This is a genomic window from Paenibacillus sp. NPDC101420, from assembly GCF_050277435.1.
In the GTDB taxonomy this organism is placed as follows: Bacteria; Bacillota; Bacilli; order Paenibacillales; family Paenibacillaceae; genus Paenibacillus_AQ.
The window spans coordinates 1-56959 of record NZ_JBNNSE010000011.1; the positions used below are offsets into that span (position 1 = coordinate 1).

The 56959-nt window shown below is 40.3% G+C and carries 69 protein-coding genes and 3 pseudogenes (1 of these 72 cut by a window edge); 59 read left to right on the forward strand and 13 right to left on the reverse strand.

From position 1 onward, the window contains the following. Window positions 1–52 precede the first annotated feature (52 nt). The 4 genes from ACQKMP_RS28415 to ACQKMP_RS28430 all read left to right on the forward strand — a co-directional run bounded on the left by ACQKMP_RS28415 (window position 53) and on the right by ACQKMP_RS28430 (window position 2960). A complete protein-coding gene (locus tag ACQKMP_RS28415) occupies window positions 53–451 on the forward strand; it encodes a hypothetical protein (RefSeq protein ID WP_427472223.1) in 399 nt (132 codons plus the stop codon). A gap of 2 nt (window positions 452–453) precedes the next feature. Further along, the gene (locus tag ACQKMP_RS28420; protein ID WP_427472225.1) at window positions 454–1221 is read left to right on the forward strand and encodes a M15 family metallopeptidase; all 768 of its coding nucleotides are present in this window, start codon (window positions 454–456) and stop codon (window positions 1219–1221) included. Between the two features lie 3 nt (window positions 1222–1224). After that, a complete protein-coding gene (locus ACQKMP_RS28425; RefSeq protein WP_427472227.1) occupies window positions 1225–1503 on the forward strand; it encodes a holin in 279 nt (92 codons plus the stop codon). Between the two features lie 194 nt (window positions 1504–1697). Then, the gene (locus tag ACQKMP_RS28430) at window positions 1698–2960 is read left to right on the forward strand and encodes a hypothetical protein (RefSeq protein ID WP_427472229.1); all 1263 of its coding nucleotides are present in this window, start codon (window positions 1698–1700) and stop codon (window positions 2958–2960) included. A 183-nt stretch (window positions 2961–3143) separates the two neighbouring features. Here ACQKMP_RS28430 and ACQKMP_RS28435 read toward each other — a convergent pair whose 3' ends face one another. Together ACQKMP_RS28435 and ACQKMP_RS28440 are read right to left on the reverse strand one after the other, a co-directional pair. Then, on the reverse strand, window positions 3144–3485 hold the full coding sequence (locus ACQKMP_RS28435) for an Imm8 family immunity protein (protein ID WP_427472231.1): 342 nt from the start codon (window positions 3483–3485) through the stop codon (window positions 3144–3146). Window positions 3486–3543: 58 nt separating this feature from the next. Then, window positions 3544–3996, reverse strand: a complete 453-nt coding sequence (locus ACQKMP_RS28440) for a hypothetical protein (protein ID WP_339189844.1) — start codon at window positions 3994–3996, stop codon at window positions 3544–3546. 598 nt (window positions 3997–4594) lie between these two features. On the opposite strand from ACQKMP_RS28440, the gene ACQKMP_RS28445 reads away from it, so the two are divergent. Next, complete coding sequence (locus ACQKMP_RS28445; RefSeq protein ID WP_427472233.1) at window positions 4595–4831, forward strand: hypothetical protein; 237 nt, start codon at window positions 4595–4597, stop codon at window positions 4829–4831. Window positions 4832–5149: 318 nt separating this feature from the next. On the opposite strand, the gene ACQKMP_RS28450 is transcribed toward ACQKMP_RS28445, so the two are convergent. Continuing rightward, complete coding sequence (locus ACQKMP_RS28450; protein WP_339189847.1) at window positions 5150–5854, reverse strand: hypothetical protein; 705 nt, start codon at window positions 5852–5854, stop codon at window positions 5150–5152. 222 nt (window positions 5855–6076) lie between these two features. Between ACQKMP_RS28450 and ACQKMP_RS28455 the strand changes: the two genes are divergently transcribed. The 5 genes from ACQKMP_RS28455 (at window position 6077) to ACQKMP_RS28475 (ending at window position 11165) form a co-directional block, all read left to right on the forward strand. After that, complete coding sequence (locus ACQKMP_RS28455) at window positions 6077–6298, forward strand: LexA family protein (protein WP_339189849.1); 222 nt, start codon at window positions 6077–6079, stop codon at window positions 6296–6298. Window positions 6299–6375: 77 nt separating this feature from the next. Beyond that, entirely contained in the window at window positions 6376–6693 is a 318-nt protein-coding gene (locus tag ACQKMP_RS28460; RefSeq protein WP_427472343.1) for a YolD-like family protein, read from the forward strand. A gap of 341 nt (window positions 6694–7034) precedes the next feature. Further along, the gene (locus ACQKMP_RS28465; protein WP_339189853.1) at window positions 7035–8738 is read left to right on the forward strand and encodes an ATP-binding protein; all 1704 of its coding nucleotides are present in this window, start codon (window positions 7035–7037) and stop codon (window positions 8736–8738) included. Window positions 8739–9020: 282 nt separating this feature from the next. Continuing rightward, a complete protein-coding gene (locus ACQKMP_RS28470; RefSeq protein ID WP_339189854.1) occupies window positions 9021–9521 on the forward strand; it encodes a hypothetical protein in 501 nt (166 codons plus the stop codon). A gap of 756 nt (window positions 9522–10277) precedes the next feature. Further along, window positions 10278–11165, forward strand: a complete 888-nt coding sequence (locus tag ACQKMP_RS28475; RefSeq protein ID WP_427472236.1) for an HNH endonuclease — start codon at window positions 10278–10280, stop codon at window positions 11163–11165. A gap of 175 nt (window positions 11166–11340) precedes the next feature. Here the strand turns inward: ACQKMP_RS28475 and ACQKMP_RS28480 are convergent, their stop codons facing one another. Beyond that, on the reverse strand, window positions 11341–11577 hold the full coding sequence (locus tag ACQKMP_RS28480) for a hypothetical protein (RefSeq protein WP_427472237.1): 237 nt from the start codon (window positions 11575–11577) through the stop codon (window positions 11341–11343). A gap of 545 nt (window positions 11578–12122) precedes the next feature. On the opposite strand from ACQKMP_RS28480, the gene ACQKMP_RS28485 reads away from it, so the two are divergent. The 3 genes and pseudogenes from ACQKMP_RS28485 to ACQKMP_RS28495 form a co-directional block, all read left to right on the forward strand. Continuing rightward, the gene (locus ACQKMP_RS28485; RefSeq protein WP_427472239.1) at window positions 12123–12338 is read left to right on the forward strand and encodes a helix-turn-helix domain-containing protein; all 216 of its coding nucleotides are present in this window, start codon (window positions 12123–12125) and stop codon (window positions 12336–12338) included. Between the two features lie 680 nt (window positions 12339–13018). Continuing rightward, window positions 13019–13276 (forward strand): hypothetical protein, encoded by a 258-nt coding sequence (locus ACQKMP_RS28490; protein WP_339302214.1) that lies wholly within the window; start codon window positions 13019–13021, stop codon window positions 13274–13276. Between the two features lie 91 nt (window positions 13277–13367). Next, a pseudogene (locus ACQKMP_RS28495) lies at window positions 13368–13562 on the forward strand (hypothetical protein); the annotation flags it as partial. A 105-nt stretch (window positions 13563–13667) separates the two neighbouring features. Here ACQKMP_RS28495 and ACQKMP_RS28500 read toward each other — a convergent pair. Further along, the gene (locus ACQKMP_RS28500) at window positions 13668–14138 is read right to left on the reverse strand and encodes a hypothetical protein (RefSeq protein WP_042188882.1); all 471 of its coding nucleotides are present in this window, start codon (window positions 14136–14138) and stop codon (window positions 13668–13670) included. Window positions 14139–14221: 83 nt separating this feature from the next. On the opposite strand from ACQKMP_RS28500, the pseudogene ACQKMP_RS28505 reads away from it, so the two are divergent. The 3 genes and pseudogenes from ACQKMP_RS28505 to ACQKMP_RS28515 all read left to right on the forward strand — a co-directional run. After that, window positions 14222–14308, forward strand: a pseudogene (locus tag ACQKMP_RS28505) (2-oxoglutarate dehydrogenase E1); the annotation flags it as partial. A 195-nt stretch (window positions 14309–14503) separates the two neighbouring features. Continuing rightward, complete coding sequence (locus tag ACQKMP_RS28510) at window positions 14504–14635, forward strand: hypothetical protein (protein WP_269321756.1); 132 nt, start codon at window positions 14504–14506, stop codon at window positions 14633–14635. A 263-nt stretch (window positions 14636–14898) separates the two neighbouring features. After that, window positions 14899–15225 (forward strand): hypothetical protein, encoded by a 327-nt coding sequence (locus ACQKMP_RS28515; protein ID WP_042188880.1) that lies wholly within the window; start codon window positions 14899–14901, stop codon window positions 15223–15225. 6 nt (window positions 15226–15231) lie between these two features. Here the strand turns inward: ACQKMP_RS28515 and ACQKMP_RS28520 are convergent, their stop codons facing one another. Then, window positions 15232–15399: a DUF4083 family protein gene (locus ACQKMP_RS28520; RefSeq protein ID WP_231573285.1), complete on the reverse strand. Its 168-nt coding sequence runs from the start codon at window positions 15397–15399 to the stop codon at window positions 15232–15234. Between the two features lie 623 nt (window positions 15400–16022). On the opposite strand from ACQKMP_RS28520, the gene ACQKMP_RS28525 reads away from it, so the two are divergent. From ACQKMP_RS28525 to ACQKMP_RS28610, 18 genes and pseudogenes are all read left to right on the forward strand, one after another. Next, on the forward strand, window positions 16023–16148 hold the full coding sequence (locus tag ACQKMP_RS28525) for a hypothetical protein (RefSeq protein WP_269321755.1): 126 nt from the start codon (window positions 16023–16025) through the stop codon (window positions 16146–16148). A 161-nt stretch (window positions 16149–16309) separates the two neighbouring features. Then, window positions 16310–16516, forward strand: coding sequence for a hypothetical protein (locus tag ACQKMP_RS28530; RefSeq protein WP_042188876.1), 207 nt, complete (start codon window positions 16310–16312; stop codon window positions 16514–16516). Between the two features lie 528 nt (window positions 16517–17044). Next, entirely contained in the window at window positions 17045–17248 is a 204-nt protein-coding gene (locus tag ACQKMP_RS28535; protein ID WP_042188874.1) for a hypothetical protein, read from the forward strand. A gap of 443 nt (window positions 17249–17691) precedes the next feature. Further along, window positions 17692–17829: a hypothetical protein gene (locus ACQKMP_RS28540; protein ID WP_231573491.1), complete on the forward strand. Its 138-nt coding sequence runs from the start codon at window positions 17692–17694 to the stop codon at window positions 17827–17829. A 183-nt stretch (window positions 17830–18012) separates the two neighbouring features. Beyond that, window positions 18013–18696, forward strand: coding sequence for a hypothetical protein (locus tag ACQKMP_RS28545; RefSeq protein ID WP_427472243.1), 684 nt, complete (start codon window positions 18013–18015; stop codon window positions 18694–18696). A 194-nt stretch (window positions 18697–18890) separates the two neighbouring features. Then, the gene (locus ACQKMP_RS28550; RefSeq protein WP_042188870.1) at window positions 18891–19220 is read left to right on the forward strand and encodes a hypothetical protein; all 330 of its coding nucleotides are present in this window, start codon (window positions 18891–18893) and stop codon (window positions 19218–19220) included. Between the two features lie 222 nt (window positions 19221–19442). After that, window positions 19443–20087 carry a hypothetical protein gene (locus ACQKMP_RS28555; protein ID WP_427472245.1) on the forward strand — a complete coding sequence of 215 codons (645 nt, stop codon included), beginning with the start codon at window positions 19443–19445 and terminating at the stop codon, window positions 20085–20087. A 72-nt stretch (window positions 20088–20159) separates the two neighbouring features. Next, window positions 20160–20297, forward strand: coding sequence for a hypothetical protein (locus tag ACQKMP_RS28560; RefSeq protein WP_427472247.1), 138 nt, complete (start codon window positions 20160–20162; stop codon window positions 20295–20297). A gap of 152 nt (window positions 20298–20449) precedes the next feature. Beyond that, a complete protein-coding gene (locus tag ACQKMP_RS28565; RefSeq protein WP_197071211.1) occupies window positions 20450–20719 on the forward strand; it encodes a hypothetical protein in 270 nt (89 codons plus the stop codon). A gap of 447 nt (window positions 20720–21166) precedes the next feature. Next, window positions 21167–21301, forward strand: coding sequence for a sigma factor-like helix-turn-helix DNA-binding protein (locus ACQKMP_RS28570; RefSeq protein ID WP_197071210.1), 135 nt, complete (start codon window positions 21167–21169; stop codon window positions 21299–21301). Between the two features lie 310 nt (window positions 21302–21611). Next, window positions 21612–21929 carry a transposase gene (locus ACQKMP_RS28575; protein WP_427472249.1) on the forward strand — a complete coding sequence of 106 codons (318 nt, stop codon included), beginning with the start codon at window positions 21612–21614 and terminating at the stop codon, window positions 21927–21929. Window positions 21930–21982: 53 nt separating this feature from the next. Beyond that, entirely contained in the window at window positions 21983–22387 is a 405-nt protein-coding gene (locus ACQKMP_RS28580) for an IS3 family transposase (RefSeq protein ID WP_427472251.1), read from the forward strand. Window positions 22388–22399: 12 nt separating this feature from the next. After that, entirely contained in the window at window positions 22400–22681 is a 282-nt protein-coding gene (locus ACQKMP_RS28585) for a transposase (RefSeq protein ID WP_427472253.1), read from the forward strand. 15 nt (window positions 22682–22696) lie between these two features. Then, a pseudogene (locus ACQKMP_RS28590) lies at window positions 22697–22804 on the forward strand (IS3 family transposase); the annotation flags it as partial. Between the two features lie 309 nt (window positions 22805–23113). After that, entirely contained in the window at window positions 23114–23317 is a 204-nt protein-coding gene (locus ACQKMP_RS28595; protein ID WP_042188862.1) for a DUF5316 family protein, read from the forward strand. A gap of 266 nt (window positions 23318–23583) precedes the next feature. Further along, window positions 23584–24207: a DUF4352 domain-containing protein gene (locus ACQKMP_RS28600; RefSeq protein WP_339265098.1), complete on the forward strand. Its 624-nt coding sequence runs from the start codon at window positions 23584–23586 to the stop codon at window positions 24205–24207. Between the two features lie 133 nt (window positions 24208–24340). Next, on the forward strand, window positions 24341–24841 hold the full coding sequence (locus ACQKMP_RS28605) for a cupin domain-containing protein (protein ID WP_052404320.1): 501 nt from the start codon (window positions 24341–24343) through the stop codon (window positions 24839–24841). Next, window positions 24814–25620 carry an MBL fold metallo-hydrolase gene (locus ACQKMP_RS28610; RefSeq protein ID WP_339241624.1) on the forward strand — a complete coding sequence of 269 codons (807 nt, stop codon included), beginning with the start codon at window positions 24814–24816 and terminating at the stop codon, window positions 25618–25620. The genes ACQKMP_RS28605 and ACQKMP_RS28610 overlap by 28 nt, the downstream gene beginning before the upstream one ends. 125 nt (window positions 25621–25745) lie before the next feature. Here ACQKMP_RS28610 and ACQKMP_RS28615 read toward each other — a convergent pair whose 3' ends face one another. The 4 genes from ACQKMP_RS28615 to lexA all read right to left on the reverse strand — a co-directional run bounded on the left by ACQKMP_RS28615 (window position 25746) and on the right by lexA (window position 28328). Then, window positions 25746–26324 (reverse strand): hypothetical protein, encoded by a 579-nt coding sequence (locus ACQKMP_RS28615; RefSeq protein ID WP_339241622.1) that lies wholly within the window; start codon window positions 26322–26324, stop codon window positions 25746–25748. 235 nt (window positions 26325–26559) lie between these two features. Further along, window positions 26560–26940: a hypothetical protein gene (locus tag ACQKMP_RS28620; protein WP_042188853.1), complete on the reverse strand. Its 381-nt coding sequence runs from the start codon at window positions 26938–26940 to the stop codon at window positions 26560–26562. A 149-nt stretch (window positions 26941–27089) separates the two neighbouring features. Continuing rightward, a complete protein-coding gene (locus ACQKMP_RS28625; protein ID WP_042188851.1) occupies window positions 27090–27428 on the reverse strand; it encodes a L,D-transpeptidase in 339 nt (112 codons plus the stop codon). A gap of 273 nt (window positions 27429–27701) precedes the next feature. Further along, entirely contained in the window at window positions 27702–28328 is a 627-nt protein-coding gene (gene lexA, locus ACQKMP_RS28630) for a transcriptional repressor LexA (protein ID WP_042188849.1), read from the reverse strand. A gap of 296 nt (window positions 28329–28624) precedes the next feature. Here lexA and ACQKMP_RS28635 point away from each other — a divergent pair, with 296 nt between their 5' ends. The 18 genes from ACQKMP_RS28635 to ACQKMP_RS28720 all read left to right on the forward strand — a co-directional run bounded on the left by ACQKMP_RS28635 (window position 28625) and on the right by ACQKMP_RS28720 (window position 46825). Further along, window positions 28625–29038: a LysM peptidoglycan-binding domain-containing protein gene (locus ACQKMP_RS28635; RefSeq protein ID WP_339265088.1), complete on the forward strand. Its 414-nt coding sequence runs from the start codon at window positions 28625–28627 to the stop codon at window positions 29036–29038. Window positions 29039–29147: 109 nt separating this feature from the next. Beyond that, window positions 29148–29357: a DUF896 domain-containing protein gene (locus ACQKMP_RS28640; protein ID WP_042188845.1), complete on the forward strand. Its 210-nt coding sequence runs from the start codon at window positions 29148–29150 to the stop codon at window positions 29355–29357. Window positions 29358–29406: 49 nt separating this feature from the next. Further along, window positions 29407–29934 carry a hypothetical protein gene (locus ACQKMP_RS28645; protein ID WP_042188843.1) on the forward strand — a complete coding sequence of 176 codons (528 nt, stop codon included), beginning with the start codon at window positions 29407–29409 and terminating at the stop codon, window positions 29932–29934. A gap of 33 nt (window positions 29935–29967) precedes the next feature. Beyond that, entirely contained in the window at window positions 29968–30753 is a 786-nt protein-coding gene (locus ACQKMP_RS28650; RefSeq protein ID WP_042188841.1) for an HAD family hydrolase, read from the forward strand. A 248-nt stretch (window positions 30754–31001) separates the two neighbouring features. Further along, a complete protein-coding gene (locus ACQKMP_RS28655; RefSeq protein WP_427472258.1) occupies window positions 31002–31427 on the forward strand; it encodes a FixH family protein in 426 nt (141 codons plus the stop codon). Window positions 31428–31601: 174 nt separating this feature from the next. Continuing rightward, window positions 31602–34979, forward strand: coding sequence for a methionine synthase (gene metH / locus ACQKMP_RS28660; RefSeq protein ID WP_427472345.1), 3378 nt, complete (start codon window positions 31602–31604; stop codon window positions 34977–34979). A gap of 144 nt (window positions 34980–35123) precedes the next feature. After that, a complete protein-coding gene (rnz, locus tag ACQKMP_RS28665) occupies window positions 35124–36071 on the forward strand; it encodes a ribonuclease Z (protein ID WP_340970177.1) in 948 nt (315 codons plus the stop codon). 283 nt (window positions 36072–36354) lie between these two features. Next, window positions 36355–37143: an HAD-IIA family hydrolase gene (locus ACQKMP_RS28670; RefSeq protein ID WP_427472260.1), complete on the forward strand. Its 789-nt coding sequence runs from the start codon at window positions 36355–36357 to the stop codon at window positions 37141–37143. Between the two features lie 46 nt (window positions 37144–37189). Next, a complete protein-coding gene (locus tag ACQKMP_RS28675; protein WP_341124961.1) occupies window positions 37190–38005 on the forward strand; it encodes an Fpg/Nei family DNA glycosylase in 816 nt (271 codons plus the stop codon). After that, window positions 37929–38852, forward strand: coding sequence for a deoxyribonuclease IV (locus ACQKMP_RS28680; RefSeq protein ID WP_427472347.1), 924 nt, complete (start codon window positions 37929–37931; stop codon window positions 38850–38852). The genes ACQKMP_RS28675 and ACQKMP_RS28680 overlap by 77 nt, the downstream gene beginning before the upstream one ends. A gap of 2 nt (window positions 38853–38854) precedes the next feature. Beyond that, the gene (locus ACQKMP_RS28685; RefSeq protein ID WP_427472262.1) at window positions 38855–39199 is read left to right on the forward strand and encodes a cyclic-phosphate processing receiver domain-containing protein; all 345 of its coding nucleotides are present in this window, start codon (window positions 38855–38857) and stop codon (window positions 39197–39199) included. Further along, entirely contained in the window at window positions 39196–39519 is a 324-nt protein-coding gene (locus tag ACQKMP_RS28690) for a thioredoxin family protein (RefSeq protein WP_427472264.1), read from the forward strand. Before ACQKMP_RS28685 ends, ACQKMP_RS28690 begins: the two co-directional genes overlap by 4 nt. Then, complete coding sequence (locus ACQKMP_RS28695) at window positions 39519–40301, forward strand: ABC transporter ATP-binding protein (RefSeq protein ID WP_427472349.1); 783 nt, start codon at window positions 39519–39521, stop codon at window positions 40299–40301. The genes ACQKMP_RS28690 and ACQKMP_RS28695 overlap by 1 nt, the downstream gene beginning before the upstream one ends. Continuing rightward, a complete protein-coding gene (locus tag ACQKMP_RS28700; protein ID WP_427472265.1) occupies window positions 40298–41365 on the forward strand; it encodes an SAM-dependent methyltransferase in 1068 nt (355 codons plus the stop codon). The genes ACQKMP_RS28695 and ACQKMP_RS28700 overlap by 4 nt, the downstream gene beginning before the upstream one ends. Before the next feature lie 119 nt (window positions 41366–41484). Beyond that, a complete protein-coding gene (locus tag ACQKMP_RS28705) occupies window positions 41485–42984 on the forward strand; it encodes a serine/threonine protein kinase (RefSeq protein WP_427472267.1) in 1500 nt (499 codons plus the stop codon). A 336-nt stretch (window positions 42985–43320) separates the two neighbouring features. Continuing rightward, window positions 43321–44874, forward strand: a complete 1554-nt coding sequence (locus ACQKMP_RS28710) for an ABC-F family ATP-binding cassette domain-containing protein (RefSeq protein ID WP_427472269.1) — start codon at window positions 43321–43323, stop codon at window positions 44872–44874. A 72-nt stretch (window positions 44875–44946) separates the two neighbouring features. Then, a complete protein-coding gene (locus ACQKMP_RS28715) occupies window positions 44947–45987 on the forward strand; it encodes a ThiF family adenylyltransferase (protein ID WP_339241597.1) in 1041 nt (346 codons plus the stop codon). Then, window positions 45932–46825 (forward strand): response regulator transcription factor, encoded by an 894-nt coding sequence (locus ACQKMP_RS28720; RefSeq protein ID WP_339241594.1) that lies wholly within the window; start codon window positions 45932–45934, stop codon window positions 46823–46825. The genes ACQKMP_RS28715 and ACQKMP_RS28720 overlap by 56 nt, the downstream gene beginning before the upstream one ends. A 41-nt stretch (window positions 46826–46866) precedes the next feature. Here the strand turns inward: ACQKMP_RS28720 and ACQKMP_RS28725 are convergent, their stop codons facing one another. Next, window positions 46867–47367 (reverse strand): C40 family peptidase, encoded by a 501-nt coding sequence (locus tag ACQKMP_RS28725; protein ID WP_339241593.1) that lies wholly within the window; start codon window positions 47365–47367, stop codon window positions 46867–46869. A gap of 326 nt (window positions 47368–47693) precedes the next feature. Next, complete coding sequence (locus ACQKMP_RS28730) at window positions 47694–48335, reverse strand: thiamine diphosphokinase (protein WP_339241592.1); 642 nt, start codon at window positions 48333–48335, stop codon at window positions 47694–47696. A 162-nt stretch (window positions 48336–48497) separates the two neighbouring features. Between ACQKMP_RS28730 and ACQKMP_RS28735 the strand changes: the two genes are divergently transcribed. Beyond that, window positions 48498–48962, forward strand: coding sequence for a low molecular weight protein-tyrosine-phosphatase (locus ACQKMP_RS28735; RefSeq protein WP_427472351.1), 465 nt, complete (start codon window positions 48498–48500; stop codon window positions 48960–48962). A 136-nt stretch (window positions 48963–49098) separates the two neighbouring features. Here ACQKMP_RS28735 and ACQKMP_RS28740 read toward each other — a convergent pair whose 3' ends face one another. After that, window positions 49099–49830: an alpha/beta hydrolase gene (locus ACQKMP_RS28740; protein WP_042188815.1), complete on the reverse strand. Its 732-nt coding sequence runs from the start codon at window positions 49828–49830 to the stop codon at window positions 49099–49101. A 265-nt stretch (window positions 49831–50095) separates the two neighbouring features. Between ACQKMP_RS28740 and pdhA the strand changes: the two genes are divergently transcribed. The 6 genes from pdhA to ACQKMP_RS28770 form a co-directional block, all read left to right on the forward strand. Then, window positions 50096–51163, forward strand: a complete 1068-nt coding sequence (pdhA, locus tag ACQKMP_RS28745; RefSeq protein ID WP_042188812.1) for a pyruvate dehydrogenase (acetyl-transferring) E1 component subunit alpha — start codon at window positions 50096–50098, stop codon at window positions 51161–51163. 15 nt (window positions 51164–51178) lie between these two features. Further along, window positions 51179–52156, forward strand: a complete 978-nt coding sequence (locus ACQKMP_RS28750) for an alpha-ketoacid dehydrogenase subunit beta (RefSeq protein ID WP_042188810.1) — start codon at window positions 51179–51181, stop codon at window positions 52154–52156. Between the two features lie 111 nt (window positions 52157–52267). After that, window positions 52268–53920: a 2-oxo acid dehydrogenase subunit E2 gene (locus ACQKMP_RS28755; RefSeq protein ID WP_427472273.1), complete on the forward strand. Its 1653-nt coding sequence runs from the start codon at window positions 52268–52270 to the stop codon at window positions 53918–53920. 2 nt (window positions 53921–53922) lie between these two features. After that, complete coding sequence (lpdA, locus tag ACQKMP_RS28760; protein WP_042188806.1) at window positions 53923–55335, forward strand: dihydrolipoyl dehydrogenase; 1413 nt, start codon at window positions 53923–53925, stop codon at window positions 55333–55335. A 177-nt stretch (window positions 55336–55512) separates the two neighbouring features. Then, window positions 55513–56487 (forward strand): S66 family peptidase, encoded by a 975-nt coding sequence (locus tag ACQKMP_RS28765; RefSeq protein ID WP_427472353.1) that lies wholly within the window; start codon window positions 55513–55515, stop codon window positions 56485–56487. Between the two features lie 107 nt (window positions 56488–56594). After that, window positions 56595–56959 carry the beginning of a thymidylate synthase gene (locus tag ACQKMP_RS28770; protein WP_339241585.1) on the forward strand. It continues 616 nt past the right edge of the window, so the window shows 365 of its 981 coding nt (coding positions 1–365); its start codon is at window positions 56595–56597; its stop codon lies beyond the right edge, outside the window.

Sequence of the window (56959 nt, forward strand, 5' to 3'; positions counted from 1 at the left end):
CAATTACGGGGGCTATTTATATTGAACAATAGATAGAGAGGGGAGTTGTTTTATGTCCATTGGGGGAGCAAACCAAGAAGGAGGGGGTGGGGATGTAGTGCCAATGTACCGATTGGAAGATGTAGAAAAGGGCTTACTCGGTCTTTCCAGTGAATTTGCACGAATATCCGCAGACCTAGCCAATACTAACGCAAAAATGAACTTACTTGAAGCAGCTGGTCTGAGACACGAAGAGAGCATTTTACAAATGGAGAAATCCACAATAAAAATGGAAGTTAAGTTTGGTGAGATTATGGGGAAATTTGATTCTCTTGAAAATAAGATATTCATGCTATTGCAACAAGCCAATAAGGATAGTGGGTCAGAACGTAAAATGTGGCTTGATTTTGTTAAGTACATCATTGGTATTACCATTGGCGTGATTGTGGCTAACCAATTTTTAGGGAGGTAAATATGCTTACACTGGATCAAGTAAGGAGTAAATCAACTACAAGATTGATAGGATTGCACCCGGTGGTTATGGCTGCTGCTACAGTGTTAATCGAGCGTTGTTATAAAAGGGGAGTACCAATCCTTATAACTCAAGGGCTGCGGACTATCGCGGAACAAGACGCTTTATATGCACAGGGACGCACTAAGCCAGGAAACATCGTGACTAACGCCAAGGGCGGGACCAGTTATCATAACTTTGGACTAGCTATCGATTTCGCATTATTACTCCCAGATGGGAAACAGGTATCTTGGGATTTAAAACGTGATGGTGATGGTGACAAGGTAGCAGATTGGTCGGAGGTAGTACAAGAGGCTAAAGCTCTTGGATTCGAGTGGGGCGGTGATTTTGTCTCTATTAAGGATGCACCACATTTTCAAATGACTTTTGGGCTGACAACCTCACAATTACGAGCGGGCGCTAAGCCGTCAGAAATCGCTATGGCAAAAGCAACGGCTGTTATAGATCGACTAAAAGAGGAGGTAAAGGAAGACATGAGTAGAATTGAGGAGTTAGAAGCAATCGTAGTTAAGCAGGATGAGCGCCTAGCAACTATTGAGAAGCGTTTAAATATCTCCGGCAAGGAAACCTATGCCATCAATTATACAGAGGCTATTACGGCTGCTAAAGCGGTTGGAGCGATAACTACATCGGCAGAAAAGTCAAAGATAGAACTTAATGTGATTCAAATGTTGTACAACATGGGATTATTTGCAAAGGGGGATAAATAATTAATGGACAATCAAAACTTAACAGATGTTCTAGCGTTCGCCTCGGTGATCGCTGTTTTTGTATTAGCAGGGGTACAGTTCGTAAAGAAAACTTTTAATGTTCCTAACAACGTGCTTCCTGCAATCGGTTTAGTCATTGGCTTGTTGATCGGGGTTGTAGCTTATCCATTTACGGACTTATCTTTAGTGTTACGTTTATGGTCTGGTGGCCTTGCGGGATTGTCAGCTACTGGATTATTTGAACTGGCGTTTAGTAAGAGGGATGGGACTACAAAAGAATAAAAAAATGAGTCCACTAGCTTCGGCTAATGAGCTTATTGTCGTTTACAGATTGTCCAGATAGTGTTAATGTAAAGTTACACGAATCGGAAGCACCGAAGCGTGCAGTCCGAAAGCATCGGCAAAAGCCCGTCAACCTTTATGGGTTGGCGGGCTTTTTTTTAATGCATATTGAAGCCAAACAAGGGGGGAAACATGTGAAATTGCAGATTGAAGATTGGGTGCAACGTCAATCAGTTTCAAAAGAAGCCGAGAGTTTGTTGAATGAAGCGGTAATATGTTATAAAGCGAGTGCTTACAAAGCAGGTATGTTATTTTCTTATCTGTTATTTCAAACCGTATTGAAAGAGCGTATTCTCTCTGCTAAGAAACCCGAAGATATACCGTTACCGAAGTGGAACGGGGCGATTCAGAATCTATTAGATGATGAATCCTGGGATACTGAAGTTACAGAATGTGTGAAAAGAAGTTCTCCATTCGTTTTCTTCTCAGTGACTGAAGATTTGAGGCAACAAGTTGCGTACTGGAAAAATCGTCGTAACGATTGTGCCCATGCTAAAAATAATTCTATACAAGCATCACACGTTGAATCCTTTTGGTCATTTCTTCAATCTAATCTCCCTAAGTTTGTAGTCAATGGTGGAAAAGCAGCATTGTTTGAAAAAATTAAAGTTCATTTTAATCGGCAACTAACCCCAAAGGGTGTTGACCCGAGTTATATTATTCAAGAAATACCTCTTGCAATATTGGAGAAAGATTATAAAGAATTTTGCAGTGAATTAGATGTGATTCTTCAAGAGGCGGATCCATTCTACTATTATAATATGGGGAATGTAGAAATTAAGATTTTTTGGCTTAAGCTGTTCAGTTTAGAAAGTGTTTTTGTTATGAAGTTAATTGAGTATCTTAAAGAGAACGATGAATTATTTATTCTATTACTATCACTTGACACAAGTAAAGTAAATTATTTAGTTGGAAACGATCAATACATTCGACAACTATGGTATAGATCAAAAGATTATATATCTCCTCAACTTTTTGTAGCTCTCTTGCGAAATGAACTTATTCCCAAGGATCAACAGAAGGAGGCGATCTGTCACTTGATTATTTCATCTCAATCAATGTCTCCGGATGATTTTACTGCTGACGATATGGCTTTACTTATTAGTAAGGGCTTTTTGGAACATTTTAAACGGATTGCATTTATCGAACACAACATTTCAAATTTTAAATGGGCAAATGACTATAAAAGGTGGATGGTTGTTTGGTACATAGAGCAATTTGGTCTTGATGAAGGGGTTGTTTCCAGTTTAGCTAGCTCATTCTCGTTTGGTAATAGTCCATGGCATTTAAGGGATGCATTGAAAGAAATGTTTAACAATAACCAAAGTTTAAAGAGTGATTATGTTAGGATCTCCGATTCATTAGGTCGTACATCTCCAGAATCACTCGGATTCTGAGGATTGTAAGATGTGCATACCGTATCCTTTATGATGGCCGTTATCCGTGTTGTCCGCGAACACTTTGAGTACAGAGTATACATAAAATAACCCGCCGGGCTTATGCCTGACGGGTTGTTTTTGTTTAGTCAAATCATTCAACACAAAAGAAGTTCTTCTTTAATAATTATGACGAAAAAAGTACTATTTCCATTTCATCTCATCAAATTCCCAAGGGAAAAATCTGTTGATTGAAATAGCAGTTTCCTCCCAAGTAGTTTTTGAGCAACGATCCAAAATATTTTGGATTTCATGTTTAATTAAAGTTATATCAAAAGAATCAACAAGAAGTAGACCACGAATAGCGATTGCTGCTTCACCGACAAAAAATTCTTTAAGTCCATTAGCAGTTGCTACAGTAGCATAAAACTGATCAGATCCAGATTTTTGTTTAACTCCAACATCTAGCACGACAGAAGTGCAAAAATCCTTTTTTCCTTCTGGTATTTCATGAAAATGGGCTTCTTTAAGAATCGGGTGAATCATGACATTCTCCATTCAAGTCTAGAATTCAATAAAAGGTATAAAGTGAGGCTGTTTTTTATTATTCAGACACATTAACATGATAGTTTGAAGTTCTGTAATTGTCATTATAACCTGTTCTAGAGAATTTTTCGAAATTTGCCTGATAAAGATTAAAAGAAACTTTTTGACCAGTTCTTACTCTTCTCAAACCGTCTGAACTATAGAACCAGAAACCGCCTGATTCCAATTTCATAGTATACCCAGCCCCTGCAAAAATCTTTGCTGCTTCAGTAACGATATATGCAGGAAGAGCACCCACAGTATACCCAGTATTACCAGAGGCTGCTAGAGCTTCTTTAGCTAAGTCAGATGATGATATCCAATTAAATTCAAAAGGGCTGATAACACTTTCCTCAACTACTGCGCTGGAATTTCCTGCGTTGGCTGAAGCCAAGGAATTGAACGAAAACGAACTGAAAAGTAAGAGAAAACTAAATAACAAAGCTGTGAAATTGTGTAATCTTTTCTTCAATCTAAATCACTCCTGTAAAAGTTTTTTCGATATAGCTATATATGAAAACTAAATCGAATACGACAATGATATACATAATGAAATGAAAAGTAAGGGGAAAAAAGTCGTAAAATGTAATTTGTGAATAATTAGTATAAAATACCTAAATAATTACAATATAGAAGTGATATTATCAAAAGTGAAGACATTTTATGATAGGTTAGGTTCGAATAAGATCAGCCTGAGACTTACCGACTATACTACGTATAGTAGAAAAGTTCTAAATAAACAGCTTAAACTAAAAATTCCGTAAATGCAGGACTCCGCAGCATGCCGGAATTATTTCAATTCCTAATAATCAGGATTCGAAAGTTACTTTTCCTGTGAAATAGAGTTCATATACATAATGTTCCAAATAATATATATTTAGAGTGCACAGATTATAAGTGGCAGTGATTCTGAACATGAGAAACGTCCCATTATCTTAGGGTTGTGGGGCTTTTTTCTGATTAGATAAAAATGCGTAGTTGTATTATTATTTGGCGTTCAAATCCTCGTCTTGAATGTTTTTTAATGCTCTTATTGATTAACGGTCTAGAATTAAGGAGGGAATGGTTTTATGGGGAAAAATGTGAAATTACTTTATTGCATGTTGGGAAGTGCCATACTTGCTTTATTAAATAATCCTATCCTTAGTTACGCTAAACTTGGAATGCTCGAGGGGGGTTATGGAAATAGCAGATTTGGTGTGTTTTTAGTTTTAATTACTAATATATTTTCTTTAGCAGGATTTATACTATTAATTTTATTCTCCATTATATTAATAATCAAAAATATAAATTTCAAAGAAAAGTAAAGGGATCACATAAAAACTCGCGGGCAGGTATTTAATACATAGGAGTGATCATGTTGAGCAATATATACAAAGTCCTAAAGATAGACTCTGAATTTCTAACGGCTGCTTTGTCACAGTCTCAATTAGATATACTTGAACGTCGTGGTGATCTGGCCGGCTGTATAATTGATTGTGAGGGTCCAGTTCAGAAATGGAGCCCAGTTAGCGTTAAGGTTAATGATGCTTATTACATGAGAAGTGAATTTGAGTTTAGGATGGTTTTGGCATAAGGATGTATAACAAATACCCCGTCAACCTTAATTGGTCGGCGGGGATTTTTTACTTTGTTGTGTATTCACTTACTTCAAAGGTTAGGATCTTATCATGTATTACATATTCAGTGCGTTTGTTGAAAGGACCTTTGTTGTTCTCGTGCTTATTAATTCCGTAACGTTCAGTTCCAGTAGAGGCGTCGTACCAGTTAATAAAGGCATTTACTTCAGACATCGGAAGATCAAATTCTTTTTCTTGTCCAGTTGTTAGGGTGATTTTTAATAACGCTTGTTCGCCAGAAGGTGTGTCAGGAGTGGCTATTGGAGTTGGTACTGGTGAAGCAGTTACCGATGGTTCTGGTGTTGTTGTCGCAGTCGGTTGAACAGTTGGTGTGGGTGTCGCGACTACCACGGGCGTGCCCGTAACACGAAGATATATAACGTTACTTTTGAAGCTATAGCTATTACTAGCTATCGAGAAACTCTTAGCATCTTTTAGAATAAATGGTATATTTTTATCGCCTTTGTTTAATGTTTCGTTATAAATGATAACACCAGTGGAATTATATATGGTTAAATGTGCATCTTCATTGCCGATAGAATAGCTCATGTTGGTTATATCAATAGATTCAGTAAGAGATTTACCTATTGGACCAGTGTAGGTTATACCAGATTGGTTTAGAAAAATATCATAAGTAGTTTCGCTTGCGAAAGCAGATTTGGTCGTGACTAAAAGCATTAGTCCGATTATTACTAAAAAAAATTTTTTCATAAATTACCCCTCTTTTTTAATATATTTATAATTACTTGGTGTCCATTAAGATTATGGGTAAATATGGATTGTGTCTAAACATAATTTCTTAGATTTGGAATAATTAGATTGTGTTCAATTAATGTACATAATTATGGGAATTTAGGGATTTACTCATGATTGATTAAAGAACGTTTGTTTGGTTATAATACAAACAAACGTTCTTATTTTGGAGGGATCAACATGAAGACATTAACCCCAAGACAATATGCGGCACTCCAGGCGATTAATAAACTGTCGGAAGAATCGGGACATCCACCTACTGTACGGGAGGTTATGAAGGAAATAGGGCTCACCTCCAGTTCAACAGCACAAGGGTTGCTTGATAAATTGAAAGCAAAAGGATATATCAATCGACAGGGCCGTACGCCGCGTTCATTGCAGGTGATCAGTGATGCTAAATGATACGTCTCGTAAACTTCTACTAATCTTGACTCATTACCAGAGACACTATGGGGTGTTGATGGCGGAAACATAGCATACTGAAAGATGCATTAAATCAAAAGATACGCAAAAAACCTGATTTAGATCCCCAAGTGTTGTCAGAAATCTCAGAGGTATTGGCTCAGTCTATGGAGGATCACAGCCCAATAACAATTACTTCGTTCGATGAATTAGAAAATAAAGTAGTGCACGGAATAGTTATGAGGGTTGATCGGCAGTTGGGACAGATTATATTTAGTCATGGTGGTGAAGTTTGGGAATGGATTAAACTTGAGGATATTGTAGGAGCAGTTTATAGTGAATTCTCAAGTGCTTTCGAATTTAAGAACCCTCCTTATAAAGGGATTTTTATTTAAATTACATAACATAAAGCAATGATTAGAAGAATGACCGTTCCAAGTACTTTGAATATTTTTTTGTTAATTTTTGCTCTATGCAATAGTTTTTCAGGTGTTAATTCGTTTACATATGGTGAGAGTGTTTGCAATGATCGTAATTGTTTATCGAAAGCATAAATAAGTGGGGAAATATTTCAGGTGAACTGTAATGTTTTTTTCGATCAAACCCCATATATAATGAAGAGGCAAATGAAGACATCAGGGTAACAGAGATATCTTGAGAACAGAAAAGTTTGCTTCTCACAAAGAAGGTTGGGTTAGACCAAGGGCTAATTCAACTAAAACAGGAGGAAATTATAATGGTTGAATCAAATGTAGATTTAATGGAGTCTGATATTTTCCAAGTCGATAAGGCATTAGAAAGCTGGCGTGATTCAGGTTTTGACTTATCTACTGCTGCTGGTGAAATCGTCGATAACTCAATTGAAGCAGCTGCAAAAATTATCAAAATTAAGACTTTTCAAAATGATGAAAAAAATATTAACAAGATCATATTCGCTGACGATGGTAGGGGGATTACTCCAGATATTTTGGCAAAGACACTCATGATTGGCTTTTCAACAAGGTACAATCAAAGAAGTGGATTTGGCCGCTTCGGTGTAGGTATGAAGGTAGCTGCTCTTAGCCAAGGAAGACGTATCGATATATTTTCAAAAGCTCATGGTCAAGATAGTTATTATCATGCATTTTTGGATTTGGACTTGATTGCTGTGGGGAGTCAAACACATATTATTGCTGAGAAAATCATTGCGTTTCCTCAAGAATATAAAGATTTAATGAGATGGAATGATAATAATGAGTTTGAGACAGGAACATTAATCATTTGGTCAAAGATTGATCGTCTTGTAAATGAAAGCACATATGGTAATTCTGCAAAAGAAGCAACTCAAGAGTTATTGAAGTTTTTAGCTAGAGCTTACCGTGTACAACTAGAGCAGGGTCTAACTATAGAGTTAGACGGAAAGATTATTGATCTTTATGACCCTCTATTTCTTAAGGAAAGTGAACGAGCATTAAAGGTCTTAGGACCACATAATTTTCCCTCCGAGGTAATTGATTGTTTTGAGATAGAATTAGACGGTCACAAGATTGTTACTACTGTGACTCTTTTACCTGAAGCTGTAAGAAAAGTGAAAGGTGACGGTGGATATCAAAGGTCTGCTGCGAAATATAAGGATCTTCATTTAAAGGACCGTGATGGATACGTAAGTATTCTTAGAAACGGCCGAGAAATATATTATGATGTCATTCCAAGATTGTTCCCTTCTAGGATTGAAAATATCGATAGATTTATTGGAATTGAGATTAGCTTTCCTGCACATTTGGATGAATATTTCCAGGTAAGGAATGTTAAAAGGGGTGCTGAGCCAGTAAAAAAACTGAAACAGCAAATTAAAGACTTACTTGTGAAACCGATTAAAGAAGCACGAAAAAAAATTAGCCTTACATTTACGCAGACTCAAGATGAGAATCGTAAAACAGAGCTCGATCACTTAAATGCACTCAATGCAGTATCAGAAGCAGAAAAGGTTTCGCTTCCAGGAAGAGCTGGTATGAATGTACCGTTAAATGAGCAACAAGAAATCATCGATGATCTCCTTGAGGATGTCGGAGTTAATAATAATCAAGAACTTGCTAATGCTATAAAACAGCAAATACAAGAACGTCCGATCATGCTAGTTGACTCATCTTGGCCTGGCAAAGAATTGTTTGATATAACTCATCTTAATGGAAGAGCAATTGTTAAGATAAACCATAGACATCCATTTATTAAGGAAATTTATGATCCGCTAAAAGAGGTTGCAAATAATAAAAGTGAGCTTGATGCTGAAGAAATTGTGGAAATAGCCCGAAAAGTTGAAACTGCTATTGATGTTTTGTTTATGGCCTATGCTAAAGCTGAAAATCTTCATTCAAATCCAGACGATGCCTATAGTGATCTACGAACACAGTGGGGTTACTTTACAGCTGCTTACGTTCGGGAAGCATTAAAAACTATTTAAAAAGAAGCTGCATCTTTAATGAGATGCAGCTTCTTTTTTTGTTTATATTTGTGGTAATATTTTCTTGGTTCACACCCCATATATTATGAAGGGCTATTAAAGTAAACAATATCCGGAAATACGCCATCATAAGCAATTGAACATCATGGGAAATCATGGTATGTTTTTCTTAACAGCAGCCGATCGGATGACGGAAGCTGTAATAGGATAAATGTATATGAATAGTGCTCTCTAAAAAATCGCGATCAGTGTTATAGCAACACTGAGAAAAGGATGGTTATTATGAGCCAAAAAAATCAAATGAGTCAATCTGTTATTGATGCATATTTATTGTTGAATCGTATGCGAGATAACGCCATTAAGTATGATAAAGGTAGTTACAAGCTTGAACGAATTGAACAAGCGCTGGATTATCTTCTACAAAAACCAGAAAAAGAAGGGGATCCCAAAGTAATTGTACGGGATTTAATGGGTAGTGCCGGTAAGAAGATTCGCGGTAGAATTAATCTTCTAAAGGAAAAAGCTGAGCTAGCCGGCTTAGACACACCTATTAAGCTTAAGGTTTCAGTTGATAATTCATTTGACCATAAGAAATTTGAGCTAATGGACGAATTGTATAATTCACAACTCAATAAAAGTGAAAAATCTATAATCAAAGATTTATACTTTGATTACAATACAGAAGAAATGGCAGCTCGTGATAATGTTCCAATAGGTACAATGAGAACTCGAGTGAGCAGAGCAAGGTTCAAATACGTCGCTGTATTAAAGTTGGCAATATGATTAAATACACAACTCGGTTATATAAGATGCTGCCTTGGCTAATTAGAGCACTAATACCTGAAGGATGCAAAGGAACTTATGTTCTGTACAGATATGAGCTTGGTGAAATCGTTCCAATATATATTGGTAGATCAGATACAGACTTACAGCGTAGATTATTAAATCATCCGTATTTGTATACAGCAGAATATTTTGAATACTACTCTTTCCAAACAGTAGAAAAAGCATTTCTATCAGAGTCGGCACTGTATCATTGCTTTCAAGACTCACTTTTAAATCAAATTCATCCAGCTACACCTGCACATTCGGATTTAATATGTCCCATCTGTAGACATAACTTCAATATGATTCGTAACGACCGAGTTAATATAATGTCTTAAGCCTAAAAGAACTCCTGCCAAATAAGCAGGAGTTCTTTTAACTGAGTCGAAACTTATATCCAATTATAGGGGGTTATTTATGGATATAAACTATATAAAATACCTGGATTACTCACATGAAGATGTTCATGACATTTTACTATCATTATTTCTTCTACAGTCATGGAAAGAAGTTTTTGTAGAGCCCTATAGAACTTTATAATGATTATGTCGCGTTCCTACACTTGTATAGAACGTTGTGGGACTCATGTGGCTCGCAATCGTAATGCATTGCTAGCGAGGATTTTCAGTTATATTGTCGAATTCAGTTAATGAGATTGTGATATTAATTATTATAAAATAATACAAATTTTGAAATATGAGAGGGCGTGATGGTATGAATCATTTTATTGTTTTTCAAAATGCAAGTTACGATGAAGAACGATCAGGCGGGTTTCTTTGGGCGCCAACTAAAAATAATGATGGTAGGACGTTTCACCATTGGACAGCAATGACTAATGTGAAAAAAGGCGATTTAATATTCAATAGTGTAGGTGGTCAGCTTTTGGATGTTATTACTGCACTTGAAGATTGTAAAGAGCAAGAGAAGCCAGTTGGCCTTGATAAAAACGAGCTTTGGAGAAACCATGGTTGGTATGTAAAAGGAAAATATGTTGGAGTCAATAATCCGATAAAATATAGTGACTATACAGAAGATATAAGCAATCTTCAGGCTCCAAGATACGCTCCTTTTAATATTAAGGGTGGTGGGAATCAAGGATACCTTTATCAGATCTCTCTGGAGTTTGCGAATTTCTTGTTAGATTTATTAGGTCTTACAAGACCTGGTGAGGAAGATATTATAATTGAGATTGAAAATGAGTTGCCTTCCAGTTTAGATCCAACCGAGAAAGAACAAATTGTGAAAACAAGAATAGGTCAGGGCCTATTTAAAACGAAGTTGTTGAAATTTGGATGTAAGTGTAGAATTTGCGGTATAAGCAACCCCGATTTTCTGATAGCCAGTCATACTAAGCCATGGAGGGTATCAAATAATCAAGAAAGACTAGATATCTATAATGGATTTTTGCTCTGTCCTGCTCACGATGCTCTTTTTGATAAAGGCTACATTAGTTTTGAAGATAACGGAGCGATTATAATTTCTGATGCTCTAGATGAGATAGGGAAAATCTTACTTAATGTACATATAAGTATGAAAATAGAGGTAATGGAACAACATGCGAAGTATTTAGCATTCCATAGGCAAGGTGTATTTAAGCATTAATCCCTTTAGTAAAAAAATTCAAAGCGAATAGCGACACAGGAGTGACCGGCAGCAGAAGTGAACCAAGCCACGCTATTTTGACGAGGATTGGGATAGGAACGAAATGTCGGATATCACAGCGGCAACACCATAACAAACAAAGCCCTGCTTGCCATTATGGTAGCAAGGCTTTTGTTTATAAATCGACTTCTTCCCATCCTGGTTGCAGTGACTCCAAATCTACTTCTTCGAGGGCTTCTGGTTCGATAATTACTAGTAGTGGTTCATGTATGTCAATTAACGCACCTATACGTTCGCTGATTCCAGTAAAAGTACCAATAGCTACTACTCTTCCGCACCTTCCACCAAATCCGCTATCGTGATTGTCATAGATACGCACAGACTGCCCCGGCTTTATTTCTTCCCATCTCATAATTTAGGGGGTGCTCCTAGTTCTTCAAAAGTTCTCTGGGACATTCCAAAGTAAGCAGCACTGTCATTTGAGTAATGGTACTGTCGTTGTATCGGTAGCATCAGTGACGTCTCCGGGATCTAATCATTGCAATGAAGGACAAAACAAGTGATACTCCGATAAGAATCCAAGTGATTATATTCAACATTAATATCCCTCCCACGTAAGCCCGCCGGCTAATTTATTTTCTGGAGCGAGTGTGTTATGATTGGGTGGAGGAAGGGGCTCAATCCCTTCCTCCGGGAACCTATTTACGTTTGCGTGGGACGCGGCGTTTTTTGGTTCCTTTTTTCTTTTCCTTTAGCAGTAGAAAAGCTGTGTAACATTGTACTGCTGCTGTTAGGAGTTGTACCCAATCCTTCATCCTTTATCTCCTTTCGGGAAGTATTACTTTCACTTCCTGTATTTAATATATCATATACTGTACATTAAGTCAAATATAAAGTTTGACTTCCTGTATTTTTTTTATTATTATAGATACATGAAGAAGTAGGAAGGTGAATATAATGCCGTTTTCGTACAAACCCTTATGGGTGCTATTAGCGAAAAATGAAATGAAGAAGCAGGATTTAAGGGATGCACTTGGCCTTGGTCCGTCCACTATAGCGAAGATGGGTAAGGGTGAGAATATCTCTTTGGAAGTGCTAGACAAGCTTTGTAGCCATTTCGGAGTACAACCAAACGATATCATTGAACATGTAGAAGAGTCGTCACAGGGATAACCTGAACTGCTCTTTTGCTGCTCAAAAACTTTTGTTTTATCTGTAATCAACTCTACGAGTATGCGTCATAATAAAACCCTGCTGACCATGATGGTTGCAGGGTTTTTGTTCATACATTAAATTTCTTCCTTCACGGAGGCAATGGATCCAATGACACTTCCACCAATGATTCCGGAGCGAAGCCAATTAGCGATGGTTATCCGATGTCTACAGTTAAATTTAACGGCGATGATTCTCCCAATACGATTTTCAAGCCACTTTTAAGAAAGCAATGTTCTGGATTCTATTCCCTAGATTAAAATCTTCAATTGCATTTGTAGTACCTCTTCTGATTGAGAATAGGGTTATACTCCCTGCCCACATAAACGCCCACAGAATGCCCACATATAATAGAAGGAAGACAACGAAATCCGTAATCGTTTTCTCAGAGAACCCTTTATTTTAACGGAGTTAGGTACTATTCAGACCATTATAAAAAGGGCAAACTGTAAACCGCACACAAGTTCACGAGTGGGAAAGAGCGCAATACATGACTCTTTACTAGAACTGTTAAACCCTTGACACCATTGGTGTTGAGGGTTTTTTTCTGTGGGGGTAAGGTTTGAAGGTTTTGTGGAAGGTTAATGAGCGCCCCCGTAATGCCCCCTGAAAATGTAGTTTCATTCGAGGATACTAAGCAGTTGGAGTTAGAAAAGGCAAAAGAAGAACGACTGCAGCAGATTGAACCTATAGCAGATCTAATCATAACGGCTGCTGGCAGGGATCTCCGAGCAAAGGAAATTAGATTTTTGGAATCATTAGAAACCGAGGATCTAAAAACCTTCACTGCAATGTTTACTGATACTCTTAATGGCTATGCTGCTCAGGGTTCTTATCATCCAAATGACCGATTTGAAGATTATAAAATTCTTATAACAACGAATGTAAGTTATTTATGAGCGAGGGTTGAAGATGTAATTCATTTCGAAAAAGCAGCAAGCAATAATCGACTTTATTGATAAATTCTAATTTGAATTTCAATATCAGCCCAGTATACGCGAAATTGCAGTAGCCATGGGGCACCAGTCAATATCGACAACTCACGGTTTTATTAAGCGCTTGGAGAACAAAAAGCTCCTGTCCTGGAGGAGGAATCAACAAAGAACCATAGTGCTCACCATAAAAGGAATGAATCAGGTAATTAAGGCAGGAGCATCTGAGATAAATGCCAAGGCTGAGCTGTGACACAAAAATAAGGGGCATAAGCCCCAATGCCGGATAATAAGACATGGTTCTGGCAGTTCGAAATTTCTAATTGATCAGACAATAATTCTTTCTGACATATTTCCTTCATCCTGCAAATGCTATTCCATTAAACGCAGCATTTACCATCCATATTCCGTTTCTCCCAACTTCTAAGTCTGAGTAAATAAAAAGTGAATAGCGAATTTGACCATTTGAAACAGTAGGAATATCGGGGAAATCTCCTGCGGTTATGGAGATTGTGGATGCTGTACTCTCTATAGGACCTGGACGGACTTGCGATTCATAGATTAGTGTGCCAGAACCAAGGATTCCGTTTCCGTTTCTTTCTATTACGACTGTTACTGAGGTTTCATCTGGTGTATCGAAAGCTTTATAGAAAGTTACTGAACCAGACAACCATATACGTACCTTGTTTGCATCTGGCGTTCCTACAATTGAAGATGTTTGAATTCCCAAATCTCCAATCAAAATTGGGTTGACGTATACGTACTCAATTGCACTCCCTAACCCAGACATATGTTCCGAAATCCGCATATCAAGAGCTCGTGTTGTCATGAGACTCACTCCTTTTTTATTTATAGAGTATGTTGTCCAACAAGTCTTGTGAGCCTTTTTTTAGAGTAGATAGGAGGGGAAGTATGAAAGCCATAACCATCATTCAGCCATGGGCAACGCTCATAGCTCTCAGGGAGAAGAAGTTTGAAACGCGCAGCTTTTCCGAACGACAAGCCCGAAAAGGAAATTGAGCAGAGAAGAAGTTGAGTTAATGGATGCGCTAGCTGCTCTAGAAGAGTCACAACAACTGAACAAAACTTATGAACGCTCAATAAGTAACAGTCTAGAACAACATAGATAGGATCGGATAGCACTTAAAGAGGTACGGCAGACCATAGCCCGACAATGGGAGGTACTAGAGTTCTATGCGAATCAAGTACATTGGGAACTGCCAAGCTTCGGTAGAGGTCATTCAAAGGTTAAGAGCGACAGAGGAAGTAAAGCACGTGAATTGTTGGTGGAAGGGAGCAACAAGGCATGACACAGGTAAAGGATAAGACAAACATTTGCCCCCGAGAGAGGGCAGAGGCAGCATATATCACGCTTAGTAGTGTCAAAGAGTAGATCGGGGGATTCGCTAAATGAAAAAGTCTAAAAAAGTAAAGCTACAAGAGCATTGCATGGCTTCAATACAGTTATTCAGACGCGTGAATAGCAGGATACAACGAATGTAATCCATTCTTGTGTGATACAATACCTGATCTAGTTAAGTATTTATCTTTGGAAGGAATAGAAAGGTTAAAGGAAAAAGGAGTAGCCGATGACAAATGAATTAATTGATAGGAATGAATCTCCTGTCAAAGTAAGTGACCAAGTAGAGGTAAGGCTCCCTACATATATCGGACACATCGTTATATGCAGCGGACCTGTAGAGTACCGTAAAGAGGATGTAGGCTGCTACGGACCGGTTACGGCATTAACGATCCGCAGAGAGGATTTAAAAAATGATAATTTTACGGCTGTTTGGCCATCATCCGACAGCATAAACCCAGCAACGCGGGGGCCGCACCAGATCATTAAGGGAGTAGGAGTATCCCTCCTCTCCCAAAGGCACAGTAGACGCATACTGCGACATAAAAAAAGATAAAAGTGATTATGCACCCTTATCTTTTTCAAGCAATTCTATTATTCTGTCTAATTTTTTCTCTATGCTAGCATTTTTATCTGAAACCTTGTTTTTAGTAAGATAATCTCTTTTTAACAGTAAAACCAAGGGAATCGCCCAAACAAATGCCAATGGTATTAAAAAAATATATTGCAAGATAGCACCTCATTAATAGTTATTGTTTTATTATAACAAACTAAAACTAAAAAAAAGAACTTATTTGAAGTTATTTACTGCGCAGTACGAAGATACATGACATTAATGGATAGAGGAGGTTACAGCACTCCTCACCCAAAGTTTATGACGCAGTAGACGCATACTATGAAGCAAAAGTATTTACAGCTTAGATTTCTCTTTATACTTTGACCAATTTATCCAAGATAAACTTATAAAACCTAACGCCATAAGCAGAATTTGTATTGGATCTCGATAAATATCGAATACAATTCCGATGCCAACAGAGAGAGGTATTAATATAAGACAAATAATAGAAAGCCATTTATTAATATTTTGATTTTCCTTCTTTATGTTATTCATGTTTATCCCCTTTCAAATAAATGATAATTATTAATAAATGTATTATATCATGTCAACTTAGGTTGATGTCCACATGCTGCACAGTACGAAAATACTGGGACAGAGATGGATTAATAGCCCTCCTCTCCCACAAGGAGGATATAAATGATGAATTGGCTGTACTGAACTTATAATTGGCTGAGACACATGGATAAGCATGACATGTATACGTTTTGATTAACACGCTGCATGGAAAGGTAGAAATGGCAACACAAAACGATTCTGAGGCATGGGCATTTTATCGGGATATGAAGGGAATTCGAATACAAGTGTTCATGAATATGAATCTGATTGCAAGTTTAGAGCCTACAGTATCAGCGCTGGATTAATTTAGGGGGCTGAGACCCCAATCAAAGGAGACGATACACGATGAATACTTATGAAGTATGAGGCCAGTGGAGTGAATGGGATATCCTTGGGCAGACGAACAGTACAAGGTGAAACTGCTGGGAAGGCTAAGTAATCATTTTGGGAATACTTTCAGGATGGATTGTGGGAAGAGAAGTTCGGCGGTTTCAAGGTCAGTGAATTGTTCACCAATCCAGCGACCTTCCGGGAGATTTGCGAGCGCCGTGCAATTGACTTCGCATATCAAGGAATGAAGATCGAGGTTGACGGGCAATGTGGCGTGATAGTGGGCGGCATGAATGTCACGATGTTTGAGAGAACAATCTGCATTGAATTGAATGACATATAGAAGGGCAAGGTCATAGCTTGAGTAGTTACAAAAAATGCTTCGATGAAGATACTTGGGACAGGTCCAAAGAGCAGATCGAAGAGATGGAACTTGACTATTAGGCCGAAGTCCATCGAGTCAGACCGAATAATTTTAGTAAAATGGGGCCCGGGTAATCATAGATCTTAACCATTAAAGATATACCAAAGTAATCCATAAGCTATTCCGAAGTAAGCAATCACACCCAGTAAAGAGATGGACAAAAGAATAATGATAACTTTCTTACCGTTCATAAAATTCACCTCTTATTTAATATAGCACGGGTTGAGAGAGGAACAAGAGACTTTGATAATCCGAAAGCGAGGAAATCATAATAAGCGATTGGTACTCAGGAATCAAAAGCAAGGAGATTGAATCTACAGGCGGTGGGCAAGGAAAGATTAAGAGATCACAACTCACGGAGGAAGAGAGAGTAAACCTAGATCTGAAATATTCCAAACCTACTGGTAAGGCTGCCGAGAGGCCATTTGTGATTAAGGGGATAGTAGAATGAAATACAAAGACACTCAAAACGCATTAAGAGCCGGTCATCGACAATTTATTTTTACTGCAAGCCCGGGCTTACCTGTAGATGTACTGGCTTGGGGACCGACCTGGGTGAGATCTAAGGATGCATACAACACATATCCTATCAGTACAAACATGAAGATGTTCTCTGATGGTGGAATGTATTTATACAGAAAAAAGCCCTGATGCGTCAGGCCAATAGCAGCTTTTATCCTCGACCAAATTATACCACAAAGGGGAATGAGGATGAACATCGCCGATAGCTAGGCTCCTGCAGTAAAGGTAACGGACTTAGGTCCAGCAACTGCCCTAAACTATCGACTCTCCTTTAAAGGCGTGGAGCGAGCATATAGGAAGGCTGATGCTGATGATAAAAAGGTGATTTCTGGAATGAATCTGACTGTGAGTTTGTCATTGAGTGGCTGAATTCAGGACGGAGACCAGGGAATAAGCGTAGAATTGAACGGCGAGCTGCCTATGAACGGGAAATACTATTGGATCCAATACGAATGCAGGCTTTAGCTAGTAATTCAAAGGCGGGAAGCCCAGCCAATCTTTCAGATGAATAACGGTTCCAATTAGAATATGCACTTAATCAATTAAGCGAACGGGAACGAGAATGCTATACTCTGGCACATGGGCAGTACATCCCACATTCTGAAATAGGCAAAATGGTCGGCATTACCTACGGAAGCGTTAGCGAATATATTCAACGAGCGCAGCGGAAGATTAGCGATACTGTAGAGGATTCTCTGTTTTTTGTCTAGTAAATGCCCACTATATATAGGAGGAACCTATTACAAAAGGCTCGTTAATAGCAAATATTTTTCGTTAATGTGACCCAAATCCCATTATCGAGGTATATGGATTGCTCATACGGTTTGTCTTTACTTTCCGTTATGGGAATAGCGACATGCCAGTCTATACTTTTTGAAGGTAAATCTTTCCTAATGTCGAAATATGGTATTAAGGGGGAGATTATTATATCTTGGATTCTTGTGATTTTTATATTTGTTTTTTTATTATTTTGTTCGTATATCAGAGCTGCATGGGTTAATTTTAAAATTCTTCAAAGAAAGGATGTTAGTGATTGTAAATGGTTCACAAGAACATATTATATTGCATCTGGTCCATGGACAACTCCATCTATCCTAAGTAAAAAAGACAAAGAATTAAGTCAAGAAGAAAGTCTGTATAATTATTATCGCGACGATCTAATGGGAGGGTTATGGTTAAAAACTGATAATAAGCAGATGGATAGAATATTGAAAGAATTAAGTGTAAAAGACTTAAACTTAGATGAAAGAATAATTCTTAAGGGTTATACCGACATTGATAAAATTGGAAAGAAGAGCAACTTCAATATATTTTCAATATTTATTCCGATGATAGTAGCTGTATTTATCGGTTTTGGAGCAGCTCATCTCAGCGAAAGCTCTTCGGTAGAAAAGAATGTTGCATTTTATGGAGCTATGGGATTAGTTAGTGTCTATATTATTGTAATTGCTCACCTTTCAAGACGTGAAGCGAAGACTTCAATAGTACGAAAATCATTAGATGTTTACGATGAAATTATTAAAAATAATGATCATGTTACGCCTCCGTTAAAGCAGAGGCGTTTCATAAGGAAATGAAAATACATCGTTAAAGCCTGAGTAAACCCTTTTTTTCATACAAAATGAGTCGCTGAAGAGTGGATCGTTTTGTATAGTGATGAAATACTTCATAATATAAACCCAAAAAGACGGCGAAGTAAGGTACATGGTAAATAGTAGCAGGAAAATCCTTCCTTAACGTCGAAATATGATGTCGATGGGAGGTAAGCTTTTTGATTACTGATAAAGATACTATAGAAATGTTACGTAATGTAACTCATTTACAAGAAGTAATGAGAATGGTCTATTCTTTCTCTAATGATGCCTATGAATGTCTTGAAAATTTTGAAGATGAATATAGATACGTAGTTTCACAAAATTATTTGAATATGGCCCAGAATTGTTTTCTTGAAATTGTTCGTATAAAGTATGAAAAAGAGTTGGTACATTATGGAATTGAAAGTTTCTTCCAAGCATATGATCACTATTCATTTCAGTTGAGACAAGTAATTACTGAAAAAGACGTAACACTTCCTGGTTGTCTGGAGCACATGACAGCTTAGGAGATAGCTGGAAGTCTTCCAATAAATTTATATCAAACTGGATTAATACTACAATGAAGCATTAGGTCTGTATCAAGCACCTTAGGGTGCTTTTTTATACTGAATATACAAGGGTTGCATAAGTTTTCTTAGTCATGCTTCATTACTCCTTTATAATATATTAATGTTACAGATGATATAGTAAGTACCGCAACCGATGTGGATATATAAGGGGATACATTAATGTGGAAACCTAAGATTCAACAAATAATTAAATATTTATTTATAATAATATGCATTGTAGCCTTTGGAATTTTCATTTATCCTGGAATATATAAGTATGATAAACTCGATCAAAAATTTCCAGTAATGATCAATCGAATAACAGGGGAAACCAAGATACTTTTTAGCGATAATTGGTCCACTGTTGGCAATATAGATGCACAATTAAGTAAATTTGAAAGCTACAAGAATGAAATATTAGAAACGATGAATTCACAGAATGAACAAATCAAAGAGAGTGTTTTAGAAAGTGTTCAGACAGAATTAGATCAAGTGAAAAATCAGGTTATTTCTGAAACTGTAAGCGAACCAAATCCAACATACGAAGATGGAACATCAGTGTTTGATGCAGTAAGGAATAGAGATACAGGGACAGAATCCGCATCTGAATTCGTAGCCCATAGAAAAGAAGAATTAAGTAGCTCAACTGGAATCACAAAGTTTGGACTCGGTGATACTAAAGAAACAGTTAAAAAATCTATGGGAACACCAAGTTCTATAATTAATAATGGGGACACATGGTTTTTTGAATCATCTATTGTTAATTTTGACAACGGAGTCGTTACAGGATGGAACGATCCTCTTAATGTCTTAAATCTAGAATAGATCTTTTGACCATACTCAATCGGGTATGGTCTTTTTTGTTGTACACCAATACCATAGGAAGGGGTGAAAGTTATGGTAGCAATACCGAGAAAAATCACGATCAATGCCTTTAATTTGGAGCTGGTTAAGGAGACTGTGGACATTCTGAACCTGATTATTGAAGATAAACGTATCCTTGGGAAGTCTGGGATGAGTATGGGAGTGGCTTAATGCCATCGAATGGAAAATGGAGGTAAAGCCCATAATCTAAACCCCAAAGCTGCAGAGGTGACGGTGTGGTAAGGTACATGGGTAAGAAGGAACTATACTCCTTAGTATTGAATAATTACAGTACATAAATCTGAGGAATGATCCTATTAGATTTGGATTTTGACTTAGATTCTGTAAAAAATGAGTATGTAAAAATAACTGCTAAAGAGTTTACCGAATCGTTTGAGAAATTCCTTACAATTACTAAGAGTGAAGATATTTTAATAACTGTTTTACGAGGTCATCTATATGTAGATCATGAGTTAGAAAACTTGTTGTCGAAATATATAATTAATCTAGATAAATTGATTAAATATTACAAACAAAAATTAGATATGGCATTGGGATTAGGTATTGTAAAGAAAGAGTTGTTCGATGACTAAAGTTCTTAAATGAATTAAGAAATAAGTTTGTACATGATTTAAATTTTGAATTTTCCGAGGTAGAATATATTAAATCCGAAAATAAATTGGGTACTGAATTACAGGCTGAAATTTCTGAAATGGTAAAGGATGAGAAGAAGGTATCTGAAAAAGTAAGAGCATAATTGCGAAACTCTGGAGTAAATTGAAAATAAATACAATGGATATTTACTTAAAATCTGAATATGCGTCCAGAATGAATCTGGAGGTGTTGAAGGACGTGGAATATTATCTAGAAAAGCATGCCGAAGAGATAGGTTCAGAAACTGAATAGTATAGCAGAAGATAGAGGGGTGTCTAATACAGATGCCTTTTTCTATGCCTTAAATACGGGGGGGAGTGATAAGGTAATGCCAAGAACGGGGAGCATCAGAACAACGAACGGGAGAGGCTGAACGGTTAAAGCTGGTGGATGCGTTGCTGGCGTTGAGTGATCGAGAACGTACATGTTTCTTACTTCACATGGCGCAGGACTTGAAGCTGTTAGAGATTTCAAGTATTTTAAATCAATCAAAAAACACCGTAAGTATGTACGTAGATTGAGCGAAATGCAAGATTAAACAAGACTTTTTATAGGACTTGTAGCATATACTGTCGCACTCCGTGGCGCATAACCTATCTACTATAACTATGTCTATCAAAGGGCCCTCCAATCCAGAGGGCTCTTTCTACATGTTACTTAATCAACGATGCGGTAATATTTCTTCGATGGCTAGAATACACAGCATTAAAGTTTTTTTTAGATAGAGTTCAATAAAAAAGTCAACGAATGCAACAACAATTGTGAAGCTAGAATAAAAAGTGGACAGTAGTTAACAGACTGGCGATAATGAGTCCACGGACGTGTGTTCACATGGGAGAACGTCGACCACGGTATAACGAAGAATTTAAAAAACAGACAGTGCAGTTCATTCAAGAGCAAACAAAGACAGTGGGCGACTTGGCGGAAGAGCTCAACATCCCAAAAAGTACCCTGCATCAATGGATGAGCCAGTATCGAGAACAAAAGAATGAACCGGCAGCTAGCGTGGATCGAGTACGGGAACTCGATGCACAGTTGAAAGAAATGAGCCGTCAACTTCAAGAAAAAGATAACAAGATTGCCGATGTGGAAGAGGAATTAGCGATCGTAAAAAAAGCAGTGCACATCTTCAGCAAACCAAGGAACTGAGATTCCAGTTTATTGAAAAACATCGCTCCGAGTTTCTCTTGGAGAAGATGTGCATGACCCTACATGTGTCACGGAGCGGGTACTACAAGTGCCGGACAGAAAAAACCAGTACGCATATGCTTCGTAAGGCTGCGATAATGAAGCGAATTCAGTATCATTTTGCAGACCATCAAAAGCGGTATGGGAGTCCGAAGATCACCCGCCTGTTACATCAAGAAGGCTATACCATTACCGAACGCACGGTGAGTGTGTACATGCGACATATGAAGCTTCGCTCCATTGTCTTCAAAACGTATCGCGTACAGACTACCGACTCCAATCATGACCATCCGATTGCCCCGAATACGCTGAACCAGCAATTTAAAATACTCAAACCCAATTCAGTATGGATTACCGACATTACATACATTCCTTGCCGGGGAGGGCGCTTGTACCTGGCTAGTGTGATGGACCTTTGAACGCTCGAAATCGTGGGGTGGCGCTTGGAGAACCATATGGAAACAAGCCTAGTTTTGGGCGCGTTACAAGATGCTTACGCAGCTAAACAACCAGAAAAGGGTCTATTACATCATTCCGATCGAGGCTCTCAATATACTTCTCATGAATACGCGAAGCAGTTGAAAGCGTATGGCATGGAGTCCAGCATGAGCCGCAGAGGTAACTGTTATGATAACGCCGATATAGAGTCGTGGCACAGCATTTTGAAAAAGGAGCTCATTTATTGTAATCCACGGTTCAAGACTAAGGAGTAAGCCTACCAGACACTTTTTCAATATATTGAGTTTTACTATAACCGCAAGCGAATGCATGGCGCGCTGGGGTATCTTTCTCCAGTTCGTTTTGCTGAGCAATTGACTAGAATGTCTGTTGCGTGACTGTCCACTTTCTTGACAGAGGTCCATGGAGTCCGAAACCATGCACAAAAGACGATTATTATGTAAATAACGTCAACTGAGTCCAAAACTCGAAGAAGAGGACTTTCTCCGTTAGTTGAGAAACTAAGTAGACACCAGAAGGGCCGCAATACCAATCGCCACAAAAATAGCACCTGAGCTCATACCCATGATTCCTCGATTATGTGTATTCTCGTCATACAACATTTTAATTTTTCCAATAGTAGTGGAGAATAATGTTAGAATATCTTATATATAGATATCCAATACTTTCCTGGGAGGAGCACTAATATGCGCATATTCATATATATAGGACTGGCTTTTTTTGTGATCTCTGGTATATGTGTTGGCGGATTTACGACAGGTACTCAGCAAAGAGGGAATTTTTATTCGGAATCCAAAGAAGACCGTAAAATTAAAAACAAAGTAGCGAAATGGTCAGCTTTAGGAGGAGTTCTTTCCTTGGCTATAGCTGGAGTAGTATATTTAATGTGATATTTACCTCACTCAAGTTCAAGAGTGGTAAAGAGTGCAATACAAGACTTTTTACAAGAACCTTTAGACCCTTGATGTCTTTGCCGTTGAGGTTTTTTGTATTTATAATTCTAGTAAAATGGAATTTAATACAACAGTCACAATTATTCTTATCATCTGACATTATTTTATATTTTTCTTGCAAAGGTATATCTTTCATAGGATAATATGGGTATATTTTCCTAGCAAAAGTTGGAAATGGATATTATCTGAGAGGAAGTAGAATATTGAAAACAAAGAAACCTTTTTTTAAAAAATGGTGGTTTTGGCTTATTATTGTTTTTGTTGTAATAGGGGTGATTGGATCACAGGGGAATGATAGTGAACCTACAGTATCAAAATCAGAACCAGCAGTGGCAAAGGTAGATGATACTGCAGCAACAGAGAAACCGGTCGAAACGGAAAAGCCTACCAGCAAGCCTACTGAAGAGCCAAAGGAAACGATGATAACTGAAGTTGGACAAACCATCACAACTAAGAATTTTAAGCTTACAGTTGAGTCTCTGGAAAAGCCTAAGGGAAATGATTATGTACAACCATCAGAGGGTAATGAGTTTGTAGAAATCGGAATTATACTTGAGAATATTTCCAGTAAAGATTATATGGTAAGCTCTATGCTAATGTTCAATGCATACCAAGACAGCTTCTCCATAAATGAAGATCTCTTGGCTCATACTTTGGATAGTCAAGTAGGAACAATGGACGGCGCTTTAGCTGCAGGAAAGAAAATTCGTGGCAAACTAGCTTACCAGCTTCCTAAGGATTGGAAAGAACTTGAAATCAATACTGATTTTACGGTTTTAAGTTTTAGTTCAGATGGAGAAATCAAAATCGTTCTTCAAAATAAATAGGATATTTCACATATAAGAGTCTCGCCAAAGCTGGCGGGGCTTTTTTTATTATTAAACCTGATAATCTGCATTTACATAAAGTACCAAACCGATTATATTGAAAGAAAAGCGTAATGGATGAGGGGTGTTATATTTGGCGAAGATTTTTAATGAAAATACAGTTTCATTTAAACAAAAGTTATCTCCGATCCCTGAGTTTGCTTGGCATACGAGTGAGAGGTTAGCTGAAATCGCTAATTCTAAACATCTTGTCTTCGACATAAGATCGCTTGATCCAGATAAGTATTCCTTTCCTTATCATTTTCATAGAAACGCTGAAGAAATATTTGTGATTTTGACGGGAAAAGCGATGTTAAGAACTCCCGAGGGTTTTAGTGAGGTTTCTGAAGGTGATGTACTATTTTTTGAAATAGGACCTGAAGGAGCGCATCAACTTTATAATCATACGGATGCCCCTTGCAAGTATCTTGATCTCCGAACGAACCAGGGCATAGATGTTTGCGAATATCCGGACTCAGGTAAAATCAACATTCTCCCCTATCAAGAAATTTATCAGGCAGATCAACAAGCGGACTATTATAAAGGAGAAGAGCAGGTAAGGGAGAAATGGAACGGAATGGAGGATCACACTTGATTCAAGATCGATGGTTCACAGTCACGAAAATTGATCCAATTACTTATGCAATCAGTGAATATGGACATTGGGAAAAGGTGCACTCTTTTTTGTTGTTAGGGAAAGAACAAGCGGTGTTGATTGATACGGGATTAGGCATCGATAATATAAAAAGAATAACGGATCAGTTAACGGATTTACCTATCGCTGTCATCACTACGCATGTGCATGCAGACCATATAGGCAGTCATGGACAATTTGAGACGATCTATGTTCATAAAGAGGATGAGGATTGGCTGATTAATGGAATACGAGGTTTGTCCCTTGCCCAGATCAGAAAAGATATGAGCCGAGATATTACTCTTCCTGTTCCTGAGACGTTTGATCCTAATACGTATACACCTTATCAAGGGAAACCAACGGCTCTATTGCGAGAGGGAGATGTGCTTGATTTAGGCGGGCGTAGATTAGAAATTTACCACACACCGGGTCATTCGCCAGGTCATATTAGCATCTTTGATCATGCGAACGGGTATCTGTTTACAGGGGATTTATTGTATGATGTTACGCCAATTTATGCTTTTTATCCCTCTACTAGTCCTGTTGATTTAGTGGCTTCATTAGAAAAGATTGCACAAATTCCAGGTGTATCACAAATATTTGGCTCTCATAATACGTTGGGTCTAGATCCAGCTATTTTGCAAGAGGTTATGAAGGCAGTTCGTGAATTACGTGAACGGGATCTTGTTGCTCATGGTACGGGCATTCACCAATTTAACGGATTTAGTGTGCAATTTTAAAATGAATGTTGGATGCAGCGAAAACGGCCCCCCCCAAAAGGACCGTTTTTTGTCTTTCCTTAAGGTTTTCAAAATTTCTAATTGGGTAAAGTAAAGTGAAGTAATCAGAGGTGGAAGGGGGGCATTTATTCGGATACGATCGACCTGAAGAATGCATGCAATTGTTGGACTTGGGAGTAGGCTTCTTTGTACTGATTGTCGGATTGTTGAATGGGCAATAAGCCTGGCAAGAAGGAGATACTATACACAGGTATTTCATTGCTGTTCATGTATATTTTAAGCGTAAGTTCCTCGATAACATCAGCCTCTTCGTCAACGTTATTAAGCACATTAATATCCGCACTTGAAGCAGTTGATTTGCTGTTTTGTTGTCGTTTAGATACTTTTGAAAGGGTTAGTGCGTTAACAACAATCTCTGATCCCATTATATTGTCGAACGAGTATAGCTTTGCTATTGCTTTTTTGCTTGTTTTTGGATTGCTGGTACCTATTGCTATTTTTTTATAAGGTTCATTAAGGGCGATCAAGTGAGATTGATTGGGCGGAATGAATGTTTTGGTGAATATAATATTAAAAGATGAGGTTGCGTTTAACAGCTTAGAAAGTTCAGAAGAAGTAGATAGTTTTTTTAATTCTATAATAACGGCACTTAGAATTAAGACTCCTCCTACAATGGCAAACATATACATTAAGAAAATCAGCATGTAATCACACCTCCAAAGATCTCAGTAGAGCAAGATTTATTGCTTATTGAAAGATATGCCTGAATTCTCTCTACTAGTATCTGTTAAGAGCGAAAATCGTGGGAATTTAGGAAACGACTACTGATTAGAAAAAGAGAAAGCACCCACAGATCTGCCGATTTTGCAAGCTGGGTGCAAAATTGGGGCAACTGCTGGAGTGCTTTGTTGAGAGCTTTTTAAAATAATTATGTCAAAATCATAAGAAATTGAAGGCTGTGATTTGATCGGTATAAACAATTAGCTGTTTGTATTCGATCGGAGATTCATAGTGAGTATAGGGTCTTACAGAAACATCATTAAGGACTACAAAGTTATAGCTGAAATTTTTATCGGGATGTTCCGCACCTAAATAAGATATGTATTCATCTACAATGACATCATCCATTAGAGATTTTAAGTCAAAAACATCCTCTTTATTGGAGGTGGAAGGGGATATGGTCCCTTGAATACTGCCGAATGAGGTGAGTAAATTTACTTTTTTTCCACTCGCTTGATCGTTATTTAACAATAAGCCAGAGAGTTTAACAAGTGCATCGACTTTAAAATCGACGAGGGTTCTAATTTTTGAGTTGTTCAAAACGAGACACTTCCTTTCAATTTGAAATCCTGTTAACATTATTCGACATATAACCACATAATTCCTATTAGGTCATCAAAAATACATAAATACAAACACGCCCCCTCCATTGAACCATGAGTGAGGCGTGTTTATCTATAGAGATAGATTTAATTCCTGATCGTTACTCGTGTTCCAATCGGAACAATCGCAGCTAGTGCTAACACATCTTCATTGTACATACGAATACAACCGTGGGATACTTCGTGCCCTATGGATGAGGGATCATTATTTCCATGTATCCCATAGTGAGGCTTAGATAGACCCATCCAAAAGACCCCAAATGGACCACCTGGATCGGGTTGTTTGTTAATGATTGTGAATTCACCGAGTGGTGATTGAGTTAACATTTTACCGATTCCGACTGGGAAGCCCCTGATCACAATGTCGTTATCAAGAAGATAAAGCATACGCTGCGTCAGATCAACTATAATCCGGTAATTTGGCATTGTGCAACACTCCTTTCTAATTAAGATATGAGGAGGATGCCTAAACGGTTATTCATTAAAAATGGTCATTTTAGCCCATAAGAACAAATGTTCTGTAATTGATAAATGGAGTTTGATAACAATAAAAAAGCTGTTCTGCATTTGCAGAACAGCTTTTAAAAAAATAAAAGAAAGTATATATTTTTACGATATACCCTATCCTTATACTTCTCGTAGAAACGGATACCGTCCTTTAAAGGGCGGTATCCGTTTTCGCTTGGTAGGAGTGCATACTTAGTGGATATCTCGAAATAATCCGATAACTCTGCCGAGAATGGTCACGCGATTAAGGCGAAGAGGCTCGTACGCCGGATTCTCCGGCTGAAGACGTATATGATCACGTTCTTTATAAAAAGTCTTAACGGTTGCTTCATCTTCTTCGGTCATAGCTACAACGATATCTCCGTTATCAGCCGTTTGTTGTTGACGAACAATAACATAGTCGCCATTCATAATCCCAGCTTCGACCATACTGTCACCTTGAACCGATAACATAAATACTTTGTTATCTCCAACATAGTGAGTTGGAAGCGGGAAGTAGTCTTCAATATTCTCAGTAGCAGTGATAGGAACCCCGGCGGTAACCTTACCTACGACAGGAATGCGCGCGACGGTTTGCGCGAAATGATGGACATTCTCGGAATCCTCTTGGCCAAGCAATTCTATCGCACGAGGCTTCGTTGGATCTCGACGGATAAGTCCCTTCTTCTCTAGCCGATCTAAATGACCGTGAACTGTGGAGCTGGAAGCAAGACCAACAGCTTCTCCAATCTCCCGGACGGAAGGAGGATAACCCTTGCTGCGGACTTCGCTACGTATAAATTCCAGGATCGCCAGCTGGCGACTTGAAATCTTTGACATTGGAATCAACCCCATATAGTAATGTTTGGGAAAATTATAACATAGAACTACCGTTCGCACAAACATAAGTTCTAACTATTATAAATATTAATTCGAAAGAGTTAATAAATGGTAGTCTTGTATTGATTGCGTTTCCTTCATCTAAACAATAAGAGTGATTCTTTATATGAAGAATATGGTAAATATTAACCTCTGAAAAAAAAGAGAACAATTGTTCTAAAATAGTATTGAACAAAACACATGTTCGTGTTATTATAATTTCAAAAGTAAGAACAAGTGTTTGGAGGATGATATTCATGTTAAAATACAGTACATACCGTAGCATCTACGATAAAGCCCCAGTGGTTGAATCTTTAGGACATAATCCTATTACCCGTTATTCAGCTCAGATTAAAGAGATAACAGAGCTTTTGCTTGAAGGCTTGATGCGTTTGTTCCGTAGAGATTTTGTTATTAAACTAACATTGATCATTGTACTCGTACTATCAGGACTTACAGTAGTAGGTAATGTATTTGCAGGATCTACTACTTTAATGAAGGATGAGAAGCGCGTAGTGGTTGAACGTGGAGATACACTTTGGAGTATTGCTCTTGAGAATAAACCTTCTGATATGAAAACGGCTGTATATATAGAAGGAATTAAAAAATCCAATGGCATTAAAGGTAGTCAGATTAATGCTGGAGATATTCTCACTTTACCTATATATTAATATTCTAAGAACATAATAAGAGGACATGAAGAGCTTGCAGGGAGTAAACCTTGACAAGCTCTTTTTCTCATGGCAGAGTTAGAATTAATTTATAAGGGGAGGGAAAGTTTTGAATATTGATGAGTTGGTCGCGCGTATTAACGAATTGGCACGCAAACAGAAGAGCGTAGGCCTTAATCAAGAGGAAACGGCGGAACGCGCCAAGCTTCGTGAAATTTATTTGGGGAATATTCGCAATAACTTCCGAGCACAATTGAATACGATTGAATTGGTCGATAATGATGAGCATGAACAAGGTAACAAGGGGCGTAAGCATTAACACCCTGTTCCTTTTCATAGATATTACTGGATGACTAGGGGGAACGCATATGGCCCGTTCTTGGGAAAGAATGGTTCAACGCAACACGCAGCAAATTAATAAGCAAAGAAAGAAACAGGGGAAGGAAACGATTTACGCATCTAAATCTAAATCTCCTGGTAAGAACAGCGAAACCTTTAAAGGCCGTAACATTGCATTTCCAGTAGTGTTATTAGTGCTTGGTACTATGTTTTGGATGATTGGTTCAGTGGACCAAGCCAAAGGTAATGGTATGCTTATGAACTGGCTAGGAGTCGTTTTGTACTACTTACTAGCGGCACTTCTGTTCTTCCGACGTCCGTACTTGAAGGTAGAGAATGCTAGACTATCTACTATAAAATTCAACCGCGAACGTTATCTGCCAGCTTCTGATATTGAGAAAATCATCCTTTCGCGTGGAGCTGTTGTAATTAAGCATAAAGGCAAACGCACGAAATGGATTTTTACCAGACTTATGAATCGTTATGATACCAATGCAATGGGGACTCGACTGGAAGCATTCGCAAAAGCTCACCAAATTGAAGTAGTTCACGAATAGAAATTAACCAGCCATGGGAGAGGGAGACCTGTAATGCCAATTTCCGCCGTACTATTTGACCTTGATGATACACTGCTCTGGGATGATCGGAGCGTTAATGAAGCATTTCGTTCTGCATGTGAAGCCGCTGGGGATACGATTGATCCACAAGAACTGGAACTTGCGGTGCGTAAAGAAGCCATTGGACTATATGAATCCTACGAAACGAACCCGTTTACAAAGATGATTGGGATTAATCCGTTTGAAGCACTTTGGGGGAACTTTACTGCAGGTGAACAGCCGGAATTCCGTCAATTGGAGCAGCTTGCACCGGGATATCGTAAAGAGGCATGGCGTCGTGGTCTTGCAGCACTTGGTGTAGAGGACGAAGCTCTTGCTGAGACATTAGCAGCCAAATTCGCAGCAGAGCGTAGAAATCGACCTTACATCTATGAAGAAACGATTCAGGTGCTTGAAGAACTGAAGGGAAAAGTGAAGCTATTGCTTCTGACTAATGGATGCCCTGCATTGCAACAAGAGAAACTAGATGGCGTACCTGAAATCGTTCCTTTCTTTGATCACATCGTGATCTCTGGAAGCTTCGGAAAAGGAAAGCCGGATAAGGAAATTTTTCTGCATGCCCTAGAACTTTTAGATATTGCACCTGAGCAAGGAGTTATGGTCGGAGATAAGCTTACAACGGATATTCGTGGTGGGCTGGCAACAGGTTTGACTACAGTTTGGATTAATAGAAAAGGTAAACAGCCAGATCCGGAAATTCAGCCGGATTATGAAATCAAACATCTTGGAGAGCTTCTTTCATTAGTCCAATCTTTATAAAATTTCATTCATTTAAGCTTTAAGAAGGCAGTGAGTTCCTAGGTATCTAGGAGACTTGCTGTCTTTTTTATATCTACATCATAATTAATATGATAGATGAGATTTACTAGTATATGATTTAAGTCACAAGAGTTTAGCTGAATTGATGCGAAATACTGAAAAACCAATAATAATGTGTATAATAGATGGAGAATGTATAACATGAATTGGTAGATTCTTAGTAATCAATTCGACTGGGAGGAATCTAAATGAAGATTTCAAGAACAATAGTTCCTTTATTATTAGGTGCAACACTTTTAGTATTGGGAGGATGTTCATCAGACCAAACTAAACATTCTGGCGTACATAATATGAACATGGACATGTCTATGGAACCTATCAAGGTCGAGTTACATTGGAATCCTGAAGAGGTTGTTGTAAATCAGAAGGTGACCTTTGAAGCAGTGGTGACGCAAGACAACTTGGCAGTAGATGATGCGAAAGAGGTTCTGTTCGAAATTGTGAGTAAAGATGATAGTGAACAGAAAATTGAATTTAAAGGGAAGCTAGTCAGTGATGGAATCTATCAAGCAGAGGGAACACTAACGAAAGAAGGACAATATATTGTTACATCACACGTAACTGCTAGAACTCAGCATTCTATGCCTAATAAAGAACTCTCTGTAAAACCATAATTAAAAGAATAGCAATTCCTATGATTACAGATAATGCAGAGTGGAAAGGAAGGCTTTTCGAAATTCCTTTATTCTGCTAAACTTACTCTAATGTTTTACTGGGGGGACTATACGTTGGCTAAATATACACTTGAGGAAAGCTTACAACAAAGAATATTAATTCTAGATGGTGCAATGGGCACAATGATCCAACAGGTGCCTCTGACAGGTGAGGATTTTGGTGGGGAAGAATTGGACGGCTGTAATGAAATGCTAGTATTAACTCGTCCAGAAGTAATTCAGACGATTCATGAGCAGTATCTTGAAGCAGGTGCTGATCTCATTGAAACGAATACATTTGGTGCAACGTCTGTTGTACTTGCTGAATATGATATTCCGCAGCGGGCTCGTGAAATTAATCTGGTTGCAGCAAAACTAGCCCGTAATGCCGTTGATAAATATGATACACCAGATCGTCCCCGCTATGTCGTAGGTGCGATGGGTCCTACAACAAAGACACTCTCTGTTACAGGAGGCGTCACTTTCCAAGAGCTCGTTGATAGCTACGAGGAACAGGCAGTGGCATTGATTGATGGTCAAGTAGATGCGTTATTGCTAGAGACCTCTCAGGATACGCTGAACGTGAAAGCTGGAAGTATAGGTATTCGAAATGCATTTGAGAAGACGGGTATCAAACTGCCAGTGATGATTTCGGGAACAATAGAGCCGATGGGTACCACACTTGCCGGTCAGAACATTGAAGCATTCTATATTTCTTTAGAACATCTGAAGCCTATCTCTATAGGTCTGAACTGTGCGACGGGTCCAGAGTTCATGCGCGATCATATTCGTTCACTTTCTGCAATCTCTTCAGCGGCTGTGAGTTGTTATCCGAACGCTGGACTGCCAGATGAGAATGGGCATTATCATGAATCTCCTGATTCTCTTGCGCGTAAAATTGCTGCGTTTGCAGAAAAGGGATGGCTTAACATTGCGGGAGGTTGTTGCGGAACGACACCGGAACATATCCGTGCTATGTCGGAGGCACTTTCACAATTCCCTCCACGTCCGCTTGCAGGAAATCATCCGCCGGCACTTTCTGGGATTGAACCTATTTATATTGAGAACGACAACCGTCCATACATGGTTGGTGAACGTACGAATGTATTAGGATCGCGTAAGTTTAAACGTCTTATCGTCGAAGGTAAATATGAGGAAGCCTCAGAAATTGCCCGTGCACAGGTGAAGAGTGGTGCTCAAGTTATCGACGTCTGCGTGCAAGATCCGGACCGTGATGAGATTGAAGATATTAAGCTGTTTCTAGAATTAGTTGTAAAAAAAGTTAAAGTTCCTTTGATGATCGATACTACCGATCCGAAGGTTATTGATCTGGCATTACAGTACTGTCAAGGTAAGGCGATAATTAACTCCATTAACCTTGAAGATGGTGAAGAAAAATTTGAGCTGGTCACTCCATTGATTCATAAGTATGGCGCAGCTATCGTAGTGGGTACGATTGATGAGACAGGACAAGCAATCAAGGCTACGGACAAACTGGAAGTTGCCAAACGCTCCTACGACTTACTAGTGAACAAATACGGATTAGCTGGAGAAGACCTTATTTTCGACACGCTTGTGTTCCCTGTAGGAACCGGGGATGAACAATATATTGGCTCTGCTAAAGAAACTATTGATGGGATTCGTCTAATCAAAGAAGCACTTCCAGGTGTTCATACGATCTTGGGGATCAGCAACGTTTCCTTTGGATTACCGGAAGCAGGACGTGAAGTGCTGAATTCAGTATTCCTCTATGAGTGCACTAAAGCTGGATTGGATTATGCGATCGTAAATACCGAGAAGGTAGAACGTTATGCGTCTATTCCTGCTGAAGACCGTCGTCTTGCGGAGGAATTAATTTATAATACGAATGACGACACGCTTGCTGCTTTTGTAGCCGCCTTCCGAGGGAAAAAGGTTGAGAAAAAAGAGAAAATTTCTAACCTGTCACTAGAAGAGCGTCTGGCTTCATATGTTGTTGAAGGCACCAAAGAAGGACTTATTCCAGACCTTAATGAGGCGCTTACCAAATCAGGACCTTTGGAGATTATCAATGGCCCGCTAATGGCCGGGATGTCGGAGGTTGGACGGCTGTTTAATAACAATGAGTTGATTGTTGCTGAGGTGCTGCAAAGCGCTGAAGTAATGAAGGCTTCTGTTGGTCATTTAGAGCAGTTTATGAAGAAGGATGAGACATCGGTAAAAGGTAAGATCATGCTGGCAACTGTAAAAGGCGACGTGCATGATATAGGTAAGAATCTGGTGGAGATCATCTTATCCAATAATGGTTATCAGATCATTAATTTGGGTATAAAAGTACCACCTGAGACCATTATCGAAGCGTTTCGTCGTGAAAAAGCCGATGCGATCGGATTGTCTGGACTACTCGTAAAATCGGCACAGCAGATGGTGCTGACTGCGCAAGACCTACGCACGGCTGGGATTGATGTGCCTATTATGGTAGGTGGTGCTGCCTTGACTCGCAAGTTCACCAAAACACGTATCCGGCCGGAATATGATGGGCTGGTATTATATGCTAAGGATGCTATGGATGGACTCGATATTGCTAATCGGCTTATGAATCCTGTTGAACGGGAGAAAATTGCCGAGGAAATTCGAGTGGAAGCAGAATCCGCAGTGGCAGTTGCTCCTAAGCAAGAGCTTCCTACGCTGACTAGAGCTGTACGCTCCAAAATTTCTCCAGATGCACCTGTATTTGTTCCACCCGATATAGAGCGCCATGTTATTCGTAATTATCCATTGGGGCATATTATCCCTTATGTGAACATGCAAATGCTGCTCGGTCACCATCTGGGGCTACGAGGTTCTGTAGAGGCGCAATTAGCTGCTGGTGATGAGCGGACTGTGGAGTTGAAAGGTACTGTCGATGACATTCTACATCAAGCGATGCTGGAAGGTACGATTACTCCTCATGCGATGTATCAATTCTTTCCGGCACAATCAAGTGGTAACGATATTATCGTGTATAATCCACAGAATACAGCCGAGATTCTGCATACCTTTACTTTTCCAAGACAAGGTGTTGAGCCTTATCTCTGTCTAGCGGACTTTTTGAAGTCGGTCGACAGTGGAATGATGGACTATGTTGGATTCCTCGTGGTAACTGCGGGACACGGTGTTCGTGAGCTCTCTACAGCCCTTAAGGATAATGGAGATTATTTACGCTCACATGCGTTACAATCTGTAGCGCTGGAAGTAGCAGAAGGATTAGCGGAGCGTGTTCATCACATGATGCGTGATACATGGGGCTTCCCAGATCCTGCAGATATGACCATGAAACAAAGACATGGGGCAAGATATCAAGGGATTCGTGTATCCTTTGGTTATCCTGCATGCCCAGATCTGGAAGATCAGGGACCACTATTTAAACTGTTATCCCCAGAGGATATCGGTGTTCACCTTACAGAAGGCTTTATGATGGAGCCTGAGGCTTCCGTTTCGGCGATGGTATTCGCTCATCCAGAAGCGCAGTATTTTAATGTAGAGAAGCTGTAATTCTTTCATTTATACACCCGGTCTGTAGGGGGATTATATCCCTTTCAGCGGAACCTCCCGTAACTGGGGGGTTTTTTGCTGGAAGAAGGACGTTTAGAATAGATAAGAGATAGTTCAGCCAATATGAAGAAGGGAGGAAGAGGGATGGAATTATATTTTTTAGGTACGAATGCAGGGGTACCAACTATACAACGCAATGTAACGTCGATTGCATTAAGACTTCTGGAAGAACGCCGTAGCATTTGGATGTTCGATTGCGGGGAAGGTACTCAGCATCAGGTTCTTCGCTCACCGATTCGCCTAGGGAAGCTGGAAAAGCTATTTATTACACATTTACACGGAGATCATCTATTTGGTCTTCCAGGTTTATTATCTAGTCGTGGTTATCAGGGAGGGACATCTCCTTTAACGGTTTATGGTCCCCCTGGATTGAAGGGATACTTAGATATATCCTTAGCTGTGAGCCAATCCCGAATTCCATACAAGATTGAGATTGTCGAGCATACAGGAGGAACGGTATTTGAGGATGATGGTTTTAAAGTGGAGGCAGCATTATTAGAGCATCGTATTGATAGCTATGGTTACCGGGTAACGGAAAAGGATAGTCCCGGGAGCCTCAATACGGAATTACTAAAGAGTTATGGCTTAAAGCCTGGACCGTTATATGGAAAATTAAAAAAAGGTGAAGATGTTATAACGGATGACGGTGTTCGTATCTGCGCTGCTGATGTTGTTAGAGAACCTAAAAGAGGGCGTATTGTTACGATCTTGGGAGACACAAGACCTTGTTCAGGAGCTTTAGAACTCTCACTTCATGCAGACCTTATCGTTCATGAAGCAACCTTTGCTCATGATCTGGCAGAAATGGCGTATCAATACCATCACAGTACAGCACGTCAAGCTGCAGAACTAGCAAAGGAAGCCAATGCAGGCCAACTATTGTTGACTCATTTCAGCTCTCGTTACAGTTCGTCTGAAGAGTTGATTCCTTTGCTGGAAGAAGCTGAGCTCATTTTTCCAGAGACATTATTAGCGGAGGAATTCGGCACATATCCAATTTATCGAAGACAAAACGGGCAATTGGGGAAATGATTATTTTCCGGGAAAGCGCAGGAAATGACAGTGCTATGCTAAAAAATGCTGGAAGAGTCTCTCGTTCGATTTCATTCGACGAAGTGTGTTAGATTTAAAGTAATTACAGCGTGAAAGAGGTACGAATGGCTGGAAATCTTGCCGAAAATAAACGGACAATACCACCAAACAAAAAGTATTATTAATCATTCTAAATCCAAGCTGGGCTTAGGTTGAATGTTTATTAATACCATTATTAATTTATCACATTAATTAATTTTTTATGGAAATAGAGGGATTTATAATGGAACAGATTAAAGGATTATTGATTGACTTAGATGGTACGTTATACCATGGGCATAAAATGATTCCTGGTGCTGATTTACTGATTAAAGGTCTGCGTGAAGCGGGCATTCCTTTTTTATTTGTTACCAACAATTCATCGCGTACAGCGGCTAATGTGGCTGCACATTTATGTGGAATGGGAATAGATGCGAAAGCTGAGGAGGTATGTACCTCATCAATGGCGGCCGCACGTTACATAGCTGAGGAATCACCTGGGGCTGCAGTGGCGATACTTGGAGAAGAGGGTTTGCGTGTGGCTTGTACCGAAGCTGGGCTCCGCATCGTCACAGACTCTCCCGATTATGTACTGCAAGGCATCGATCGCTCCTTCAACTATACGTCGCTCTCGCAAGCTTCGCGCTGGATTCTGGGAGGAGCAAAGTTTGTACTCACTAACCCGGACTTAATGCTGCCATCAGATGATGGCATTATGCCAGGCGCAGGTACGATCGGAGCAGCCATCGAGGCTGCTAGTGGAGTGAGTCCGGTAGTGATTGGCAAGCCGGAATCCCATTTAATCAAATTTGCGACAGATCTTCTTGGTATAGAGCCTGAACATGCAGTGGTTGTCGGTGATAATATGCGTACAGATATAGCAGCTGGAGTAAATGCGGGCTGTCGTACAGTTCTTGTATTTACCGGATTAACCAATGCAGAAAATCTTGACCACTATAAAAACCTTACCGGAATCTCACCGGATGAAATTTGTGCCGATTTAACTGAACTTAAAACGTTTCTCGGTGTATAATAGCTAGGATCTTATTACTTCACCAACCTAGAAGGGACGATGAGCTATGCCGGAATTGCCGGAAATGGAGAATTATAGAAAGCTGCTTAGTCAGCATATTATAAATGTGCCAATATCTGATGTAATCGTGAACAGAGAAAAATCAATTAATATGGAAACAGAAGCTTTTAGAAATGCATTGATCGGTGCGCGTGTTGTTTTTGTTGAGCGGCGTGCCAAGTATATTTTGTTTCATCTTCATGATGGACGAAGACTACTTTTACATTTGATGCTTGGTGGAATACTTTTTTATGGCACGGAGGAAGAACGGCCGGATCGTAACACACAAGTCGAAATTGCATTTGGAGATCATACCCTTTACTTCATAGGACTTCGCTTAGGGTATTTACATTTGCTGTCGGTTAAGGAAAGCGAAGCCACAATGGGTAAACTTGGACCTGAGTTGCTGGATCGTCGAATGACGCTGGAACGATTCACAGGATTATTAAAGGGACGGCGAGGTGCGCTCAAAAGCCTGTTAGTAAATCAGCATGTGATGGCTGGAGTCGGGAATTGCTACGCCGATGAGATTGCTTTTGAAGCTAGGCTTTTACCTTCTGCACTAGTACAGAATTTAACAACTGAATCTATAGCCCGTCTTTATGAGAGCATCCAAAAAGTACTGACTGAGGCCACTGAAATTGGTGGGTACATGGAAATGCCGTTTATGACTGGGGATACTGTTACAGGTTCATATAATAATCAATGTAAAGTGTATGATCGTGAAGGCGAGTCTTGTCTTCGTGATGGGGGAACAATTATCAAAACAGAGCTGTCTGGACGCAAAGTGTTTTATTGCCCAGACTGTCAGCATGACCAATAGTCTTCAAATAGGGGCTCATGTCAGCATTCGTGGCGGATATGGGAGAGCTGCCCGATTCGCTTGGGAGAGCGGTGCAACATGTTTTCAATATTTCCCTAAAAATCCGCGTAGTTTAAAACTTAAACAGGTAGATGTACGAGATACGAGGGATTGTGCGCTCTTTTGCCAAGACAAAGGGATTGCTTCGATTGCTCACACACCCTATGGGATTAACATGGCGGCTGGTGTAGATGATGTTACTCCGCGAAAGGTTTATGTATCCTCTCTCTTAAATGATCTAGAGATTGCAGAAGCTTGTGGTTCATTAGGCATCGTTGTTCATTTTGGACATTTTGGTGGAATGGAGCCGTTACAAGGCTATCAAAATATTATACAATGTATGAATGAGGTGCTTCAGTCCTGGGATGGACGTACTAAGCTGCTTATAGAGAATCAAGCGGGCAACCATGGAAATGAAGGAATTACACTTGAAGAACTCGTGAAAGTTCGAGAGCTTAGCCAATTTTCGGAGAAAATAGGATTTTGTTTGGACACCTGTCACGCTTACGCAGCTGGTATCTGGAACCCTGAGCGAACGGAAGACTTCCTTGAACGAGGAGAGCGACTTGGATTTTGGCCACATCTTGTTGCTGTTCATTTAAATGATTCTAAGTTTCCTTTCGACTCAAGACGCGACAGACATGCTGGAATCGGACAAGGACATATTGGAGAGCAGGGGCTGAAAAGCTTATTGTCCTCCAAGCTTTTACGAAGCTCAGCTGTTGTCATGGAAACGGAGAAGGGTGCGGATGGCAGTCACCGAAAAGAAATTGCTACTGTGCGTGGTTGGTTTGAAGCGGAGGCGTAATTGTGATTCATATCTATATGGATGATCTTCGAAAGGTACCTAAAGGGTTCGCTCTGGCTCGTTCGACGGAAGAATGTCTTCTAATGCTGCGTGAGTGCGAGGTGGATGTTTTATCACTGGATTACGATATGGGGCCGGGTGATTATTCGGGTGGAGAAGTTGCCAGACGGATCGTACTGGAAGGACTGTTCCCCCGAGAAATCTATTTGCACACTTCCAGTCTGTGGGGGCGAAAAGAAATGTATGAGATCTTATATACTGCTAAACCTGAGGGGATGCTTTTGGTAAATGGTCCCCTGAGTTCTGATAAGCTTCGCGATATCGCCGAGGAGACGGACTTGAAATGAAGGTAATGAATGAAGTGGAATTACTGGAGGCGCTCAAGAGTTCAGGAGAACCGCTTGTAGTATTCTTACACACTCCACTGTGCGGTACTTGTAAGGCTGCTGAACGGATGTTAGAGGTGGCGGCTCATCTATTGCCTGCTGAACTTCAAATGGTTGCAGGCAATGTGAACATGCTGCCGAATTTGGTACAACAATATCGTATTACGAGCGTTCCTGCACTACTTGTAGCTTCTGTAGAACGGGAAGATGATCCGAAAGTTTATTATTCCATGGTTTCAGTTGAGCGAGTACTGGAATACATAAGGAGTGTTATATCATAATCATTTCATTACAACATTTATCTCTCCGCAGGGAAGAAAACTTAATCTTGGACGATGTGTCGCTAGAAGTTAAAGAAGGTGAGAACTGGGTCATTTTGGGACGGAATGGCTCCGGTAAAACCACAATTTTAGAGATGATGACTGGTTATTTGTTTCCTAGCAAAGGGACTGTAGAAGTGCTGGGTTATAAATATGGACAATGTGATATACGTGAGGTTCGTAAAGAAATTGGCTATATCGGGCCTTCCTTGATGGAAAAGATGTCATTAGAAGATCCGGTGTGGGAGGTCGTAGCAACAGGTGCTTACGCTTATTTGCGTTTCTACGAGACGATCCCCTCCGAAGTAAAAGAGAAAGCAATCAGCATGCTGGAAGATATGAATCTAGGCAATATGGCATTTCATCCTTTTGGGACCTTGTCACAGGGGGAACGTAAAAAAGCTATGCTGGCAAGATGTCTTATGGCTGACCCTAAGCTATTAATTATGGACGAGCCATGTGCCGGCCTTGATCTGTATGAAAGGGAAAAAATGCTGTCTGAAATAGACAAGCTGAGACAGCGTAATGTTTCTGTAGTATACGTAACTCACCATGTGGAAGAAATTGTCCCGCTTTTCACGCATGTTGCATTAATCCGTGAGGGTAAGTTAGCTGGATCTGGACCGAAAGAAGAAGTATTAACGAAAGAAATGATCTTGGCCACTTATGATATTCCTGTTGATGTTGAATGGGATAGCGGTCGTCCCTGGATTAAAATTAGACCTGGAGGCAAAACGATTTGAACGATTTAAGACAAGATACCGAAGAGCAGAACATTGCTCCGGAAGAAGAAGTGTATTCCCGATATATTTGTACAGCTAATCACGGATTTGCGCCATATGCGCAAGAAGAGCTTCGCCGTTTATTCGGTGCTGTGAAGAGTACCTTGTTACTACCAGGAGAAATCTTTCTGGCTACATTGCAATCTGAACCAGAGGAAGTAACGCGCCTACTCACACAGAATCTTCCCATTTTCCTGCGTCATATACAGCCTGTTCAGTTTCAGGATGAAGGAACCATGGAAGCTCTACAGAGTTTGGCGGTGTATTTAAGTCGCCACACTGAGCTTGAGGGTGAAAAGGTATCCCTAAATGTTCGTAAAGGTGATCCTTCCTTCTGGCAGGACAGTCCAGGAGAACTTCGTGAATGGCTCCAAGAGCAATTGCAGAGCTTAGGCGCAGAATTTACTGTGCAAGATCCAGCTTGGGTTATTTCAGTCTACGCAGACGGGAATGCCTTATATGCAGGTGTGTCCAGACCAGAAGCTAATTTATCTAGCTGGAATGGCGGTGCCATCCGTTTCCGTAAGGAAGATGGACAAATCTCACGTGCTAAGTTCAAACTAATGGAAGCCGAGAAGGAGTTTGATATTCCTTTTTACAGCTTCCGTAATGCGTTAGATATTGGTGCTTCTCCAGGTGGGTGGACTTCTTTCTTACTGGAACGTGGAATGAAGGTTACTGCGGTTGACCCTGCGTTAATGCATGAGTCCCTTCGTAATTATCCGGGCTTGAAAATCCTTCGTAAAAACGCAGGAGAAGTAAAATTCCGGGACAATGAATTTGATCTGCTCGTGTGCGATATGAGCTGGAGTCCTAAGCTGATGGCGAAGCTAGTAACCGGGTTACTCCACAGTCTGTCACCGGGTGGGACGGCCATTGTGACCGTAAAACTGATGCATAAGAAACCACTTGCGATGATCAAAGAAATTATTGCGATGTTTGAAGGGGAGCGCATGCAGATTCAGCGTGCAAAGCAGCTATTCCATAATCGTGATGAAATTACACTTTATATGATTAAATACTAATCAAACAAATTTTAATTTTCTAAGGGAAAGCATCCCGTTATTAACGTGACCGTATTTTGCGGTAAGAACGTTAATGGCGGAAGCTTTCTCTTTTTTTTTTGCGAAAAGGGGGAGTAAGTTTGTATTTTGAGACGAAACTTAAGATTGGACAGGTTATTGATGACAGATACAGAATTACGGGCCATATTGGTTCAGGTGGGATGAGTAATGTTTATCTTGCGGAAGATTTGCGTCTAAAGGGTAAACGATGGGCTGTAAAAGAAAGCTTATGCTTAGATGAGCTGCATTCTGACATCCAAGCGGAAGCCGATATGTTAATTACACTAGACCACCCACGATTGCCGCGTATTGTCGATTTCTATCTTCCAGATCGAGAAGGGTATTCCTATTTAATCATGGACTATATTGAAGGTGTGAGCTTGAGTCAGCTAATGAAGGATAATCCCGGACCTTTGCCAAGTGACTTCATCATTCAGGCGGCTAAACAGCTTTTAGAAGTCCTTCAATATCTGCATAGTCATCAACCACCGATTATCTATCGTGATCTAAAGCCTTCAAATATCATGTTGACACTGCAAAAAGAACTGATGTTAATTGACTTTGGGATCGCACGAAGCTACAAACACGGTATCTCTGAAGATACGGTTAAGCTTGGTACGGTTGGATTCGCGGCACCTGAGCAATATGGAAGTGGGCAGAGTCAGCCGGTATCCGATTTATATGGATTAGGTGCATTAATTCTCTTTATGGCAACTGGAGGGCAATGTAGTCAATGGGAGTCTGGGATGGAGGATCGGCTATATAACCATATGCCAGCTGGCATTATTCCAATCATAAGACGCTTATTACGACATCACCCGGAAGAGCGTTATCAGAATGCGGAAGCAGTTCTAAAGACGCTAATTCGTATGGAGTCCGAAATGGTTAGAGTAAATGATTTTACTATTTCAGTCCCACATTCTCTAGAAAAGAGAAAAGCGATGGTCATTGCCATACTCGGAGTTGCTTCAGGTCTTGGAACAACACATACTTCATTCGCAGTGAGTAGCTTACTTGCACAGAAGGGGGCAACTGCATGGGTTGATTTTTCTCCTGATTCATCGGTTTATGAACGCATTCGCAGCATGTTACATACACAGATTACAACTGTTGCATCCAAGGATGAGATATCTGCTTTTTCATGGAAAGGGGTGCATTATTGGAAACGTCCTATTCACGGAAAAATGGCTGATTTGCTGAGAGGGGATTATCAATTTGTAGTGTTGGATCTTGGCGTTGGGGAATATGAAGGGGCGCTTGATGAGTTCAAATATAGCGATATGCCGATTCTAATTACTTCTGGTGCAGATTGGCGACTCGAAGATTTACTAGTGTGGCTTAGGCGTAAAAGGTTACAGCCTGAAACGAATTGGAGGGTGGGGTTACCACTCGCAGAAAGCTCAACTGTACAACTGTTGCAGACCGCTATAGGTACAGATAAGATTTATGGACTACCTTTTCAGCAAGATCCATTCAAGCCTAAGGGGAAGTTGGTAGAAGAGATCAATGAAATGTTTGAGGGAGTATTAGATGTACCCAGTAAGGGGAAAAGCCGTAGTTTTTTTCAAAAGAAAGGCTGAATAAAGCGGTTCTCTATGCTTCCTCTTTTCACTCAACTAACTTTTAGTTCAGTGTTGCATTAAAGTGTGTTAAAATATATATTTATACGTGTTTTGAAAAATATAAGAAAGTATAAGTTTTACACTATACTTTACCTTTATATTTCTTGCATGAACGCTTACCGTCCTATAGGGACGCTGAAGACGTTTCTGCTTGAAATATAAGAAAGTATAAGCTTCACACTATACTTTATCCTTATATTTTTACGAGAAACGGTTGTCGTCTTTAAAAGATGACAACGTCGTTTCTTCTTATTACGCATTATTTAAGTATAGACAGGAGCTTGCGGAGAATTTATGAGTTTACTTAGTGTAGAAGACGTTTCCCACAATTTTGGGGATCGGACGTTGTTTAAAAATGTTTCTTTCCGGTTGTTACCGGGTGAGCATGTAGGAATCGTAGGAGCAAATGGCGTAGGAAAATCGACGCTTATGAATATTTTGACTGGAAAACTGTTGAAGGATAGTGGAAAAGTAGAGTGGACGCCTCGCGTCCGTTACGGTTACTTGGATCAGCATACGATCTTAACGCCAGGGAAAACCATACGTGATGTATTGAAGGACGCTTTCTTGCCACTTTTAGAGCTGGAACAGGAAATGCTAACTATAACTGAAAAGATGGGCGACGCTTCTCCTGAAGAGTTAGAGATGTTACTCGAGCAAATGGGGGACATTCAGGAACAGCTGGACATCGGAGATTTTTATCTTATTGATGTAAAAGTGGAGGAAATGGCAAATGGTCTTGGTCTTTCCGTTATTGGACTTGACCGTGATGTCGCTTCACTAAGTGGGGGTCAGCGCACAAAGGTTCTGCTCGCGAAGCTTCTGCTTGAGAAACCGAATGTGCTATTGCTGGATGAGCCTACCAACTATTTGGATGTTGAGCATATCGACTGGTTAACTAACTATTTGAAGCAATATCCATATGCATTTATATTGATCTCTCATGATACGGAATTCATGAATAAAGTCGTAAATGTGGTCTATCACCTGGAGTTCGGTAAACTTACTCGATACACTGCGAACTACGAGAAATTCCTGAATATGGCCGAGATGAATAAGATCCAACACATAGATGCTTATGAGAAACAACAGGATTTTATTAAGAAACAAGAGGATTTCATTCAGCGTAACAAAGCTCGTGCCTCCACATCTGGCCGGGCGAAGAGCCGTGAGAAACAGCTGGATCGTATGGATCGAATTGATCGACCAGAAGAAGCTGCAAAACCTACCTTTAAGTTTAAAGAAAGTCGGGCCAGCGGGAAAACAGTCTTCGAAGGCATTGATTTCGAGATTGGTTACGACCGTCCGTTGCTTCCTATGCTGAACATGACCATTGAACGTGGAGAGAAGATCGCTATAACTGGTTGCAATGGTGTCGGTAAATCGACGCTACTGAAGACTATTCTTGGCGTGATTCCTACGTATAGCGGTAAAACCTATCTAGGAGATTATCTGAACTCAGCGTATTTCCAACAAGAAGTGAAAGCAGCTAATCTTACACCTATTGAGGATGTCTGGAATGAATTTTCTAGTCTAACTCAGAATGAAGTGCGTGGACATCTAGCTCGATGTGGTCTGAAAAATGAGCATATTACCAGACCGCTTAGCATGCTGAGTGGTGGCGAACAAGCTAAGGTCCGTCTATGTAAGCTGTTGATGCGTGAGAGCAACTGGGTTCTGTTCGATGAACCTACCAATCACCTTGATGTTATTGCCAAGGCAGAGCTGAAGCGGGCATTACAAGAATATAAAGGCACAGTCCTGCTCGTCTCCCATGAACCTGATTTCTATGAAGACTGGGTTACGAAAATTTGGGATGTTGAACAGTGGTCAGTAGTACAAGTATAGAATCTTCATACTCCCGGGGAATAGCAGACGATCTGCTGTTCTCCGGTTTTTGGATACGGGGAGGGAAACCGAATGATTCATACAGATGGTCGTGAAGATCGTTATTCTCGTCAGGTGCGATTTGCGCCATTTGGAGCAGAGGGACAAGAAAGGCTCGCGCAGTCTAGTGTTTTAGTAGTGGGAGCAGGTGCGCTTGGTACAGGGATTGCAGAGACGCTGGTACGCTGCGGGGTAGGCAAAATTATTTTAGCTGACCGTGATTATGTAGAGTGGAGTAACCTTCAGAGGCAACAGCTCTATACTGAGGTAGATGCTATTGAACGTATGCCTAAGGCTGCTGCTGCGCAGCGCAGACTTCAACAGATTAATTCTGAGGTCGTTATTGAAGCCTATGTTATAGATGTTCGTGCCGAAGAGTTGGAAGGTCTTGTTTCAGGGGTTGATCTGATCATGGATGGTACAGACAATTTTGATACTCGGCTCATTATTAATGATATGGCGCAAAAGCACGGTATTCCTTGGATCTATGGTGCATGTGTAGGGAGTTATGGAATAACCTATACGATTTTGCCAGGAGAAACTCCATGTCTCCATTGTCTTCTAGGTACAGTACCGCTAGGAGGTGATACTTGTGATACCGCAGGTATACTTCCGCAAGCAGTACAACTAGTTACGGCAAATGCAACGGCAGAGGCGCTGAAACTACTAGGTAAGCGTAAAGAACAATTAAGAAACAAACTGTTAACGTTTGATGTGTGGCGGAATGAATACCATGAAATTGGAGTGAAAGCTGCCAAAAAGAAAAACTGCCCTTCTTGTGGGAGTCATCCGATCTATCCCTATCTAATGGCAGCGAATACCGAACGAGGCGATGTTCTTTGTGGAAGGGATACAGTACAAATTCGCCCTGCGAGACCACAGAAGCTTAACTTGCAGGAAACTGCGGACCGTTTGTCTCGTTTAGGAAGCGGAAGCGTGGACAGCAACTCTTATCTGGTTTCTTTTATAGAAGGGCCTTATCGGTTAGTAATTTTTGCTGATGGTAGAGCGTTGATTCATGGAACAAAAGATATTGCTGCTGCTCGGAGCTTTTATCATCGATATTTTGGATAAAGAAGCTGTAAATAGGTGTTCAGGCCATTTCTTAGGAATGGTCTTTTTGTTTTCCGGGAATTCTATACGTACCGCAGTGATGCTGGTGCAAGTCATATGGATATGGGGGAACTTTGTGATTGAGCAAATAATATGGTATATGGCTGATAGCAGTAGTAGAGAAGAAGATCGAACCGTTATAGAAAGTGTGCTACAAGATATTGGACTTGAAGCAACAAAAAGCGAAGATCCCGAGGATCTCCGCTTATCCATATCAAAAATAGAACCGGTACTGCTGCTTGCTGAGTTATGCGAGGTGGGGACTTGGGAAGGCTGGGACATAATTTCCGCTGTAAGAGCTGAGGGGATGATTCTACCGGTAATGGTGATTTCCGGTGAACAATCTGAATCTGGAACTGGGGCAGTTTCGGCGTTCTCAGCCGGGGGTAATGAATATATGACAAAGCCTTTACATACCGGTGAATTCAAACACAGAATTCTAAATTTGTTAACCCTTACTGGACGGCGTCGAAATTTAAATCAAATACTGCGAGTCGATGGTTTAATGCTCGATCCCAGCCGCAGGTTTGTAAGTCGCGACGGGATCGAGTTAAAAATGACACCCAAAGAATTTGATCTATTGTATTATCTCGCTGCGAACCAAGGAATGATATGCTCTCGCATCGAGATACTTAAGGAAGTATGGGGTTACCAATTTCACGCAGATACCAATGTTGTAGATGTTTACATCAGACATATCCGTTTGAAAATGGATAAAGGTCACCGGAACAAGTTGATTCACACCGTTCGCGGAACAGGATATGTAATGAGGGCGCCCGAAGGCGGCACCACATCCTGAGACTATTTCTCTATTATAGTTAGAACTCTACAGAGTCGTTGTTACAGTACGCGGCGAGCCTTTAAATATGTTTTTTTCCAATTACCGGAGTTAAGATCGGAAATCGTAACACCTGGTTTACCGTAAGTGTGCAGAATTTTGCCATTGCCAGCATAAACAGCAACGTGAGTTACATTTTTACCGTTTGCTCTGCTACCGCTCGAGAAAAATACTAGATCACCTACACGAAGGTCAGCTTTCGATACTGCTTTCCCTACTTTAGATTGATCTACGGATGTACGAGGCAATGTTACATTATATTGTTTAAAGATGTATTTTGTAAAAGAAGAGCAGTCAAAAACTTTAGTAGTAGAAGTGGATGCACCGAATTTGTAAGGCACTCCCATATATTTTTTCCCGAGATTCACTACGCTTTGACCTTTAGATACGGAAGCTGCTTCAACTTTCGTTGCGCCTACGCCTGTTGCCATCATTGTACCCAAGCCCATTGTAGTAACCATTCCTATAACAATCGCTTTTTTAATCCATTGTTGTTTATTCATGTTGTATTACCTCCAAGGTGTTAGTCTTTGTTGTTGTGTTTGTCTGTCTTGCTTGCCTGATTCGTAGTATAGCAGGTTATCTATGACATAAAAATTGGAAGAGGTGCAATAAAGTGAGGCTGGGTATGGGTTGTAAGCGTTTTATTAAAAATTCATTAAAAGTTACAAAAAATTAATAATTTGATGTAATATTATCTTAAAAAATCCGGAAAACCCTTGGTACAAAAGAGTTTTCACGGCTTTTTCGAATTTGAGATAAAAGTTACAATGATGTTTCTAAACTATAAAATAGTAGCATTTTTAAGTTGAAAATGATCCGTATGTATCTAGTCTTTACTCTGAATGATCAGCAACAATCCACTTCGAATGGTAACCGTCCCTGAGGATGAAACCAGTTTGTTACTCACACCAAGTGATTGTCCAAGCTTTAGTGTAGCGTCCGTCAATGGATATTGAAATCCGTCTAAGGTAATACCCGATACTTCTGGGGTTAAAGGCAGTAAAGAAACGTAGGTATAGCCTAAATCGTTGATAACAGCCTGGGATCCTGTAAGGGTTATATAGTTATGAGTGTCCATGACGTGGCAGTTGATTTGACGTTGTAGGGCTCTTGTCATCATTTGAATGCTAGCCAGGGAGTGGTCAATACGAGTACCCGTAACACCTAATAGTAGAATAGAATCGGGTTGCTGATCCATTGCAATATCTAGCGCCATCTCGCTATCTGTCAAATCTTTATTCACGGCATCACAGGTGATAGTCTTCTTACTTTTGTTTTCAATATCTTGAAGTGCTTCAGGCGAAACGGAATCAAAATCACCTACTGCTATATCTGGTGTATATCCGTGAGAAATGAGAAATAGCGCTCCCTGATCCGCACCGATAATAAAATCATCTTCATCTAATAGGTTGAAATATTCTGGAGACAGTTCTCCACCTGCAAAAATTACGACTCGTTTGGATGACATAACATCCATTCCTCCTCTTAAACCTCTTGTTGAGTATCCTGTCCAGTATAATGCAGATCGAAAGGTTGCACAATTGACCTCGACAACGCTAAAATGAGAGTGTGCGATCTTTTGAGTATAAATTCACATATATTTAGGTTTAACAACTGGGAGGTGAACGAAATCGTAAGCGTACTGTTTGTATGTCTGGGTAATATTTGTCGATCACCAATGGCGGAGGCTGTTCTGCGGCATAAGATTAATGAACGAGAACTATCTGATAAGATTCTTGTAGATTCAGCGGGAACTGGAGATTGGCATATAGGAAAAGAGCCGCATGAAGGAACAAGACGTATCCTTGATCAGAACGACATTAGCTATGAGAACATGTTAGCACGGCTAGTCGACAGTGAAGATTTTCAAAAATTTGACTATATCGTCTGCATGGACAAGTCTAATGGAGAGAATGTTCGAAAGATTCCTGGCGGGAAAGACGCCGAGCTAATGTTCTTCATGGACTTATTGCCTGAGGAGGAGCTGCGCGAAGTGCCGGATCCGTATTTTACAGGTAATTTTGAACAGGTATATGATTTGATCCACGCGGGCTGTGACATATTGCTGGAAAGAATGATAAGAGAAAAGCTGTAACCCATTCAGATTACAGCTCTCTCTGTATGATTCATATGGTAAATCGAGGGAAATTGCTGGATTTAACTGTAAGCGCAATCAAGTAATCTACATACTGTTCTTTAGATGTTCACTATTTACTACTATCAATAGGTCATTATGCGTTTAAGAAATAGAGTAGAGATTCTGGTAGCTCTTTCTGCCAGAAGCCCCAGAGATGAAGTCCGTCTTTCTCTCGGTAGGATACGGTTGCTCCGCGTGATTCAAGCAATGTTTTTGTTTCTCGATTCATCTGAACAAAATCATAAATGCCAGTATCCGTTTTGTATTCTGTTTCCTGCAGACCAACGACCATATTAATGTTGAGCCAGGAGAGATCCTCTTCTTTAGCCAGCATGTCGCGGGATTCAGGATAGAATGCACCGGAAAGGCTGATGATACGTGTGAAGATCGCAGGATAAGCAAGTGCAAGGTGGAGCGATACACTGCCCCCAAGGGAGTCGCCTGCTAAGATTCGTTCGTCCGGAGTACGGCGCACAGGATATTTTTGTTCAATGAAGGGAATAATCTCTTCGGAAAAGCAAGATAAGTACTGCTTGAATCTGCTTCCAAAAGGAGCGTATTCTTGAGTCCGAACAGCGACGTCTACTTCGACACCAACAATGATGAAGGGCTCCACGTCTTCTTCTATAATAAGACGTCCAGCGAGTGTAGCGATACGGCCAAAGTTAAAGAACTCTTCGCCGTCTTGGCAGTACACCACTGGGTAGCTCAAGACTTCGTTGTAGCCGGGAGGAAGATAGATGCGTAATTTACGTTCCTCCTGCAGATGTTTACTCCAAAGCGTTTCTTTTACAATTGTGCGTTTCAGAAAAACAGAATCGCTCATAGTTGCCACGTCACCTTTCTTGTCGAATTTTGCAATACACAACGGTTTGCTCTAAAATGAATAGCTGAGTAACTGTGTGATTAATCATTTACTTGTTCCAAAAGCTTTAAACTGTTATATAAAAATAAATCACCTGTTATACATACAAAATTTAAAGGAATATAAATTTTATAAGTATTTCTTTGACGAAAGTAACCAAACAGGTGTATAATAATATTATAACAGAGGCAGCTGATATTCAAATTTTTTTATTGAGGTGAAGATAATGAGTAAAGTTCCTTATGAAGTGTATACAGAGGACGTCGAGGCTCTAACGGTACTTTCCCCGGATGGAGAAATTATCAACAAGGATAAAATGCCTGATTTAACCGACGATCAACTGAAAGAAATTATGTATCGTATGGTATTTACCCGTACTTGGGATGATCGTGCAGTAAATCTTGGTCGTCAAGGCCGTCTTGGTTTCTACGCACCGGTATCCGGTCAAGAAGCTACTATGATTGGTAGCGAGTACGCTTTGGAGAAAGAAGACTTCTTATGCCCAGGCTACCGTGATATTCCGCAGCTAGTATGGCACGGACTTCCATTGTACCAAGCATTCTTATATTCCCGTGGACACCAACATGGTGGAGCTATTCCTGATGGCGTTAATGTATTGATGCCACAAATTATCATCGGCGCGCAAATCCTGCACGCTACAGGAATTGCAATGGGCTTTAAATTGAAGAAACAAAAGAGTGTTGCAATTACTTACACTGGTGATGGCGGTTCTTCTGAAGGCGACTTCTATGAAGGCTTGAACTTTGCTGGTCGCTTTAAACTGCCTGTTATCTTCTTTGTTCAAAACAACGGTTACGCGATTACGACTCCATTCGCAAAACAAACAGCTTCCAAATCGATCGCTCACAAAGCGGTTGCAGCTGGTATTCCGGGAATTAAAGTTGACGGCATGGACATCTTTGCAGTAATCAGTGCTGTTCGTGACGCTGCTGAGCGTGCACGTAATGGCGAAGGTGCTACATTGATCGAAGCTGTAACTTACCGTTTCCGTCCACACTCCCTTTCTGACGATGCAAGTAAATATCGTTCGAAAGAAGAAGAAGGACAATGGAGCGAAAAGGATCCAATCAACCGTCTTGCCAAGTATTTGGAGAAGAAAGGTCTTTGGACTGAAGAAGATACGCTGCGCGTGAAAGACGAAGCGAAAGCTACTGTTAACGAGCAGATTAAAAAAGCTGAACAAACCGAAAAAATGACTATACCTGGCTTGATCGACAGCATGTTCGAAGTAACACCTAAACATCTGGAAGAGCAAAAAGCCGATTTTGAATAAGGGGGATATCAGGCAATGGCACAAATGAATATGAAAGAAGCGATCCGCGACGCGATGCGCGTTGAACTGAATCGTGACCCTAACGTTCTTATCTTCGGAGAGGATGTTGGTAATGTAGGTGGCGTTTTCCGTGTAACGGAAGGGCTGCAAAAGGAATTTGGCGAAGATCGTATTTTTGATACTCCACTAGCTGAGTCCGCTATCGGTGGTCTGGCATTTGGTCTTGGTGTACAAGGCTTCCGCCCAATTGCAGAAATTCAATTCGTTGGTTTTATCTTTGAAGCACTTGATCAGATCGTTGTTCAAGCGGCACGTCTGCGCTGGCGTTCTGGGGGTAAATATAATGCTCCAATCGTATTCCGTACTCCTTTTGGTGGCGGAGTTAAGGCTGCTGAGCTTCATACGGATTCACTCGAAGGTTTGATTGCACAAAGCCCGGGTATTAAAGTAGTAATTCCTTCAAACCCATATGATGCTAAGGGACTTCTTATCGCGTCTATCCGCGACAATGACCCTGTATTCTTCATGGAGCATTTGAACCTTTACCATGCATTCCGTGCTGAAGTGCCAGAAGGTGAATACACTGTTGAACTTGGCAAAGCTAACGTAGTACGTGAAGGTGCTGATGTATCTATCATTACTTACGGGCTGATGGTACATACAGCTACCAAAGCAGCCGAGCAACTCGAAAAAGAAGGCATTAACGTTGAAATTATTGACCTTCGTACTGTAAGTCCAATCGACATCGACACTATTGTAGCGTCTGTGAAGAAGACTAACCGTGCTATCGTAGTACAAGAAGCTCAAAAGAGCTCCGGTGTTGCTGCTGAGGTTATTGCACAAATTAACGAAAAAGCATTGCTGCACTTGGAAGCACCTGTTCTTCGGATCGCAGGTCCGGACACAGTATATCCATTCGCACAAATTGAAGATACATGGCTTCCAAACCCTGCGCGTATTATTGCAGGCGTGAAGAAAGTTTTGGATTTCTAAAATATTTTTTTCTATGAGAAACGGTTGTCATCCTTTATGGATGACAACGTCGTTTCTTCTTCTGAATTCTAACCATAAGGTCAGTCCCAATTTCACAAGGAGGTTTTCAAAGTGGCAAAGTTTGAATACCGATTCCCTGAACTAGGTGAAGGTTTGCATGAAGGTGAAATCATCAAAATGCATATCAAAGCCGGTGACAAGGTAACGGATGATGATATCGTAATGGAAGTTCAAAATGATAAGGCGGTAGTTGAGGTGCCTTGTCCAGTGAACGGTACCGTGTTGGAAGTTTTGACTAAAGATGGCCAAGTTTGCCGTGTTGGCGAAGTTGTAGCTATTATCGAAGCTGAGGGCGACGTGCCTGAGCAAGAAGGTCATGCTGCTGAAGAAGCTCCAGCTGCACCTGCACCTGCTGCACCAGCTCCTACGAATGCTAAATCAGCGAACTTTGAATATCGGTTCCCAGAACTGGGTGAAGGTCTGCATGAAGGTGAAATCATCAAAATGCATATCAAAGCCGGTGACAAAGTAACCGATGATGATATCATCATGGAAGTTCAAAATGACAAGGCAGTAGTTGAAGTTCCTTGTCCAGTGAACGGTACTGTGTTGGAAGTTCTGACTAAAGATGGTCAAGTATGCCGTGTTGGCGATGTTGTAGCTATCATTGCTGCAGAAGGTGACGTTCCTGAACAAGCAGGTCATGCTTCCGCAGAAGCAGATGCAGCAAAAGGAAGTGCAAATACCACTTCTTCCCCTGCAGCAACTAGCCCATCTGATGCTAAACAAGGTGGATCTGTTAGTGCAGCACCTGCGCCTGACCGTGATGTGTTGGCTACACCAAGCGTTCGTAAATTTGCTCGTGAGCAAAAAGTGGATATCTCTAAAGTGAACGGAACTGGAAAAGGCGGCAAAATCACTCGTGAAGACGTTGAAGCATTCTTGAAAGGTGGTTCAGCACCTGCGGCAGCGGCAACACCTGCAGCGGCAGCTTCTGAAGCTCCTAAGGCTGCTAAAACTGAAGCTAAAGCAACATCTGCAGCAGCGAGCGGTAATGTTAGTCTTGAAGAAGAACGTGTACCTTACAAGGGCATTCGTAAAGCGATCGCCAATGCAATGGTTAAATCGGCTTACACTGCACCTCACGTTACAATTATGGACGAAGTAGATGTTACTGAACTGGTAGCATTCCGTACACGTATGAAACCAATCGCTGAGAAAAAAGGCGTTAAGGTTACTTACCTTCCGTTCATTGTTAAAGCATTGGTTGCAGCTTCCCGTCAATTCCCAGCGCTTAACGCTATGATTGATGAAGAAGCAGGCGAGATTGTTTACAAGAAATACTACAACATCGGTATCGCTACTGATACACCAAACGGCTTGATCGTTCCAGTTATCAAAGATGCTGACCGTAAGAGCATCTGGATGATCGCTAGCAGCATCACTGACCTTGCAGTTCGTGGTCGTGACGGTAAATTGTCTGCTAACGAAATGAAGGGCAGCACGATCTCCATCAGTAACATTGGTTCTGCTGGCGGTATGTTCTTTACTCCAATCATTAACTTCCCTGAAGTGGCTATCCTCGGAACTGGCCGTATCAGTGAAAAAGCAGTAGTTAAGAATGGTGAAATCGTAGTTGCTCCTGTAATGGCGTTGTCACTCAGCTTTGACCACCGTATTATCGATGGTGCGACTGCTCAAAACTTTATGAACTACATTAAATCGCTGCTCAATAATCCTGAGCTGCTGGTTATGGAGGTATAATTATGGTAGTAGGAGACGCTTCTCTAGATATTGACACATTGGTCATTGGTGCAGGTCCTGGTGGGTATGTGGCGGCAATTCGTGCCGCCCAGCTCGGCCAAAAAGTCCTCATCGTGGATAAATCGGAACTCGGCGGTGTATGTTTGAACCGTGGATGTATTCCTTCTAAAGCACTGATTGCTGCTGCACATCAGTTCGAATCTGCTAAGCATGGTGAAGTTTTCGGTGTTACTGCTGAGAACGTTAAAGTGGATTTTGCCAAAACTCAAGAGTTCAAAAACGGCGTAGTTAAGAAAATGACTAGCGGTGTGACTAGCTTGATGAAAGGCAACAAAATTGAAGTATTTAACGGCGAATGCATGTTTATCAGCGACACAGAAGCACGTGTGTTCAATGATCATGAATCCCCACGTTACCGCTTCAAACACTGTATCATTGCAACAGGTTCCCGTCCGATTGAACTGAAACCTTTCCCATTCGGTGGACGCATTCTGTCTTCGACTGAAGCTCTTGAGCTTCCAGAAATTCCGAAGAGCATGATCGTAATCGGTGGTGGTTACATCGGCGCTGAGCTTGGCCAAATGTACTCCAAATTCGGTACTAAAGTAACAATCATCGAAGGTTTGGATACTGTACTTCCAGGCTTTGATAAAGATATGACTCGTCTTGTTGCGAAAAACATGGCTAAAACTGGCATCGAAATCGTAACTAACGCTAAAGCTGAAAGTGCTGTGCAGAACGACAAGGAAGTTACCGTGAAATATTCTGTTGGTGGCGAATCCAAAGAAGTTACTGCGGATTACTTACTTGTAACTGTAGGCCGTCGTCCTAACACTGATGGTGAACTTGGACTAGACCTGATCGGTCTTGAACTCGACGAGCGTGGATTGATCAAAGTCGATCACCAAGGTCGCACAAGCATTCCTAACATCTTCGCTATCGGCGACGTTGTTCCAGGTCTGGCGTTGGCTCACAAAGCTTCTTACGAAGGTAAGATTGCCGCAGAAGCGATTGCAGGACTTACATCTGTTGTTGACTACAAAGTCATCCCAGCAGTTGTGTTTACAGATCCTGAGTGCTCAAGCGTTGGTTTAACTGAGAAAGAAGCGAAAGACAAAGGCTACAAAGTGAAAGCTGGTAAGTTCCCATTTGCAGGGAATGGCCGCGCCGTATCTTTGAACAGCCCAGAAGGTTTCATCAAAATTGTTGCTAACTCCGAAAACAATCTTGTGCTTGGTGCACAAATCGTTGGTATCGAAGCTTCTAACTTGATCGCTGAACTTGGTTTGGCAATTGAAATGGGCGCAACACTTGAAGATATCGCTTTGACTATTCATGCGCACCCAACCCTTGGCGAAATCGTCATGGAAGCTGCTGAACTGGTTGAAGGTCATCCTATTCACGTAATGAAATAATTTCTCTACCCAATTGCTCTAGCAGGCACATAAAAGGCGGAACGCATTTGCGTTTCGCCTTTTTGAGTTTTCCACTTTTTTGAAAAAGGATATAATGGGAGGAGATGAAACAATTTGAGCGAATACACTATAAAATCATTCATCCGTATTTAAAAACTTATATAGGGAGGACAAATGATGAAACCCAATAAGTTAAAGCCTGGTGATGAGTTGCGAATCATCTCACCTGCCAGAAGTCTGTCGTTAATCGCTGCTGAACAAAGGAAAATTGCCAAAGAACAGCTACAAAAATTAGGCTTTCGGATATCATTTTCCGTAAACTCTTTTGAGAAGGATGAATTTGTTTCCTCATCGATCGATTCTAGAATAGAGGATTTGCACGAAGCTTTTTTAGATCCGAATGTTAAAGGGATTCTTACGACCATTGGAGGCTTTAATAGCAATCAACTGCTACGTTATATCGACTATTCCATCATTGCAGAGCATCCTAAACGATTATGCGGGTATTCGGATATTACTGCTTTAAGTAATGCAATCTATGCTAAAACAGGATTAGTTACATATTCAGGACCACATTTTTCTAGCTTCGCAAGGCTTCACGACAATGAATATACCACCGAATATTTCCGTAAGCTGATGATGGACAACAAAGAAATAGTGGTGAGGCCTTCGAAGCATTGGAGTGATGATGAGTGGTATCTGGACCAGGAGAACCGTGTATTTATCAGAAATGAAGGCCCGTTCATTATCAATGATGGAGAAGCGAAAGGGATAATTATCGGTGGGAACCTTTGTACATTAAATCTTTTGCAGGGAACGGAGTATATGCCCAGTTTAAAAAATTCGATATTATTTCTTGAGGATGATTATGAGTCATCGCCTGCAACCTTTGATAGGGATTTACAATCGCTGATTCATCAACCAGATTTTCAGCATGTTAAAGGATTGGTTATTGGCAGATTCCAACAAGGATCACGTATGACTAAAGAACTGTTGATCAAAATCATAACTTCGAAAGAAGAGCTATCAGACATTCCTGTCATTGCAGACGTGGACTTTGGACATACATCTCCTATGATTACTTTCCCTGTAGGTGGACAAGCCTCACTTCGTGCTTATGGGGTTAGAGTAGAGTTAAGGATATCAGAGTAGTGAACTCCTCGGATTATTAAATAAATTTAAAAAATATCGTACCTTCTACAAAATTCGGATTTTTCAGATATAATATATGAGGTGAAATATTACGGAGGTGCATTAAATTGAATAATGAGTTAGAACAAACCTATTTGAATTTTTTACAATATATTTTAGATAATGGTGTAAAAAAAGAAGATCGTACCGGAACGGGTACTATTAGTGTATTTGGTTATCAAATGCGATTTGATTTATCAAAAGGCTTCCCATTATTTACAACAAAACGGACGCCGTTCCGTTTGATCGCAAGTGAATTATTATGGTTTATTAAAGGCGACACAAACATCCGTTATTTATTGAAAAATAATAATCATATTTGGGATGAATGGGCTTTCAAAAGATGGGTTGAATCAGACGAATATACAGGTCCAGATATGACTGATTTCGGGAATCGTTGTTTAATTGATGAAGACTTCAATCAAGTTTATCA

Coding starts and splice junctions, on each gene's coding strand:
- pdhA (WP_042188812.1), top strand. CDS start 50,096: ATGAGTAAAGTTCCTTATGAAGTGTATACAGAGGACGTCGAGGCTCTA.
- ACQKMP_RS28710 (WP_427472269.1), top strand. CDS start 43,321: ATGAGTTTACTTAGTGTAGAAGACGTTTCCCACAATTTTGGGGATCGG.
- ACQKMP_RS28465 (WP_339189853.1), top strand. CDS start 7,035: ATGGTTGAATCAAATGTAGATTTAATGGAGTCTGATATTTTCCAAGTC.
- ACQKMP_RS28560 (WP_427472247.1), top strand. CDS start 20,160: ATGGTAGCAATACCGAGAAAAATCACGATCAATGCCTTTAATTTGGAG.
- ACQKMP_RS28575 (WP_427472249.1), top strand. CDS start 21,612: ATGGGAGAACGTCGACCACGGTATAACGAAGAATTTAAAAAACAGACA.
- ACQKMP_RS28680 (WP_427472347.1), top strand. CDS start 37,929: ATGGGGGAACAATTATCAAAACAGAGCTGTCTGGACGCAAAGTGTTTT.
- ACQKMP_RS28670 (WP_427472260.1), top strand. CDS start 36,355: ATGGAACAGATTAAAGGATTATTGATTGACTTAGATGGTACGTTATAC.
- metH (WP_427472345.1), top strand. CDS start 31,602: ATGGGCACAATGATCCAACAGGTGCCTCTGACAGGTGAGGATTTTGGT.
- ACQKMP_RS28515 (WP_042188880.1), top strand. CDS start 14,899: ATGACAAATGAATTAATTGATAGGAATGAATCTCCTGTCAAAGTAAGT.
- ACQKMP_RS28650 (WP_042188841.1), top strand. CDS start 29,968: ATGCCAATTTCCGCCGTACTATTTGACCTTGATGATACACTGCTCTGG.
- ACQKMP_RS28720 (WP_339241594.1), top strand. CDS start 45,932: ATGGAACAAAAGATATTGCTGCTGCTCGGAGCTTTTATCATCGATATT.
- rnz (WP_340970177.1), top strand. CDS start 35,124: ATGGAATTATATTTTTTAGGTACGAATGCAGGGGTACCAACTATACAA.
- ACQKMP_RS28445 (WP_427472233.1), top strand. CDS start 4,595: ATGGGGAAAAATGTGAAATTACTTTATTGCATGTTGGGAAGTGCCATA.
- ACQKMP_RS28625 (WP_042188851.1), bottom strand. CDS start 27,428: ATGCCAAATTACCGGATTATAGTTGATCTGACGCAGCGTATGCTTTAT.
- ACQKMP_RS28455 (WP_339189849.1), top strand. CDS start 6,077: ATGAAGACATTAACCCCAAGACAATATGCGGCACTCCAGGCGATTAAT.
- ACQKMP_RS28655 (WP_427472258.1), top strand. CDS start 31,002: ATGAAGATTTCAAGAACAATAGTTCCTTTATTATTAGGTGCAACACTT.
- ACQKMP_RS28415 (WP_427472223.1), top strand. CDS start 53: ATGTCCATTGGGGGAGCAAACCAAGAAGGAGGGGGTGGGGATGTAGTG.
- lpdA (WP_042188806.1), top strand. CDS start 53,923: ATGGTAGTAGGAGACGCTTCTCTAGATATTGACACATTGGTCATTGGT.
- lexA (WP_042188849.1), bottom strand. CDS start 28,328: ATGTCAAAGATTTCAAGTCGCCAGCTGGCGATCCTGGAATTTATACGT.
- ACQKMP_RS28730 (WP_339241592.1), bottom strand. CDS start 48,335: ATGTCATCCAAACGAGTCGTAATTTTTGCAGGTGGAGAACTGTCTCCA.
- ACQKMP_RS28610 (WP_339241624.1), top strand. CDS start 24,814: ATGGAACGGAATGGAGGATCACACTTGATTCAAGATCGATGGTTCACA.
- ACQKMP_RS28485 (WP_427472239.1), top strand. CDS start 12,123: ATGCCGTTTTCGTACAAACCCTTATGGGTGCTATTAGCGAAAAATGAA.
- ACQKMP_RS28740 (WP_042188815.1), bottom strand. CDS start 49,830: ATGAGCGATTCTGTTTTTCTGAAACGCACAATTGTAAAAGAAACGCTT.
- ACQKMP_RS28635 (WP_339265088.1), top strand. CDS start 28,625: ATGTTAAAATACAGTACATACCGTAGCATCTACGATAAAGCCCCAGTG.
- ACQKMP_RS28645 (WP_042188843.1), top strand. CDS start 29,407: ATGGCCCGTTCTTGGGAAAGAATGGTTCAACGCAACACGCAGCAAATT.
- ACQKMP_RS28595 (WP_042188862.1), top strand. CDS start 23,114: ATGCGCATATTCATATATATAGGACTGGCTTTTTTTGTGATCTCTGGT.
- ACQKMP_RS28510 (WP_269321756.1), top strand. CDS start 14,504: ATGCGAATCAAGTACATTGGGAACTGCCAAGCTTCGGTAGAGGTCATT.
- ACQKMP_RS28470 (WP_339189854.1), top strand. CDS start 9,021: ATGAGCCAAAAAAATCAAATGAGTCAATCTGTTATTGATGCATATTTA.
- ACQKMP_RS28750 (WP_042188810.1), top strand. CDS start 51,179: ATGGCACAAATGAATATGAAAGAAGCGATCCGCGACGCGATGCGCGTT.
- ACQKMP_RS28555 (WP_427472245.1), top strand. CDS start 19,443: ATGTGGAAACCTAAGATTCAACAAATAATTAAATATTTATTTATAATA.
- ACQKMP_RS28535 (WP_042188874.1), top strand. CDS start 17,045: ATGAAATACAAAGACACTCAAAACGCATTAAGAGCCGGTCATCGACAA.
- ACQKMP_RS28475 (WP_427472236.1), top strand. CDS start 10,278: ATGAATCATTTTATTGTTTTTCAAAATGCAAGTTACGATGAAGAACGA.
- ACQKMP_RS28420 (WP_427472225.1), top strand. CDS start 454: ATGCTTACACTGGATCAAGTAAGGAGTAAATCAACTACAAGATTGATA.
- ACQKMP_RS28765 (WP_427472353.1), top strand. CDS start 55,513: ATGAAACCCAATAAGTTAAAGCCTGGTGATGAGTTGCGAATCATCTCA.
- ACQKMP_RS28545 (WP_427472243.1), top strand. CDS start 18,013: ATGTCGAAATATGGTATTAAGGGGGAGATTATTATATCTTGGATTCTT.
- ACQKMP_RS28435 (WP_427472231.1), bottom strand. CDS start 3,485: ATGATTCACCCGATTCTTAAAGAAGCCCATTTTCATGAAATACCAGAA.
- ACQKMP_RS28500 (WP_042188882.1), bottom strand. CDS start 14,138: ATGACAACACGAGCTCTTGATATGCGGATTTCGGAACATATGTCTGGG.
- ACQKMP_RS28480 (WP_427472237.1), bottom strand. CDS start 11,577: ATGAGATGGGAAGAAATAAAGCCGGGGCAGTCTGTGCGTATCTATGAC.
- ACQKMP_RS28525 (WP_269321755.1), top strand. CDS start 16,023: ATGGCAACACAAAACGATTCTGAGGCATGGGCATTTTATCGGGATATG.
- ACQKMP_RS28615 (WP_339241622.1), bottom strand. CDS start 26,324: ATGCTGATTTTCTTAATGTATATGTTTGCCATTGTAGGAGGAGTCTTA.
- ACQKMP_RS28675 (WP_341124961.1), top strand. CDS start 37,190: ATGCCGGAATTGCCGGAAATGGAGAATTATAGAAAGCTGCTTAGTCAG.
- ACQKMP_RS28725 (WP_339241593.1), bottom strand. CDS start 47,367: ATGAATAAACAACAATGGATTAAAAAAGCGATTGTTATAGGAATGGTT.
- ACQKMP_RS28580 (WP_427472251.1), top strand. CDS start 21,983: ATGACCCTACATGTGTCACGGAGCGGGTACTACAAGTGCCGGACAGAA.
- ACQKMP_RS28425 (WP_427472227.1), top strand. CDS start 1,225: ATGGACAATCAAAACTTAACAGATGTTCTAGCGTTCGCCTCGGTGATC.
- ACQKMP_RS28690 (WP_427472264.1), top strand. CDS start 39,196: ATGAAGGTAATGAATGAAGTGGAATTACTGGAGGCGCTCAAGAGTTCA.
- ACQKMP_RS28715 (WP_339241597.1), top strand. CDS start 44,947: ATGATTCATACAGATGGTCGTGAAGATCGTTATTCTCGTCAGGTGCGA.
- ACQKMP_RS28450 (WP_339189847.1), bottom strand. CDS start 5,854: ATGAAAAAATTTTTTTTAGTAATAATCGGACTAATGCTTTTAGTCACG.